The organism is Bacillus sp. SRL337 (genome assembly GCF_984799155.1).
On record NZ_OZ481793.1, the window covers coordinates 2700919 to 2758589 of the forward strand.

58 protein-coding genes and 1 riboswitch (2 of these 59 only partly in view) are annotated in these 57671 nt (G+C 42.4%); of the genes, 15 read left to right on the forward strand and 43 right to left on the reverse strand.

Annotated elements, in window-relative coordinates; all coding sequences use genetic code 11:
• The 3 genes from AC4E8A_RS13785 to ltaE form a co-directional block, all read right to left on the reverse strand.
• A protein-coding gene (locus AC4E8A_RS13785) for a zinc-binding dehydrogenase (protein ID WP_490193717.1) crosses the window boundary here: on the reverse strand, positions 1-90 show its 5' end (the start). It extends 906 nt beyond the left edge of the window; the window shows 90 of its 996 coding nt (coding positions 1-90); it begins with the start codon at positions 88-90; its stop codon lies off the left edge, out of view.
• 251 nt (positions 91-341) lie between these two features.
• A complete protein-coding gene (locus AC4E8A_RS13790; RefSeq protein WP_490193718.1) occupies positions 342-758 on the reverse strand; it encodes a sporulation protein in 417 nt (138 codons plus the stop codon).
• A 517-nt stretch (positions 759-1275) separates the two neighbouring features.
• Positions 1276-2301 (reverse strand): low-specificity L-threonine aldolase, encoded by a 1026-nt coding sequence (ltaE, locus tag AC4E8A_RS13795; protein WP_490193719.1) that lies wholly within the window; start codon positions 2299-2301, stop codon positions 1276-1278.
• Between the two features lie 322 nt (positions 2302-2623).
• Between ltaE and AC4E8A_RS13800 the strand changes: the two genes are divergently transcribed.
• From AC4E8A_RS13800 to AC4E8A_RS13810, 3 genes are all read left to right on the forward strand, one after another.
• The gene (locus AC4E8A_RS13800) at positions 2624-3880 is read left to right on the forward strand and encodes a helix-turn-helix domain-containing protein (protein WP_490193720.1); all 1257 of its coding nucleotides are present in this window, start codon (positions 2624-2626) and stop codon (positions 3878-3880) included.
• A 13-nt stretch (positions 3881-3893) separates the two neighbouring features.
• On the forward strand, positions 3894-4022 hold the full coding sequence (locus AC4E8A_RS13805; protein WP_490193721.1) for a hypothetical protein: 129 nt from the start codon (positions 3894-3896) through the stop codon (positions 4020-4022).
• A 173-nt stretch (positions 4023-4195) separates the two neighbouring features.
• The gene (locus tag AC4E8A_RS13810) at positions 4196-5428 is read left to right on the forward strand and encodes an aminopeptidase (protein WP_490193722.1); all 1233 of its coding nucleotides are present in this window, start codon (positions 4196-4198) and stop codon (positions 5426-5428) included.
• A 62-nt stretch (positions 5429-5490) separates the two neighbouring features.
• On the opposite strand, the gene AC4E8A_RS13815 is transcribed toward AC4E8A_RS13810, so the two are convergent.
• Positions 5491-5637 carry a DUF3934 family protein gene (locus AC4E8A_RS13815; protein WP_490193723.1) on the reverse strand — a complete coding sequence of 49 codons (147 nt, stop codon included), beginning with the start codon at positions 5635-5637 and terminating at the stop codon, positions 5491-5493.
• A gap of 170 nt (positions 5638-5807) precedes the next feature.
• Here AC4E8A_RS13815 and AC4E8A_RS13820 point away from each other — a divergent pair, with 170 nt between their 5' ends.
• Positions 5808-6008 carry a DUF2188 domain-containing protein gene (locus AC4E8A_RS13820; protein WP_490193724.1) on the forward strand — a complete coding sequence of 67 codons (201 nt, stop codon included), beginning with the start codon at positions 5808-5810 and terminating at the stop codon, positions 6006-6008.
• Between the two features lie 879 nt (positions 6009-6887).
• Entirely contained in the window at positions 6888-7721 is an 834-nt protein-coding gene (locus AC4E8A_RS13825) for an alpha/beta hydrolase (protein ID WP_490193725.1), read from the forward strand.
• A 232-nt stretch (positions 7722-7953) separates the two neighbouring features.
• On the opposite strand, the gene AC4E8A_RS13830 is transcribed toward AC4E8A_RS13825, so the two are convergent.
• Entirely contained in the window at positions 7954-8793 is an 840-nt protein-coding gene (locus AC4E8A_RS13830) for a DUF1206 domain-containing protein (protein WP_490193726.1), read from the reverse strand.
• Positions 8794-9007: 214 nt separating this feature from the next.
• Between AC4E8A_RS13830 and AC4E8A_RS13835 the strand changes: the two genes are divergently transcribed.
• The 3 genes from AC4E8A_RS13835 to AC4E8A_RS13845 all read left to right on the forward strand — a co-directional run bounded on the left by AC4E8A_RS13835 (position 9008) and on the right by AC4E8A_RS13845 (position 12335).
• Positions 9008-9538 (forward strand): D-glycero-alpha-D-manno-heptose-1,7-bisphosphate 7-phosphatase, encoded by a 531-nt coding sequence (locus AC4E8A_RS13835; RefSeq protein WP_490193727.1) that lies wholly within the window; start codon positions 9008-9010, stop codon positions 9536-9538.
• A 136-nt stretch (positions 9539-9674) separates the two neighbouring features.
• Positions 9675-11588 carry a DUF294 nucleotidyltransferase-like domain-containing protein gene (locus tag AC4E8A_RS13840; RefSeq protein WP_490193728.1) on the forward strand — a complete coding sequence of 638 codons (1914 nt, stop codon included), beginning with the start codon at positions 9675-9677 and terminating at the stop codon, positions 11586-11588.
• A 3-nt stretch (positions 11589-11591) separates the two neighbouring features.
• On the forward strand, positions 11592-12335 hold the full coding sequence (locus tag AC4E8A_RS13845; protein ID WP_490193729.1) for a 3'-5' exonuclease: 744 nt from the start codon (positions 11592-11594) through the stop codon (positions 12333-12335).
• A 59-nt stretch (positions 12336-12394) separates the two neighbouring features.
• Here the strand turns inward: AC4E8A_RS13845 and AC4E8A_RS13850 are convergent, their stop codons facing one another.
• The 29 genes from AC4E8A_RS13850 to AC4E8A_RS13990 all read right to left on the reverse strand — a co-directional run bounded on the left by AC4E8A_RS13850 (position 12395) and on the right by AC4E8A_RS13990 (position 39291).
• Positions 12395-13156, reverse strand: coding sequence for an SDR family oxidoreductase (locus AC4E8A_RS13850; protein WP_490193730.1), 762 nt, complete (start codon positions 13154-13156; stop codon positions 12395-12397).
• A gap of 25 nt (positions 13157-13181) precedes the next feature.
• Positions 13182-14462: a TRAP transporter large permease gene (locus tag AC4E8A_RS13855; protein ID WP_490193731.1), complete on the reverse strand. Its 1281-nt coding sequence runs from the start codon at positions 14460-14462 to the stop codon at positions 13182-13184.
• Positions 14459-14932: a TRAP transporter small permease gene (locus AC4E8A_RS13860; RefSeq protein WP_490193732.1), complete on the reverse strand. Its 474-nt coding sequence runs from the start codon at positions 14930-14932 to the stop codon at positions 14459-14461. Before AC4E8A_RS13860 ends, AC4E8A_RS13855 begins: the two co-directional genes overlap by 4 nt.
• Before the next feature lie 67 nt (positions 14933-14999).
• Complete coding sequence (locus AC4E8A_RS13865; protein WP_490193733.1) at positions 15000-16019, reverse strand: TRAP transporter substrate-binding protein; 1020 nt, start codon at positions 16017-16019, stop codon at positions 15000-15002.
• Between the two features lie 413 nt (positions 16020-16432).
• Complete coding sequence (locus AC4E8A_RS13870; RefSeq protein ID WP_490193734.1) at positions 16433-17071, reverse strand: GntR family transcriptional regulator; 639 nt, start codon at positions 17069-17071, stop codon at positions 16433-16435.
• 710 nt (positions 17072-17781) lie between these two features.
• The gene (locus AC4E8A_RS13875; protein WP_490193735.1) at positions 17782-19044 is read right to left on the reverse strand and encodes a glutamate-5-semialdehyde dehydrogenase; all 1263 of its coding nucleotides are present in this window, start codon (positions 19042-19044) and stop codon (positions 17782-17784) included.
• Positions 19045-19082: 38 nt separating this feature from the next.
• Entirely contained in the window at positions 19083-20216 is a 1134-nt protein-coding gene (gene proB / locus AC4E8A_RS13880; RefSeq protein WP_490198873.1) for a glutamate 5-kinase, read from the reverse strand.
• A gap of 179 nt (positions 20217-20395) precedes the next feature.
• On the reverse strand, positions 20396-21196 hold the full coding sequence (proC, locus tag AC4E8A_RS13885) for a pyrroline-5-carboxylate reductase (protein WP_490198874.1): 801 nt from the start codon (positions 21194-21196) through the stop codon (positions 20396-20398).
• Between the two features lie 590 nt (positions 21197-21786).
• A complete protein-coding gene (locus AC4E8A_RS13890) occupies positions 21787-22722 on the reverse strand; it encodes an LCP family protein (RefSeq protein ID WP_490193736.1) in 936 nt (311 codons plus the stop codon).
• 378 nt (positions 22723-23100) lie between these two features.
• Positions 23101-23817, reverse strand: a complete 717-nt coding sequence (locus AC4E8A_RS13895) for an ATP-binding protein (RefSeq protein WP_490193737.1) — start codon at positions 23815-23817, stop codon at positions 23101-23103.
• 1 nt (position 23818) lies between these two features.
• Positions 23819-24304: an ECF transporter S component gene (locus tag AC4E8A_RS13900; RefSeq protein WP_490193738.1), complete on the reverse strand. Its 486-nt coding sequence runs from the start codon at positions 24302-24304 to the stop codon at positions 23819-23821.
• The gene (locus AC4E8A_RS13905; RefSeq protein WP_490193739.1) at positions 24285-24884 is read right to left on the reverse strand and encodes a cob(I)yrinic acid a,c-diamide adenosyltransferase; all 600 of its coding nucleotides are present in this window, start codon (positions 24882-24884) and stop codon (positions 24285-24287) included. The genes AC4E8A_RS13900 and AC4E8A_RS13905 overlap by 20 nt, the downstream gene beginning before the upstream one ends.
• 41 nt (positions 24885-24925) lie before the next feature.
• Positions 24926-25351: a bifunctional adenosylcobinamide kinase/adenosylcobinamide-phosphate guanylyltransferase gene (locus tag AC4E8A_RS13910; RefSeq protein ID WP_490193740.1), complete on the reverse strand. Its 426-nt coding sequence runs from the start codon at positions 25349-25351 to the stop codon at positions 24926-24928.
• Complete coding sequence (locus AC4E8A_RS13915) at positions 25303-25956, reverse strand: histidine phosphatase family protein (protein WP_490193741.1); 654 nt, start codon at positions 25954-25956, stop codon at positions 25303-25305. Before AC4E8A_RS13915 ends, AC4E8A_RS13910 begins: the two co-directional genes overlap by 49 nt.
• A complete protein-coding gene (cobS, locus tag AC4E8A_RS13920; RefSeq protein WP_490193742.1) occupies positions 25914-26714 on the reverse strand; it encodes an adenosylcobinamide-GDP ribazoletransferase in 801 nt (266 codons plus the stop codon). The genes AC4E8A_RS13915 and cobS overlap by 43 nt, the downstream gene beginning before the upstream one ends.
• Positions 26711-27274: a bifunctional adenosylcobinamide kinase/adenosylcobinamide-phosphate guanylyltransferase gene (locus tag AC4E8A_RS13925; protein WP_490193743.1), complete on the reverse strand. Its 564-nt coding sequence runs from the start codon at positions 27272-27274 to the stop codon at positions 26711-26713. Before AC4E8A_RS13925 ends, cobS begins: the two co-directional genes overlap by 4 nt.
• On the reverse strand, positions 27259-28323 hold the full coding sequence (locus AC4E8A_RS13930) for a pyridoxal phosphate-dependent aminotransferase (RefSeq protein ID WP_490193744.1): 1065 nt from the start codon (positions 28321-28323) through the stop codon (positions 27259-27261). The genes AC4E8A_RS13925 and AC4E8A_RS13930 overlap by 16 nt, the downstream gene beginning before the upstream one ends.
• A complete protein-coding gene (gene cbiB / locus AC4E8A_RS13935) occupies positions 28280-29260 on the reverse strand; it encodes an adenosylcobinamide-phosphate synthase CbiB (protein ID WP_490193745.1) in 981 nt (326 codons plus the stop codon). Before cbiB ends, AC4E8A_RS13930 begins: the two co-directional genes overlap by 44 nt.
• Positions 29257-30726 (reverse strand): adenosylcobinamide amidohydrolase, encoded by a 1470-nt coding sequence (locus AC4E8A_RS13940; RefSeq protein ID WP_490193746.1) that lies wholly within the window; start codon positions 30724-30726, stop codon positions 29257-29259. The genes cbiB and AC4E8A_RS13940 overlap by 4 nt, the downstream gene beginning before the upstream one ends.
• A gap of 3 nt (positions 30727-30729) precedes the next feature.
• On the reverse strand, positions 30730-31779 hold the full coding sequence (locus AC4E8A_RS13945; RefSeq protein ID WP_490193747.1) for a FecCD family ABC transporter permease: 1050 nt from the start codon (positions 31777-31779) through the stop codon (positions 30730-30732).
• On the reverse strand, positions 31745-32716 hold the full coding sequence (locus tag AC4E8A_RS13950; protein ID WP_490193748.1) for an ABC transporter substrate-binding protein: 972 nt from the start codon (positions 32714-32716) through the stop codon (positions 31745-31747). The genes AC4E8A_RS13945 and AC4E8A_RS13950 overlap by 35 nt, the downstream gene beginning before the upstream one ends.
• Positions 32717-32850: 134 nt before the next feature.
• A riboswitch (cobalamin riboswitch) is annotated at positions 32851-33036 on the reverse strand.
• 58 nt (positions 33037-33094) lie between these two features.
• Positions 33095-33925 (reverse strand): DUF4362 domain-containing protein, encoded by an 831-nt coding sequence (locus AC4E8A_RS13955; RefSeq protein ID WP_490193749.1) that lies wholly within the window; start codon positions 33923-33925, stop codon positions 33095-33097.
• Positions 33926-34420, reverse strand: coding sequence for an RNA polymerase sigma factor (locus AC4E8A_RS13960; protein WP_490193750.1), 495 nt, complete (start codon positions 34418-34420; stop codon positions 33926-33928).
• A gap of 417 nt (positions 34421-34837) precedes the next feature.
• Positions 34838-35476: an HAD hydrolase-like protein gene (locus tag AC4E8A_RS13965; RefSeq protein ID WP_490193751.1), complete on the reverse strand. Its 639-nt coding sequence runs from the start codon at positions 35474-35476 to the stop codon at positions 34838-34840.
• Positions 35469-35756, reverse strand: coding sequence for a hypothetical protein (locus tag AC4E8A_RS13970; RefSeq protein ID WP_490193752.1), 288 nt, complete (start codon positions 35754-35756; stop codon positions 35469-35471). The genes AC4E8A_RS13965 and AC4E8A_RS13970 overlap by 8 nt, the downstream gene beginning before the upstream one ends.
• 44 nt (positions 35757-35800) lie before the next feature.
• Complete coding sequence (locus tag AC4E8A_RS13975) at positions 35801-37249, reverse strand: DUF4153 domain-containing protein (protein ID WP_490193753.1); 1449 nt, start codon at positions 37247-37249, stop codon at positions 35801-35803.
• Between the two features lie 72 nt (positions 37250-37321).
• Entirely contained in the window at positions 37322-37957 is a 636-nt protein-coding gene (locus AC4E8A_RS13980; protein ID WP_490193754.1) for an HAAS signaling domain-containing protein, read from the reverse strand.
• Entirely contained in the window at positions 37944-38285 is a 342-nt protein-coding gene (locus AC4E8A_RS13985) for a PadR family transcriptional regulator (protein ID WP_119549349.1), read from the reverse strand. Before AC4E8A_RS13985 ends, AC4E8A_RS13980 begins: the two co-directional genes overlap by 14 nt.
• 73 nt (positions 38286-38358) lie before the next feature.
• Complete coding sequence (locus AC4E8A_RS13990; RefSeq protein WP_490198875.1) at positions 38359-39291, reverse strand: NAD(P)/FAD-dependent oxidoreductase; 933 nt, start codon at positions 39289-39291, stop codon at positions 38359-38361.
• A 213-nt stretch (positions 39292-39504) separates the two neighbouring features.
• On the opposite strand from AC4E8A_RS13990, the gene msrA reads away from it, so the two are divergent.
• Both msrA and AC4E8A_RS14000 read left to right on the forward strand, forming a co-directional pair.
• Positions 39505-40029, forward strand: a complete 525-nt coding sequence (gene msrA, locus AC4E8A_RS13995; protein ID WP_490198876.1) for a peptide-methionine (S)-S-oxide reductase MsrA — start codon at positions 39505-39507, stop codon at positions 40027-40029.
• Positions 40030-40416: 387 nt separating this feature from the next.
• Positions 40417-40602 (forward strand): hypothetical protein, encoded by a 186-nt coding sequence (locus AC4E8A_RS14000; protein ID WP_490193755.1) that lies wholly within the window; start codon positions 40417-40419, stop codon positions 40600-40602.
• Positions 40603-40682: 80 nt separating this feature from the next.
• On the opposite strand, the gene katA is transcribed toward AC4E8A_RS14000, so the two are convergent.
• Positions 40683-42137, reverse strand: coding sequence for a catalase KatA (katA, locus tag AC4E8A_RS14005; RefSeq protein WP_490193756.1), 1455 nt, complete (start codon positions 42135-42137; stop codon positions 40683-40685).
• Positions 42138-42551: 414 nt separating this feature from the next.
• Here katA and AC4E8A_RS14010 point away from each other — a divergent pair, with 414 nt between their 5' ends.
• From AC4E8A_RS14010 to AC4E8A_RS14020, 3 genes are read left to right on the forward strand one after another with little or no spacing between them, the layout of a single operon-like run.
• Complete coding sequence (locus tag AC4E8A_RS14010) at positions 42552-43769, forward strand: MFS transporter (RefSeq protein WP_490193757.1); 1218 nt, start codon at positions 42552-42554, stop codon at positions 43767-43769.
• Between the two features lie 51 nt (positions 43770-43820).
• On the forward strand, positions 43821-44081 hold the full coding sequence (locus tag AC4E8A_RS14015; protein ID WP_490193758.1) for a hypothetical protein: 261 nt from the start codon (positions 43821-43823) through the stop codon (positions 44079-44081).
• Positions 44059-44430, forward strand: coding sequence for a hypothetical protein (locus tag AC4E8A_RS14020; RefSeq protein WP_490193759.1), 372 nt, complete (start codon positions 44059-44061; stop codon positions 44428-44430). Before AC4E8A_RS14015 ends, AC4E8A_RS14020 begins: the two co-directional genes overlap by 23 nt.
• Before the next feature lie 113 nt (positions 44431-44543).
• Here the strand turns inward: AC4E8A_RS14020 and AC4E8A_RS14025 are convergent, their stop codons facing one another.
• The 3 genes from AC4E8A_RS14025 to AC4E8A_RS14035 form a co-directional block, all read right to left on the reverse strand.
• Complete coding sequence (locus AC4E8A_RS14025; RefSeq protein ID WP_490193760.1) at positions 44544-45404, reverse strand: CvfB family protein; 861 nt, start codon at positions 45402-45404, stop codon at positions 44544-44546.
• A gap of 61 nt (positions 45405-45465) precedes the next feature.
• Positions 45466-46698: an MFS transporter gene (locus AC4E8A_RS14030; protein ID WP_490193761.1), complete on the reverse strand. Its 1233-nt coding sequence runs from the start codon at positions 46696-46698 to the stop codon at positions 45466-45468.
• A gap of 128 nt (positions 46699-46826) precedes the next feature.
• A complete protein-coding gene (locus AC4E8A_RS14035; protein WP_490193762.1) occupies positions 46827-47669 on the reverse strand; it encodes an STAS domain-containing protein in 843 nt (280 codons plus the stop codon).
• A gap of 280 nt (positions 47670-47949) precedes the next feature.
• Here AC4E8A_RS14035 and AC4E8A_RS14040 point away from each other — a divergent pair, with 280 nt between their 5' ends.
• Complete coding sequence (locus tag AC4E8A_RS14040) at positions 47950-48165, forward strand: hypothetical protein (protein ID WP_490193763.1); 216 nt, start codon at positions 47950-47952, stop codon at positions 48163-48165.
• A 112-nt stretch (positions 48166-48277) separates the two neighbouring features.
• Here the strand turns inward: AC4E8A_RS14040 and AC4E8A_RS14045 are convergent, their stop codons facing one another.
• From AC4E8A_RS14045 to AC4E8A_RS14060, 4 genes are all read right to left on the reverse strand, one after another.
• Complete coding sequence (locus tag AC4E8A_RS14045; RefSeq protein ID WP_490193764.1) at positions 48278-48793, reverse strand: YhcN/YlaJ family sporulation lipoprotein; 516 nt, start codon at positions 48791-48793, stop codon at positions 48278-48280.
• Between the two features lie 119 nt (positions 48794-48912).
• Positions 48913-51162 carry an alpha/beta hydrolase family protein gene (locus tag AC4E8A_RS14050; RefSeq protein ID WP_490193765.1) on the reverse strand — a complete coding sequence of 750 codons (2250 nt, stop codon included), beginning with the start codon at positions 51160-51162 and terminating at the stop codon, positions 48913-48915.
• A 139-nt stretch (positions 51163-51301) separates the two neighbouring features.
• Positions 51302-53239: an endonuclease MutS2 gene (locus tag AC4E8A_RS14055; protein WP_490193766.1), complete on the reverse strand. Its 1938-nt coding sequence runs from the start codon at positions 53237-53239 to the stop codon at positions 51302-51304.
• 585 nt (positions 53240-53824) lie between these two features.
• Entirely contained in the window at positions 53825-54109 is a 285-nt protein-coding gene (locus tag AC4E8A_RS14060) for a YkvA family protein (RefSeq protein ID WP_490193767.1), read from the reverse strand.
• 183 nt (positions 54110-54292) lie between these two features.
• Here AC4E8A_RS14060 and AC4E8A_RS14065 point away from each other — a divergent pair, with 183 nt between their 5' ends.
• The gene (locus AC4E8A_RS14065) at positions 54293-55891 is read left to right on the forward strand and encodes an ABC-F family ATP-binding cassette domain-containing protein (RefSeq protein ID WP_490193768.1); all 1599 of its coding nucleotides are present in this window, start codon (positions 54293-54295) and stop codon (positions 55889-55891) included.
• A 509-nt stretch (positions 55892-56400) separates the two neighbouring features.
• Here AC4E8A_RS14065 and recQ read toward each other — a convergent pair.
• Positions 56401-57671 carry the 3' portion of a DNA helicase RecQ gene (recQ, locus tag AC4E8A_RS14070; RefSeq protein ID WP_490193769.1) on the reverse strand. The gene runs 853 nt beyond the window's last position, so the window shows 1271 of its 2124 coding nt (coding positions 854-2124); its start codon lies beyond the right edge, outside the window — the gene reads right to left on this strand; its stop codon occupies positions 56401-56403.

Consider the following 57671-nt stretch of genomic DNA (forward strand, 5'->3'; position numbering starts at 1 on the left):
GACCATGCCGTTGCCAGCTGCAGGTTCCTGAAATTCTCTTAGGGAGAGTCCTTGCATCCCTTGTCTTCCTTCATGGACAACTGCTTTCATATTTTTCTCCTCCTCCTCTTTTTCGATAAGGCTCTATTCGTAAACTTTGTTGCTATTTAATATGAATGTAAAAAACTATTTTGGTCATTTGCCCGGTAAACCCTGTAAGCAGGAAAGATAAGAGCTGCTCTCCCTTTTTCGGGGAAAACCCCTGAAATACAGAAAAAAACCGGCTCTTGGGATTTCTCCGAAGCAACAATTAAAGCGAAAACAGCCTTCTTTAAAAAGTGTATGTATGATTCTAAATGAATCTATGAAAGACTGTTAACAACCTTTATACTGTCTTCATCAGTAGGGTTCACAGCCTGGGGAATATCTACCAATGTCCGTAAAAAGGTTTCGGTTTTCTCATCTGACAGCGGATGATCTTTGTAAAGAGAAAATTTAAAAGGGATCCGTTTCACTTCCCCAGCTTTCACAACTCCGATTTCATTCAAGGCAAATCCATGCAGTTCTTTTTCGTGGTAGGTAAAGTCACTATCTTCCCGGTAATCCTCTGTACGGATGTAAACAGTCAGAACGATTTTATTCACATCCTGGTCTGATAATCCGCCTTCTATCATGACCTCACCTTTCAGGTCACATGAAGGTGTCAAAGTGGGATTTTCAACAATGGTGTCCACTTTAATGTTTCCAATTCCTATGCTGGATAAGAAGTCTTTCCACATTTCCTGTCACCCTTTCTGGCTCATTAATGCTTTTTCTCTCTTTTATCAAGGCTACTCGAGCAGATTGCTGCTCTCGAAAAATCCCTAGAGCCTGATTTCCTCTGGTACTTGAGAAATTTTCTCTCGACAGCTTTAGCAGGTCCTTCCTGTCTTCCTTACCAAGATGTTTCAGATGAACTAAGGCACAACTATTTTCTAAAAAGGGCCTTTATCAATGAAGTACTTTCGCAGAAAATGATACTAACTTCACGTTAGAAAAGCAAGGAATACACCGGATGATGAAACAGGAGGCACTTTCTCTATTTAATTTCCTTTCTTTGTAAATAAGTAAGTGCGATGATTTCCATCTGAAATTTTTTGTATGAAAGACATCTCACACGATATATACCTTCATATATTCATAACTAGTCAGTGGTCTCTTTCGCTCACTTTCTGACAATTCCAGGCTGGATTAGTTCTATCAATGATTAAAACAAGAAGACGGCATCAGCAACTACCATCCTCCCTTTACACCCGTTTATTGTTGCGCCATTTTACTTACAATAGAAATAGTACCCTCAATATCTTCACGGTTTACATCATAATGGGTAGTGAAACGGACCAGTGACGGGCCAAAAGTGACGGCAAGCACACCTTCCGCTTTCAATTGTTCCGTGAATTGTGTTGAGTTCACACCAAGTCCGGATATATCGGCCACGACAATGTTTGTGTCTACTTTATTGATGATTTTCAGTTTTTCCATGGAGCTGAGTCCATCAGCAAGTAACTTTGCATTTTCATGGTCCACAGTCATTCTTTCTCTCATATTGTTCAGAGCATACAGGGCTGGTGCTGCAATGATCCCAGCCTGTCTCATCCCTCCGCCAAGCCGTTTTCTCCATTTTCTTGCTTTTTTAATAAATTCTTGGCTGCCTGCAATCACTGAACCTACCGGAGCACCCAGCCCTTTTGAAAGGCAAACCTGTACGGTGTCACAGTAGTGAGTGAATTCAGTCAGCGGTACATTTTCAGCGGCAGCCGCGTTGAATAATCTTGCGCCGTCAACATGAACCGGAATTCCATGTTGTTGGGCTATCGAGTAAATTCCCTTCATATTAGAAGAAGGAACTATTGCCCCACCTGCCCTGTTGTGGGTATTTTCCAGGCAGATTAAACCTGTTTCCGGAAAGTGCTGATCATCTTCCCGGATTGCGGCTTTCACTTCTTCCGGATCCATTGCTCCCCGTGTTCCCTTGATTGTCCTTGGCTGTACACCGGCAAATGCAGAAATGGCGCCTGATTCATAGTAGAAAATATGGGATTCTGCTTCCAGGATCACTTCATTCCCTGGTGAGCAATGAGTCAATACAGCCAATTGATTCCCTTGTGTACCGCTGGTTACATACAAGACGTCTTCTTTTCCTAAAAGAACCGCCGCAGCCTGTTCAAGTTCCTTGACTGTCGGATCCTCTCCATATACGTCATCGCCTACTTTTGCATTGAAAGCCGCCTCTCTCATTTCTTTTGTCGGTTTTGTCACCGTATCGCTTCTTAAATCAATCATTGAAAACTCTCCCATCTATGTAATTATCCCTATAATTTCCTATATAAAATTATAACATTAATAATATATTGGAGGTTCACCCTTTTAACACCAAGTAATCTCATCGAAAATATAATTATAGGAATATTCGGACTTTTTATCTTTTTTCTGTGGTAATCTTATTATTATTGAGTGTTCATCCGGGGGGGAAAATTTTCATCTATTTTCTATTAATTCAGGGGTTTAGTCAGGGGTGGTCAGCGAAATTTTCCCAAGTGTCCAGATTCGTTCTAATTATGGGATTATTTTATACTATTACTATAGATAGAGAGGAGAAAAAATCGTGACGATTGGAAGCAAAATCCGTTACCATCGCATGAAAAAGAAATTAACCCAAGAAGAACTTGCAACAGGAATTCTTTCCGTCTCTTATCTTTCCAAGATTGAAAATAATCAGACCACCGCCTCTGCCGAAGTCATTGAGCTTCTCTGCAAACGGCTCGGAATTGCTAGGCTCCAGGAAAATGATGAAGTATTGGAAAGAACCTTCTCGAAATGGAATAAGGCACTGTTGAAGAATGACCAGAAAGAATCTGTCCGCCTTTATGAACAGGTTACCAGCCATGTGGTCCAAATTGATGATGTCAATTTACTCAATAGCTACCATATCCTCACGATCCGCTATTATATTTTATTAAAAGAATACGAGAAACCAAAAGACATCATCCTTACCTTGGAAAGAAGCTATAAAAGCCTCTCTGATAAACTTCGGTTCTATTTCCATAAGTTTGTCGGAAACTACCTTTATGCTCAAGGGCAATTTGAGAAAGCCAAAGATCACCTTAAGGACGCTGAGCATTATTTCGTTCTTGGAAATATTATTGACAATGAGGAAAAAGCAGACCTATTCTACCTGAAATCCCTCACCCTTGTTCAACTGAGGAAACATGCTCTTGCCATCCACTACTCCGAAGAATCGCTGGCTCTTTACCGAAGCATGTACCATAACAAGAGATGCGCGGAGATTCATTTGCTTCTGGGAGTCTGTTACAGACGGATCCAGAACATCAAAGAGGCGATCACCCACTATGAGTGGGCGAACGAAATCAGCAAGAACATTGATTATGCCTTGCTAAGGGGCAATGTCGAACAAAACCTCGGGTATCTCAAATCATTGGAAAACAGGACAGAAGAAGCCATTACCCATTATCTCAAAAGCCTGCAATTCAAGTATGATGACCAGAACAGCAAGTTGACGACGATTCTTGCGCTGGTCAAGGAATACTATAAACTCAAAAGGTTTGATGATGTCATAGAGTGGCTTAAAGAAGGAATTCATATGTCTCAGCAGCAGAAGAATAAGGAGAAATATTATGAATTTCGAATCTATGAATATGCAGTGAAAAAACTGGATGAGGACTTTGAGCATTTCATGAAGACAGAAGCCCTTCCCTATTTCGAATCCACAGGGAACCCTCATCTGCTGGCCCAGTATTCTAAATTTCTTGGTAACTACTATCAGGAAATTAGAAAATATAAATATGCTGCACATTACCTCACCAAGGCTAATGTCGCATATGAAAAAATCATTGGATTATAGGAGGAGATTGAACATGAAAAAACTCAAGAGAATCACGATTGCCGCACTTGTACTTATTGCCCTTGGAGCAGCAGGCACATCCGTAAGCGCACAAGAGGAAGACCTGCCGCCGGCAAATGGGGCACCTGCCTTAACTGAATAAGTGTCCAAATGGCCCTGCCCCCCTCATGGGGGCAGGGCCATTTCACGCTTTAAAGCAACGGGGGACTGTCCCCGGCTGCTTTAAAGCGTGAAAGCGTTTTATTTTTAAAATGGTAAAAATACGCAACTCATAGTATATTAAACTTGTAAGGTATTTAAAAGGGGGATTACTAAATGGCTTCAAAACAGACAAAATTAGAGAGATATGCCGATTTACTGATCCGGGTTGGAATCAACCTTCAGGAAGGGCAAACACTCGTAATCAACGCTCCTGTCACAGAAGCTGCCTTTGTTGCACAGCTGACAGAGAAGGCATATGATGCCGGCGCCAAGAATGTCATGGTTGAATATTCGGACGATAAGCTGACACGATTGAAAATGGAAAAAGCTCCAGAGGAAGGATTAAAAGACTTCCCTCTTTGGAAAGCGAAAGGGTTTATCGAAATGGCCAAGGATAATGCGGCTGTCCTAAACCTTACTGCGCCTAATCCGACGTTACTGAAAGGGATTGACGCAAACCGAGTTGCAATGGCGAATAAAGCCCGCGGTGAAGCTTTCAGAGAGTATCAGCCTTTCATATCAGGCGGCCGCATCAGCTGGCTGATTGCCGCCGTTCCTTCAAAATCGTGGGCCAAGACTGTTTTCCCGGATCTTTCCGAGGAAGAAGCAGTGGAAGCATTATGGGATAAAATTTTCTATACAACCAGAGTGGACCAGGAAAACCCTGTCCAGCTATGGGAAAAACATATTGAAAGCATGACAAAGAATGCCGACCATTTAAATGACCGGCGTTACCGAAAACTTCATTATTATGGGCCGGGTACAGATTTCACCGTCGAACTTCATCCAAAGAGCAAATGGATCTGCGCTCAGTTCACCAATGATCAAGGCATCAACTTTGTTCCGAACCTTCCGACTGAAGAAGTCTTCACCATCCCAGTGCGAGATAGTGTAAACGGTACAGTCAGCAGCACCAAACCATTGAATTACAGCGGCAACCTGATCAACAACTTCATCCTGACGTTCAAGGATGGGAAAGTGACAGAGTTCAATGCTGAAGAAGGCTATGAAACCTTAAAAGGATTGCTTGAGACAGACGAAGGTGCTTCCTTCCTGGGAGAGTTAGCTCTTGTCCCACACAACTCCCCTATCTCGAACACGGACATTATTTTCAACAATACCTTGTTTGACGAAAATGCGTCATGCCATATTGCTCTTGGCAATGCACTTTCTATCTGTGTCGAAAACGGAAAAGAAATGAACCAGGATGAGCTCAAACAAATTGGATTCAATGAGAGTATGACTCATGTTGATTTCATGATCGGCTCTGAAGAATTGAATATCGATGGTGAGCTTGAAGATGGTACGATGGAGCCGATTTTCCGTAACGGTAACTGGGCTTTCTAAAAACAAGCAAAATGAAGAGCTGCATCCCATAACGGATGCAGCTCTTTCTCTTTAATGACAGCTCAGTCCTTCTCAGAACCGCTACTGTTCTTAGTCCCTTTGCTTGTATACGGTTTTGCAGCAGCTTTTTTCTTCGCACTTTTCTGCCAGCGGTTCCAGCCTTTTTTTCCGGTTCCCCTGCCTGTTCCGCCGCCTTTGCTCTTGCTCACATGATCAACTCCAATGCAGTTTCCGTCTTACCCTGTTCGGATCGTTTGAATTTCCATTATACCAGAATTTCCTCAATAAAAAATCTTCTTATTTCAAGAAGCCTTTAAGGTTTTGCCTCCAAGATTTCAGGGAATGGAAAAAATGAAGACATAGAAAAGGAGCGATTAACATGAAAGAATATTATGTAGTACCTAATAAAGATGAAAGCGGCTGGTATGTAAAAATAGAAGACGTGGCTCCGACAAATCTTTATTCTGGTCGTTCGGCAGCTATCGAAGAAGCAGAAAGACTGGCAAAAGAAAATCAGCCGGCAAAAGTGTTGGTTGAAAATGAAGACCATGAAGTGGTAAGCGAAAAAACATTTTCATAAGTAACCTCTTCAACAGAAGAAGCCATTTCAGCCTCTCCCTTGAGCTGAAACCGGCTTCTTCTTTTAACGGGTTCTGTTTTGTAGTAAAAGTTTCTATTTTACAAGGCTCTTTTCGTAAACTTTGTTGCTATTTGATAATAATGCCGAAAGATAGTGGAGTAATGAAACGGGAAAACCCCTATATAGCAAGAGAGAAAAGAGCTTCTCTCTTCGTTCAGAGCGAAAACTCTGTATGCAGGGGAAAAATCCGGCTTTTGGGATTTTTCCGGAAGCAACAATATATGCGAAAACAGCCTTTTACAAACAAAGTGGTTAAGTTATTTGTTTCCCAAAAAACAATCATAATTGCGTAAAAATGGTCAGTGGCTGGTGTGCCTCTGACTTATTTTTTTCTGCTGTTTTGATTCAATCACTATTTTGGTCTTGAGGCAGGGGATATTGATTTCCACTCGGGGTAAGTGAATCTGCGGGGCGTGCAGTGAATTTAAATGTGGGAACTGCTGTTCAGGTCGTACCTTGAGCTGAATTGGCTTAAGGTACACGGCAACTAAACAAATTCATTGCCACAAAATGCTTTTTCCATTCCTCAACTGAAAGATTTTCTACCTTCATTTAGGATCACTTTGTATTAGCAGACTCATTGGCTAAAATACCGGGAATCGAAGAAAAAAGGAGTGACAAAATCGTTGAGGTTTGACATTCCTTTTGTTGTTTTATTTTATATTTTGTACCCTACATCAGAATTTGAAATTCTTTTTTTTCATTATTTGATACCAAATATTACCCCTATTATTACAAAGAAATTTCATTTAAAACATTTCCAAGTCATACATAATGGTTTATGATTAAAGTATCAGGATTTAAAGGAGATTTACCTCTATGAAAAACACCATCAGCAAAAAGAAGGTATTCTCAGTTGGAGCAATGCTTTTACTCGTCTTCTCTTTACTTTATATATCACTTAAATCACAAATTGCAGAATCCAAAGAAAATACCTCTGGAGACTATGCCAGCACCCCTACTGTGTTTGTACATGGCTATAAAGGGACGTACAATTCCTTTAAAACAATGCTCTACCGTTTTGAGCAGAATGGCTGGGGCAAGAGGGAATTAGTCGTTTACGTTTCGGCGGAGGGAGATATCACTTGGAAAGGCACACTTCACTCTGATTCCAAGCTGCCGCCACTGGTCCAGATTGTCTTTGAAAAGAATAAAGCTTCTATCGCTGAAACTTCAACTCGTCTCCAAAGTGTCATGAAGGGCCTTAAAGACAACTTTGGCATTGAACAAGTGAAACTTGTGGGCCATTCCATGGGCGGTCTGGTATCTGTAAATTACCTTGAATCAACAAATGGAAACGCTGATTATCCCCAGACACTGAAATTTGCGGTGATCGGCAGCCCTTTTGATGGGATAGCAAAAGAATCTTATCATAAAGTGAATACCGGTGAAGCTATCATCGATTTGAAACCGGATTCGAACGCACTGAACTCCCTCATAGATAATCGGGAGTACTTCCCAGCTGAATTAGAAGTACTTTCCATTGCTGGTTCCGGTGATCAGGTCGTTGATATCGACAGCGCATTTGCCATCCAAGAAATCGTAAACGAGGAAAGACTGCAGAAGCAGTTAATCGAGGATCAAACCATCGATCACAGCGGGCTGCATGAAACTGAAAAAGTAGATAAGCTGCTAAAGAAATTTCTATGGTAGTAGAAAGAATGCCAGATGATCATTGATCATCTGGCATTCTTACATTCAGCGTAAAAATCGGAGTTGATGTGAATACTAAAGGCTCTTTCATAAACTTTTTTGCTATTCAATTTGTATATCGAAAAGCAAGCGGAATGAGCCTTTCTTCCATTCAGATAGATAAGCCCTAGTATCCAGAGGAAAATCCGGCTCTTTGGAGTTTTTCAAAGCAATAATCAATACAAAAACAGTATTAGTAAAAAGCCATATTTTTATTTTTCCCTTTAAGAATTTGGAATATTCCATATGCAGCAAGCCCAATGGCGACCAGGCCGAGCATCCACTGGCCAAACGGCTGCTGGGCAATTTCGGAAAGTGCTGCATCAAGCCCCTTGGCATTATCCGGGTTGGTGGTGATCGCTGTTTGAGTCAAGAAATAACCTGTCATACAGAATACCACTCCCCTCGCCATCAGCCCTGCTTTTCCGGTCTTCTTTCCAAGCTCGTATTCTTTCTTTTTCATTTTGCTCCGTTGGAAGGTATCCGTGAACTTTTCGCTATATCCTTTATATATCTCATAAATCCCATACCCAATCACAGCAGCCCCTGCCAGGCCGACCATCCATTGGCCGAATGGCTGGGAAAGAATCTGGGCAGTGATGGTCTCGCGGTTATTACCCCCGCCGCTGCTTTCTGCGTCTGAAGCAATCTTGGCTGCTCTGTAAGAAAGACCCGCATAAACAACGGCACTGAAAACTACACCTGCCCGAACCAATATCCCTTTCGCGTCATGCCCTTTATTTTCCGGGTCTGTAATCGCTTCAACAATCTTCCAAATAACATAACCTGCAAGACCGACCGCTATTACCCAGAGCAGGACCTCGCCGAATGGCTTGCTAGCGATAGAAGCTAATGCCCCATTGGTTCCTGTTGTCTTTCCGCCAGCCCCGATGGCTGCCATGAATGCCAGGATCCCAATCACCAGATAGACGCTTCCCTTCGCCAAATACCCGAGCCGGCCCAGTCCTTTGACCCAAGGTTTTGCTTCATGGGCGCTCTTTCTTGCTTTGCCTTTTGCCTTTTCTCTATTCATATGAGCACTCCTCCCATTTACCTTTCTTTTCTTTGTTAGTTTCTTTCTCTTCATTTCCCGTATTTCCAAGATTGAAAACGTCTTATAGGACAACACGAAATTGACAATACTAGTAGAAGACCTCGGTCTAATTGAAGAAATTTTCAGTTATTTCCCCGGAAAGCGCAGGATTTGACAATATGCAACACAAAAAATGGACGAAGGGAGAACCCTCATGAATAAAGCTATATTTCTGGACAGAGATGGTGTGATAAATGAAGTATTGTCAAAGAGAGTTAAATTCGTCAATAAACCCTCTGACATCCACTACCTTGAAAAGGTACCCGAAGCAATTAAAATGCTCTATGATGAAGGCTATAAAATTTTTGTTGTAACCAACCAGGGCGGGGTTGGTCTAGGTTACCTTTCTGAGGCAAAGCTGGATAGAATCCACGATAAAATGAAAGAAGACTTAGCAAGACAAGGCGCACTCATTGAAGAGTTTTCCAGCTGTATCCATAAACCTTACGAAGGCTGTGCCTGCAGAAAGCCAGAAGCCGGAATGATCCTTACCCTTGCCAAAAAGTATGATATCAACTTGTCCATCAGCTTCATGATTGGGGACAGAGAAGCTGATATAGAAGCCGGGAATAATGCTGGCTGTGCGACCATACTTATCGGTGATGAAGATAGAGAAATTCAGGCAGATCATCATTTCCCCTCTCTTTTTGAAGCTGCAAAATTCCTAAAGGACCAACCCTATTAAAATCCTTTCTCTCCTTGCTATATTTCAAGCAGAATCATGAAGGAACCGGTACATGTATGTTATGGTAATATTCTAAGCCTTAATGACTTCAGTTCGTATAGCCTGATCCAACCTTACCTTACAAGGGGCTGACAGAGTGAAAAAAAACGAGTTTTACCAAATGATCAAAGCTTCCTATCCGTTTGACCACTTATCTGATGACCAATTAGAGCATCTGGTGTCACATGCACAGTTCAAGAAATATGCTAAAAACGAGTTCATCTTTCATGAAAAAGAATCGGAGGAAGAATTGGATGTCTATTTCCTGATTTCGGGCACAGCCAAGAATGTCCTTCACCGGCCTTCAGGAAAGCAGGTTTCCCTCCGGTATTATTATCCCGGAGACCTGGTCGGCCTGATGATCCTCTGGACAAGTGGTGATATGAGCTTCTCTGTCCAGGCAATTGAAGAATGCACATTATTCCGTTTCCATAAAGAAGTCTTCTTTGATATGCTGACCAATAATAAAGATTTCTCACAGATTATCTTTGAAAGTGTCGGCAACCGGATGAAAACCTTGTATGATGAAATTAAATATAAGGAATCACAGGAGGAAGCGGCAGATTTGTCTCTATTCCGCACAAGAGTCAATATCCTGATGGATTCCCCAGTCACCCTGCCAAAAACTGCAACCATGGAAGAGGCTGCCCAAAAGATGCTTGATGAGCAAGTCGAAGCCATAGTTATAACAGATGGCGAAGCTGCCTTAAAAGGCATTGTTACCCAGACAGATATCCTGAGGTTTTTAACAAGCAGCAAAGATGCTTCATCTGTCATGGAGTGGATGAACAAAACACTATATTGGGTAAGGGACGAAGCATTTGCATATGAAGCCCTCTCCCTTTTTAAATATGAAGGGGCAAAGTACGTACCTGTTCTGAGAAATGGGATCCTTGTCGGATTATTGACAGGACTTTCGTTTGTTAATATACATGACTCCAGTTACCTGGATTTATCTTACAGTATAACCTCTGCATCCAGCACGGAAGACTTGATCGCACTGTCACCAATTGAAAATACAACCTTCACTTCGTTTATCAGCGGGCTGCTTGAGCAGGACAGCTTTGCTTATAACGTCAGTGAAGTGTTGACGAATTACAATGACCGCCTTTACCGAAAAGTCATCATGCTTTCAGAAGCTGAAATGCTCGCTGAGGGATACGGATCCCCGCCTGTCAACTACTGTTTCATTGTCATGGGAAGCCAAGGCAGGAGTGAACAGTCATTCAATACAGATCAAGATAACGGCATCATCATTTCGGATTATGGCCACCTTGAGAACACAGCCCTAGTGGAGAATTACTTCAAACGTTTTACCGAAAAGATTAATACGAAACTCACATTATGCGGTTTCCATGAATGCACCGGCGGCATCATGGCGAAAGAACCAAAGTGGCGCAAGTCCTACACAGATTGGTTACTAGCAGTGGACGACTGGCTTCATGAAATCGATGCAGAAGAGGTCCAGAATTTTACAATGTTCTATGATTTCCGGCCGATTTTCGGGGACTACAGCCTGGCAGAAGATGTACGAGGTTATATAGTCAAAAAAGCACAGAAATCGCAGAATCTGCAGCAGCTGTTGAGGAAAGAGGCAATACGATTCCGGATACCCGTCAACGCACTGGGAAGAATCAATTTAAAAGGACGCAACAAGCGGTTTAACATTAAAAAAGCAGGACTGATGCAAATTGTAAACATGGTAAGGATTCATTCCATCAAGCACGGAATAAAAGAAGTCAACACCATCCATCGCCTTGATGCACTAAAAGAAAAGAAAGTATTTCACCCAAGGGATGCGGAAAATGCAAAAACAGCCCTTCACTATCTGCTATATTACCGTTTGAATCAGAACTTGTCTGAACTGGCTGAAGACCGCGAACTGACAAATGAATTGCCGGTTGACCAGATTTCGAAAGAAGATAGACGTAAACTGAAAGAAGCACTTCAAATTGCAAATCGGATGCAGCATGTTATGGAGATCAGCTTCAATCGTAACCGGGTGGTTTAAATTATGAGTGATGCTAAATTTAATGTAGGATATCGAATAATTAAATATTATTTTTGGCATAGATATCTATTTAAGAGACAGGTAGAAAAAGAAAAGAGAAACCCTTCCTATCAAAAATTGAATACAATGCTGAAAGAATTTGAAGATGAGAAACCCCTTTTACAACAGCAACGGCTCGCCAACTGTACCTTTACTATCTTTGACCTGGAAACAACAGGCTTCTTTCCGGAGATTGGAGATGAAATTGTTTCAATCGGGGCAGTAAAAATGCAGGGGGAAAAAATACTGGAGCAAATGACGTTTTATGAAGTCATCAATCCCCTGCAGACCGTGTCAGCAGAAACCAAAAAATTCACGGGTCTGAAAAGAGCTGATTTCCTTAAAGGCAAAACACTTCCAGTCGGCTTAAAAGAATTTCTCGACTATTGTAAAGGTACCATCCTGGTAGCCCATCCTGCTTCCTTTGACATCAATTTCCTGCAAAAGAGAATCGGTAAATGGGGTCTCCCCTCATTTGATCCTGAGTTTATAGATTCCTATACATTGGCCAAGGAACTACTGCATGAAACAGAATGCTATTTGGATGACCTGATCAAAAAATTCGAAATCCCAAAGAGGGCACGTCACCATGCACTGAACGATGCCCTCATGACAGCGGAGATTTTTCAGGAGCTATTGAAATTATGCAAGGAAAAACAGGTAGATACGATCAGTGAATTGCATGATGTTGCTGGTATAGTGGTTTAAATGAACGAGGCAGCCATTAGGCTGCCTCGTTTTAGAAATACTGTTTTTACCCCTGCTGTTTACCTTCCAAGCCAGCCGCCGTCAACTGCCAGCAAGTGTCCATGCACATATTTCGATGCATCCGATGCCAAGTATACGACAGTACCTTTGAAGTCATCCGGATCTCCCCATCTGTCTGCTGGAATCCGATCCAGGATCTGTTGACTTCGAACAGGGTCGTTGATTAAGGCTGTATTCATGTCTGTTGCGATATAGCCGGGAACTATCGCATTAACATTGACTCCTTCTTTTGCCCATTCATTTGAAAGTGCTTTGGTAAGCTGGGCTACCCCGCCTTTTGCCGCTGCATAAGCCGGAACCGTGAATCCTCCTTGATAAGAAAGCAAGGAGGCAATATTGATGATTTTCCCTTCTCTTTTTGAAACCATGTACCGTCCGGCCTCCTGACATAACAGCCAGACCATCTTCAAATTGATCGAAAGCACATCATCCCAATCGGATTCAGAAAAATCCACTGAAGGGGAACGGCGCTGAATGCCTGCGTTATTTACTAAAATATCGATTTTCCCAAGACCCTCTATCGCTGTTGGAATTGCTTGCTTAACCTCTTGTTTATTTTCAAGGTCACAAGGAATGATGATGCATTTTCTGCCGAGTCGTTCAATATCAGACTGAAGATCTGTCATTTCCGTATTTCTCTGAAGCAAAGCAATGTCCGCTCCTGCCTCTGCCAGGGCGATGGCCATTGATTTGCCAATACCTCTTGTTGCACCCGTTATGGCAGCGGCCTTTCCTGTTAAATCAAATAAATTCTGGCTCATATGTATCTCTCCTTTTTTAATTCAATTACTCTATCAAGTTCGGAATAAATGTTACTATTTGCGGGAATAACACAACCAGTCCTAAAGCAAAGCACAGAACCAGGACAAATGGCACGGCACTCTTCATTGCGTGATCGAGCTTAACACCTGAAGAAGAACACGCCACAAACAGGCATACACCTACAGGAGGAGTGAGCGTTCCAATTGCGATATTGATAACGATCATGACTCCAAATACAAGCGGGTCCATTCCGGCAGCCATTGCTAAAGGCATTAAGATTGGAACGAACATGATTAACAATGCAAGACCTTCAATGAACATTCCACCTGCAATAAAGATCAAGTTGATGACCAAAATGATAAAAATTGGGCTGTCTGATACGCTTGTAATTAAATCACTGAGAACTTGCGGGAAGTTATGGCTAACCAGGATCCAGCTGAATAAAGAAGAAGCTGCAATGATTAACAGGACGTTCCCGGAACTGATTATGGCTTCCATGAAAATGGCAGGCAATTCTCGAAGCTTTATACTTTTGTAGACTGCCAATCCAAGAATCAATGTATAAACGACTGCAATGACACTGGATTCGGTTGGTGTGAAGACACCTGTCAGAATTCCCCCGACAATAATGACGGGAGCTAATAAAGGCAAAATGGCCTTCTTGAAACTATCTGCAAAATACCGTAAGGAAAAAGATTTGGCAGTACCCTTTCCATACCCGTTCTTTCTGCAGATGATCCCAGATACCACCATAAGTAAAATCCCAATTAACACCCCTGGTATAATTCCGCCCAAGAATAATTTCCCTACTGATATACTGGCAATTCCGCCCAAGACAACCATGGGAATACTCGGAGGTATAATGATCCCGATCGATCCGGAGGCCGCCTGTAATGCAGCCGCAAACCTTGCTGGATATCCCATTTTCACCATACTTGGTGTCATGACGCTGCTGAGAGCGGCGGTATCAGCAGGAGCCGATCCTGAAATACCTCCCATCATCATTCCAGATGTTACGCTGACATAACTCATTCCACCCTTCGTCCAACCGATGATGGAGTCAGCGAAATTAACAAGGCGCTGTGTCAGTCCGCTTTTGTCCATAATGACTCCTGTCAGCATGAAGAAAGGGATTGCCAGCAGCGTAAAGCTATTCATGGATATGAACATTTTTTGCGGTATCACCATCAGAGGGATGGTACCTTCCCAAACTATGGTAACAATGGCTGCTACACCTAAAGAAATGCCAACCGGCACTCCAATGATCAATAATAGAAAGAAAGCAATAAATAATAAAGCAATCACAGCTTATCCCCCTTTCGTCCAACCAATACAATGACAAGAAAAATGATAGCCAAAAGACTGGATACCGGGATGATGCTATAGATGATGCCCAGTTTGATGGGCAGCACTGAAGCCATTCCGGACATACTTATCATCACAAATTGATACCCCTGCCAAAACAAAACAGCGAAGAATAACCCTGTAATAAGATGAACAAGGATATGGACAGGATTGGAAAATTTCCCTAATCTATCTGTAATGAATGTAATCGCAATATGTTTTTGTTTATAAATGCCCATGGTAATCCCAAGAAACATGAGCCAGACAAATAGGTACCGGTCAAGTTCCTCTGCCCATACCATCCCTCCAGAAAAAACATATCGAAGGACTACCTGCATAAAAACAAGGGATATCAGTACAGCCATAAGAATCAAAACTGTATAAACAATCAGCTTTTCAAGTATCACGCCGATTCGATTTAACGTCTCCACATTGATCCCCCTCCTATTAAAATTCATTCATAAAGAGACTCTGGCAGCCTCTTTATGAATCGGATTGTTATTTTGTATCAATAATTTGCTGAATGAGATCTTCCCCAAATTCATCTGAATATTTCTCGTATACAGATTGAACAGAATTTCTCCATTTTTCCTTATCAGGACTCTTTTCAATCGTTAATCCGCCTTCCGTCTCCAGGTACTCAAGTTCTTTCTTCTCATTGTCACGGATCAGCTTTCTCTCATAATCTCCCGCTTCCTTCGCAGCTTCCATCACAGCTTTTTGGTTCTCTTCTGAAAGTCCGTCAAATTTGTTAGGATTCATGATAAGCAGCATAGATGTGTATGTATGACCATCCATGACCATGTAATCCTGAACCTCATACATCTTGGAACTCTTTATGGCAAATACCGGTCCTTCCTGGCCATCGACCACCCCATGCTGTGCAGCCATATAAAGTTCAGAGAAAGGCATAGGGACCGAGTTGGCACCAAGAGCTTCTGTTGTGGAGATCAATACCGGCCATTCCGGTGTCCTGATTTTTAAGCCTTTTAGATCTTCTGGTGATTTCAATGGCTGTTTGCTGTTTAGAAAATGTCTGAACCCTGACTCCCAATAACTCATGACTTTAAATCCGCCTTGTTCTTCTGCTTCTTTAGCAAGCAAATCCCCCACTTCACCTTGCAACACGTTATCGACATGTTCTGAGTCTCTAAAGAGGAACGGCAGATCAAAAATTGAAAATCTAGGATAATATTTCGTTACACTTCCGGAAGCGACTAGGGCAATATCAACCGTTCCGAGCTTCGTGCCTTCAGCTAATTCCCCTTCGTCCCCCAGCTGGCTGCTGTGGTAGACATCCACTTTTACTCTTCCATCAGTTTTTTCTGAGACAAGCTCAGCAAACTTCTCCGCTCCTGCGTGGAATTGAGATTCTGTCGGCTGGTTATGACCCAGCTTCAGAGTTATCTCACCTGATTCATCTGCTGATGCACCAGTTTGGCTTTTTCCGCATCCCGCCAACCCTATCATCAAAAATACAGTGATTAGTACGACTAAGACCTTGAATTTTTTTCTCATCCTTCTCCCCCTAATTAATTCGTAATTGTATTGAACAGTATTCGAAATACTGTGGATACCTGATTTAGACATTTCTTTTAGGCTCTTTTCTTATACTTTGCTGCTATTTAATAAGAATTTCCCTGGTAAGAAAGAAAAGAGCTGCCCCCTTTGTTGAGAGGGAAAACTTTTCATACCCTAGAAAAAATCCAGAGCTTGATCTTCTCGAAAGCAAGAACCTGCACGGAAACATCTTTCTTTTAAAGACCGAATGGAAACGCTGTCATTTGACTGCAAAAAAAAATAAACCCGCTTGATTCTTTTAATAATTTCATATTATATATAATAATTAGAATTATATATAATAATTTCATCCAAGTAAAGAGCTATTATATATAATTTTTAATTTTATATATAATAGCTCTTTTGGAAGTTTATTTAGATACCATTTTCATAATGTGTTCTTTAAAGACCTGCTTGGATTTTTCCACATTTTTCTCCTCGAGCGTTTTTATAAGGTCCAGATGATACTGATACACTTCTTCGGGAAGAATTCTCACTTGCGGGTTCAAAATAGTGATATACCTTCTTATATGCGTATTCAACATTGTCCATATTCTTACATAGATATCGATTTCAGCCCATTCAATGATAGTCCGGTGGAATTCCATATCCAATTCTGACTGAACACCATAGTCTTTTTTACCATATTTCATTTTATCGACAATGTCGTACAGTTCACCAAAATTCCTCTTGGTAAGATTGGGAAGGACAGATTCAATCGCATTGGTTTCAATTTCAGCACGCAGTGAAAACATATGATACATTTCCACCGGATTGATTTCCGTAACAAATGCACCTTTATACTTGATCGTTTTAATCAGTCCTTCTTCTTCCAATCCCCTTAGAGCTTCCCTGACAGGCACCTGGCTGATTCCAAGCCTCTTAGCAACCTCTGTTTCGACAATCCTGTCACCCGGCTTAAGGGTATTCTGGATGATGTCGTCCCGCAGCTTCTGTTTTACTTCATCTTTTAAGGAAACGAGTGATCTCCCTTTCTTTACATTCTCCATATCCTACAGTCCTTTACTTCGTTTTAAGGCAGTCATTTTGCATCATTATATATAATCTACTTGATTATATATAATGATGGAACCTTATTCAAGTTGATTACTCTATTATAAAGGAAAAATGACTAATAGTGGAATTCCTGGAAGTCTTAATAAATAGGTCTGATAATGCATCCTGATTGGTATGGTGAAATCAACACAGTGAGAGGGGTTTCTTTCGATTTGTTGTAGCAATTTGGGCTTTATTGAGACAATGAGGGTCTGGTTTCTGACGGATGCTGGACCATTTAGGACTTTATTGAGCCAACGAGGTTCTGGTTTCTGCCCGGATGCTGGGCCATTTAGGCTCTTTTTGGGCCAACGAGATTCTGGTTTTTGCAAGATGTTGGGCTATTTTCGGTCTTATTGAGCCAATAAAGGTCAGGTTTCTGACGGATGCTGGGCCATTTAGGGCCTTATTGAGCCAATGTGATTAACGTTTCTGCAGGATGCTGGGCCATTTAAGGCAATATTGGGCCAATAAAGGTCAGGTTTCTGCCGGTTGCTGGACCGTTTCAGGGTCTTATTGCGCCTCTTCATGGGGGGTTCTGCGGGATAGCGGCCTATTTATTAGCCTTTTACAGAAACAAAACGCCCTGCACTAAATGCAGGACGTTTTTCTATGATTGGGTATATTACATTCCCATGAACGAAGGGGAACTTCTTCTACAGTCTTATCGGATCTGGCCATTACCAGTCATCATATATTTTACCGTTGTTAATGCAGGGAGACCCATAGGTCCACGTGCATGTAGTTTTTGAGTGGAGATCCCGATTTCGGCCCCAAATCCGAGCGCTCCGCCATCAGTGAAACGCGTGGAAGCGTTATGATAGATGGCCGCTGCATCGACGAGTGTCATGAACATCTTAGCTGTTTCAGCATTCCCAGTGATAATAGCTTCAGAGTGCTTGGTGCCGTACTGCTCAATATGGTTGATTGCATCTGCTGCTGTGTCGACTATTTTAACAGCGATGTCCAGGCTCAGGTATTCATTTGCCCAGTCTTCTTCTCCAGCAGGCGTGCACCCTGGAAGGACAGCACATGCATGGTGATCACCATGAACAGTAATACCATTCTGGTTAAATGTTTCAATCAGCTTCTCTTTGTTTACAGATAGCCAGTCGCGATGAATGACAACTGTTTCAGCTGCATTGCAGACTGCAGGTCGGTCTGTTTTCGCATTCACCAGGATATTGAGCGCCATTTGTGTATCGGCGTCTTTATCAATGTAGATGTGACAATTTCCTACACCTGTTTCAAGGACAGGCACTGTAGCATTATTGACGACCGCATTGATCAAGGCCCCTCCTCCACGGGGAATCAGGACATCCACATGTTCCTTCATCGTAAACAGCTGCTGTGTGGCTTCACGATCAGTTGTATTGATGAATTGGACCGCTTCTTTAGGGATCTTTGTGTGTTCCAATGCCTTGTGCATAACATCGACAATGGCTTTGTTAGAAGTGATCGCGTTAGATCCGCCTTTTAACACAATTGCATTTCCTGACTTTAGCGCCAGGCCAGTAGCATCGACAGTCACATTTGGACGTGCTTCATAGATCATCCCAATGACACCAAGAGGGACCGTTACTTTTGCGACATTCAAGTTATTTTCCAAAGTCCAGTCACTGACAGTCAAACCTGTGGGATCTTCCAGCTCTGCTACTTCACGAAGACCATTTGCAAAATCGCAGATACGTTCTTTTGACAAGGAAAGGCGATCCATGAACGCTTCATCAAAGCCTTTCTCCCGGCCGCGGCTAAGATCGATTTCATTTGCTTCAAGGATAGATGCATACTGCTCTTCAAGAGTGGAAGCAAGTGTCAAAAGGGCTTGATTTTTGTCTTCAGTCGTTAACAATGAAAGAGATTTTGCTGCTTTTTTTGCTGCAATCGCTTGTTCTTCTACATTCGTTTTATTGGCTGTTAAAGTCATCCAATTCCTCCGTATAGTAGTTTTTTTATAAAAAATTCTTAGACGCCAACAGGGATCGGTACTTCCACATGACAAACCAGATTGTCAATTTCCACTGCTGCCCCTTCATAGTTTTCAAGTTCTACATCTGTCATATTGGTGAATTTCTTTAATTGCTTAGAGTCGTAGTTAACGACACCCAAGCCAATTTCTACATCGTTCATGTCTGAAATCCTGATGACGGCTCCGCTTCTGAATCTTCCTTTTACAGCATAAATCCCTGAAGCATTCAGGCTTTTCTTGCTTTCAAGAATGGATTCTTTAGCATCATTATCAATGGTGATATCACCTTCTGGACCTGAATTGAATGCAATCCATTGTTTCTTGGTATCGAGGTTGATCACATCTTCTTTTGCTTCGAAATAGGTGCCTTTTGCATCGTTATGGACCGCATCATAGATAATATTTGCGATCCCCGATTTTCCAAGGAATGATGGGATCCCTGACGCCATGGCGATTTTAAAGGCATCAATCTTGGAACGCATCCCTCCCGTTCCGACTGAGCTTCCCGGTTCACCTGCCATCTCTTCTATATCAGGAGTGATCTCATTCACTTCCTCAAGTAGCTCTGCTTCAGGATTTTTCCGCGGATCATCATTATATAAGCCATCGATGTCGGACAAAATAATCAGTTTATCTGCATCCACCAAGCCGGCTACCTTAGCGGATAATGTATCGTTATCGCCGAATTTCAAGCGGTCGATTGTGACCGTATCATTCTCATTGACGATCGGGATGATTCCCCGTTCCAACAAGACGTTTATTGTATTTTTCGCGTTGTTATATCGGTTTTCATCAGAAAAATCACTTCGTGTGATGAGAATCTGAGAAGCTACATAACCATTTGATAGAAATAAATCAGAGTATGCTTCAATTAACAATCCTTGACCGATAGATGCTGCTGCTTGCTTTTCCGGAAGTGTGCTTGGTCTTGTCAGGCAGCCTAGCTTTCTATAACCCGCGGCTACCGCACCGGATGAAACCAGCAATACTTCATGGCCGTCATCTTTCAAGCGAACGACTTCGTCTGTAAGACGCTCCAGCTTTCTGCGGCTCATCTCCCCGTGAAGACTTGTTAAAGAACTGCTTCCTATTTTGATTACGATTCGCTTCTTTTTGGTGTCCGGAGACATCATATCACTCCTGTTACATCATTATTTGTATCTATACTACACTTTCGTCCTTTAAACCATTGAAAGGGACAGTCCCTCTTAATGTTTTAACGCGTTAATACACTAAAACTTTAACGCGTTGAGGGACTGTCCCCGGCTGCGGTGACGTGTTAATGCAGCGAAGGGATTCCTTCTCTCATTTAGTTTGCAATTAATACTTTCTTGAATTGGGAACTGATTTCTTTTGATCGTCTTTCGGCCCCTTTGACGGCTTGAGCGATTGCTTCTCCTCCGCCAAACTTCTCAAGTGCTTCCAGGCCTGCAGCCGTGGTTCCATTCGGGGAAGTTACATTCTTGCGTAACTGTGCAGGGGTTTCTTCACGCTCCATGATCATTTTCGCTGCCCCCAAGATGGTTTGAGCTCCAATCTGACGTGCTACTTCCGGTTCAAGTCCGCTGTCTTTTCCGGCCTTTTCAATGTGCTCCATTAAATAATAGAAGTAGGCTGGTCCGCTGCCGGCGATACCTGTAAAGATATCCATCTTCTCTTCGTTGATTGTATAAACCTCCCCAATACATTCAAGTAATTCCTGTGCTACCTTCATGTCTTTGCCTGTCGTATACTCACCGGCAGCTATAGCCGTTGCGGATTCACGCATCATGCTGGAGGTGTTCGGCATGACTCTGATGACCTTTTGGCCTTTCGGAAGCCCTTCCTCCATATGTTCTGTAGTGATACCTGCCAGCACTGAAAGAATCACCGTTTTCGGGTTTACTGAATCGATGATAGACTCTAATACTGCATCAATATCTTTTGGCTTCATCGCCAGAATCAACATATCTATTTCATCAAAGTTTAATTCATCTTTTGTAACTGCCGTTATATCATACTTTGCTTTAAGTTCTTGCAAACGCCCCTGATTGCTTCTGTTTGATACAATGATTTGATCTGCTGGAATTTTGTTTGATTCAACCATCCCTGAAATCATGGCCTCTGCCATATTACCTGCACCTAGAAAAGCAACCGTTTGTTTGTTTAGCAAATATATCCACTCCCAATAAATTCTTATTTGTTCGTATTTTTGTTCGCTTTTTTTCAACGTTTACAATCGTAACACGTACAAAATCAGATTCAAGGGATTTGCACAATGTTTAGTGTATATGGTTGAATTAGTTAGTGTAAGCGGTTCCATCTCTCTTTGAGCACATCACATGAGGAATAATCCCCGATAATCCCTGCTTAAGCCGTTAAATAGAGATTGAGATTTACGCTTTTTTTCCAGATATGCTTTTTGGTAAAAAAAAGACCCAGTATTTGATGATCTGGATCCCTCATGATTTCAGCTGGACGTGTCCATACGAACTGTGGTCTGACCTGCAGTATGATCCTGCAGGAAGCCCTACACCTTCCGCCCCAATCTTTCAAAATTTTAGGAAGAAAAAAGAAAAATTTTAGAGGAAAGAAGCTGTGGAAGAGAAGCAGTCCGCAAAAAAAAGATGAAATCGCATTGATTTCATCCTCCTATTGTTACATTATTCATTTTTTCCACTGAACTAAATAAATTCAACCTTCAAATATAAAGTTTCTTCATTACTGATTCAAAAACTTCTGTAACTCTGCTTTGTTTGTTTCAAAGTCTACTTCCAGGACAGCTCCCGCATGCTGGTAGTATCCGTCTGTGTAGGTGTCTTCAACAGGGATTGTCAGCTTTTCGATGTCACTGCTGTCACCCATGAGGATGTCTTTCACGATCCCGATTTGATCGAGTTTGCCCATATTGGTTTCAATATATGGCTGTGCGGCTCCGATCATCTTCGGAAGCTTTGTTACACTGCCAAGGCTCAATGCTTCGTCTTTGACAGCTGTGATGACTTCCTGCTGCCTTCTGACTCGTCCATGATCTCCTTCTTTATCAGCCCGGAACCTTGCATATCCAAGGAGTTCTTTACCATTTAGATTTTGAAGGCCCGGCTCCAGGGATACTCCGATATTTTCCGACATTGCTTTTTCGACATCGATTTCGATTCCTTCGGGAGCAAGGACATCAACGGATTGTTCAAAGCCTTTGAAATCGACAATCATATAATACTGAACATCGACACCAAAGTTTTGTTTCAGTGTCTGTCTGAGAAGGTCGGGACCTCCAAGGAAAAAGGCTGTGTTCAGTTTATAGTTTTGATAGCCTGGAATCTCAACATACATATCCCTCATGAATGAAACAAGCTTCGTTTCATTTGATTTAGGATCGACTTGGGCGATCATCATTGTATCTGTTCTGGATTTTTCTTCGCCACGGCTGTCGACTCCAAGCAGCAGCACATTGATCCGGCCATTTTTATCCTTCACACCGTTAAACTCATAATTTTCTTCTTTAGGGGTATTGCCCTCTCCTGATGCAAGCTGTGTTCCCTGATAGAACTGAACAGCTGCATATCCCACTAACACAGTTATCATAAATAATAGGAAAAGAACAATTTTCAGTCCTCTTCTCTTCTTTTTCTTTTTATAATCCAAACGTGAATTCATACCATGCACCTTCTTTACATAGCCTAATTTGCCGAAATAACAGAAACAAGGATTCGGAAAATGAAGCTTATTTTTTTCTTTCATCATAAATCTAGTAGATTAGACGAAATTCAGCACAAAAAGTTTCACTAGTAAACTACTAAGTGATTGTATAGCATTCCAGAGTAAATAACAATACTTATTTTCAGTGCTGATCATAAAAAAGGTATATTATCACCCGGGAAAATAAAGTTTCTTCATTATATACGTCAAAAGACACCAGCTGAAAACGGGGGCCTGAGTATGAATAAACTTCCTATTATATATAGACTGCATCGAATGATTAATGCACTGACTGCACTTCTAGCGATCGTTGAAAATTCTCATCGTATTCCTACATTATTCTGCTATAAGTAAAGGATGGTAATAATTTCCGGTTAAGCCCTCTACTAAATATCGATTCTTTTCAGCGAAATTGATAATAAAACAAGTTGATGGCCCGCCGGAAATGTTGATATCCAATGAACAAGACACATGTTTTCCTATAAGCTCTTTGTTCTTGCTTATCACTTTCAATTCTTCCAAAATCCCTTTTGATCCGACAGGTATGATGTCCTCTATCAATGGACTTTGACAGCACTGGGAAAACAATGATAACGGTGCTGCTTTTTCCATTCGTTCCAAAAGCAGATTCCCGACTAATGGCTGTCCTATAACAGCATAACCCATTTGCGGCAGGGTTGGCTCATCGGCATCGCTGATTTCTCTTTTTCCCAGCACTGTCACTCCAAGGGCAGACTGTCTCAGTGGAAAATTGGACTCACTGCTTCCGCTTACCGGGATGTCCACTGCACCTGCATCCGTTAATGCTCGTTCAATGCCCTTACAGTATGGTTCCCATCGATCGTCTCCCGAAAAATTATGAAGAAGGACGGAAAACGGAATTCCCTTCGCAGACATAACTTCCATTATAGCCACTCTCGCGGAAAAATAAGCTGTTAGATCATCTTCTGCCACGACAAAATCTTCTTCCTTTGTGCCGATGCCTCCGCTGTTATCTGTCCCGATGATGATCTCGTCTAAAGAGGAGGATCGGATCGTTATTATATCCCTCATTTCAAGCCCCCTTCTTTTTCAGAAAAGTCGAATTTAACCGCGGATAGACAAAATGAGCCATCGTTAAGTTAAGAAATGCTGCAAGACAAAGGGACGGAAGGATGGCAAAATAGAATTCCTTGCTGATTAGAAAATAAAAAGGCAGAGGGGCAATCAAACCATTTAAAATGAAAAATAAACCGGCTGCTGCTGCCGGAAGATTTTTGTGGAATATCCTCCCGAACAACCAAATGGCCAGAGCCATTTCTGTACCTATCAAAAGATGAAACGGACCTAATGGCATACCCGCCAAAAGAGCTGAAACCAAGTGGCCGAACAATGCTATAATCGCTCCTGCTCCGCCGCTTAATATAGAAGCAGCCAGCAGGGCCGGAAGGGAATCCAATGCCACGCTTCCTGCTGCAGCCGGAATCTTAATCAAACCTCCGACTGCACTCAATGCAGCCAGTATGGCAATAAGGGAAACCTTATTTACTCTGTTCATCATTTGTCATCCTTTTCCGTTCAGGGGAGAACACATTGGCACTTCTTTCATATTCAACATCACTGACACCGAGCCGGTGATTGATGACCCGGGCAAGTGCAAAGAAATAATCTGACAAGCGGTTTATGTATTGAAGAGTGACTTCCGAAACAGTGGAGTCTGCCTTAATCAGGCTGACGATCTCCCGTTCTGCCCTTCTCGTGATGGTTCGGGCAATATGGATGGTCGCTGCAGGTCCTGAACCACCAGGAAGGATGAACTTTTCCAGTGGCGGTGTCTCCGAAATGTATTGATCAATTCTCTCTTCCAAGTAATCAATTGATATAGACTTTAGCTTCATTGGGATTTTATCCGTGGCATTCGCAAGATCCCCGCCGCAATCAAACAGCTCATGCTGAATCTTTTCCAGATCAGCCAGAACATCAGCAAATTCCCCACTTTCAAGTTCAGCAGCAGCTTTGCCTGCAAATGAATTCAATTCATCAATCGTACCATACGCTTCCACTCTTAAATCATCTTTATCGACTCTCCCGCCGATGATGCTGGTTCTTCCTTTATCGCCTTTTCTGCTGTATATCTTCATTTCCTCCATCTCCTTCTCTTGCGCTTTTTTGATATCCGCCTTTAGCCTTTGAGGACGGCAGGTAATCCAAACCAGATTTCATAGACTCTATCCGATTGGGCGGCCAAATCCTGATAGACCCACCCGGTCACATCCCGCCACTGTCTCGTTTCAGCTTCAATGGGTACAATACCCTTGCTGATATCAGAACCGATCCATATCACTTCATTCGATAATCCATCCTCCCAGCTTTTCCATTCCATAAATAACGAAAGGAAATCCTTTCTGACTTCATCACTAGTTTTTCCTGTTCTGATTGTGGATAACACAAGATACTCCAGACCTTCCATGACAACTGTTCCTTCATATTTCCCTGGAAGCGGAGCTCTATCTGCTTTAAAGAGTTTCAACCATTTTTTTGGCCGGTCATCATAACCCTCTACCCATTTCGCCTTCCCGTTGAAGGCACCTCCAGTAACGAACTGCATTTTGATTTCCTCCTCCATTCTTCTGCTGACCAGCTTAATTCATACCCTTTTGCAAATGGGATTTTCCACTCCCAAAAAGATTTTGGTTCAGATGCCCATTTTGTCAGAAAGTGTCTCAGTACACCGCCGTGCGTTACAAGTGCTGCCCTGAAGGAACCGTTGCGCTCTTTTGTCTTTTCGACAAATTCCGGGGTGTGCCTGTCACTAATATAAAACTCCCAAAACCTTTCGAGCCTCTCTTCAAGCTCTCCAAGGCTTTCCCCTCCTGGTATTTTTAGATTTTGGTCGTTCAGCCAGTTGCAGTATTGGCGATTGGTCCTTAGATCCTCATAGGTTTTGGTTTCCCATTGTCCGAAGTGTATTTCTCTCAGCAAGGACGTTTCTACTATTGGTGTGTTCGGAAAGAGAGCCTCGGCGGTGTCCTTGCACCTTTTCAAGTCACTTGTGAAAATCAGGTCATACGCTGGATACAGCAGGCTTTTTTCCCCCAGTTTTAATCGTTCTGTTTCGATCAGAGGTGCATCATGCCAGCCTATATATTTTTTATCGATGTTTTCTTCTGTTAGAGCATGCCGGTATAAGCCAATAGCCACACTGCCATCCATAACAGCACCTCCACACCTTCTACAGAAGCTCCCAGTGTGTCCCCTGTCGTTCCGCCAAATACTTGTACTGTTTTGCTTCCTAGCCAATAACCTGCCACGGCTGTCAGTACAGCAAATACCATAAAAACAAAAAGCAGTTCCGGACGGAAGATAAATATCCCCAATCCTGTCAGCAGTAAAGGCACCAGATAAAACAAAAGCAAACGGGGTTCAGTATGTTTTTTGAAGTAGAAGGCCATCCCGTCTTCTTTGGCACTCGGAACAAGCACCATCAAAATGCCCATCAATACCCTGCTGAACAAAGGAATCACCGCAATAATGATCCATGCTCCCAAAACATTATGTAAAATACTTTCATAGATAAACAGAAATCTTGATGCTAACAAGACAATGACTGAAATGACCGCAAAGGCGCCTGCCCTTGGATCTTTCATAATGTCAAGCCGCGTTTCCTTATCCTGATAGGAAAAATAGGCGTCGCTGGTATCCATCCAACCGTCCAAATGAATTCCCCCTGTCAAAAGGACCGGCAGCACCCAAATGACAAAAGACAAAGCCAGTGGAGAAAGCTGTGTCCATTCACTTAGAACGGTAAAAACAAAACTTATGATAAATCCTATAATCAGACCAAAAAACGGAAACACTTTAACTGCACGTCTGATCAATAATGGGTTCATATCTAGGGAGAGAGGAATAGGTACTGTAGAGAAAAATTGTAAATTGACCAGGAGTCCAAGCAGATATTCCTTGATTTTCATCCTCCGGCCATCCTTTCTCCTTTTTTCAGGACAGCTATTCCCTTGTTTACAGAATAGGCGGCATCAGCCATTTCTGCGATTTCCTGATGAACCGTTCCGAGGGTAAGGACAAAGCGGTGTACGAGTTTATTTTCAGAAAGTGGTTCACAAAATACATCATTGCTGACGAGTATGACTCTGCCAGCTTTTGAGGCAATCCTCTTGATATCCCTCATTACCTTTTCACCCGGATCATTCCCAGGAATTCCTTCATCAAAAAGCTCATTTGCCACCAATGTGGTCAGACAATCCACTAGTACAATATCTCTTTTGGTAAATCCCACTGCCAATTCTCCGATATGAGAGGGTTTTTCCCAAGTATCCCATCCGGCAGGGGATTTTTTTCTTTCTGATTGATGCCGGGCAATCCTTTGTTTCATTTCCTCATCCACCGCCTTTCCGCAGGCTATATAATGAAGAGCACTTCCGCTTCTTTTAGAAAGTGAAACAGCCATCTCTTCAGCGAAAGTACTCTTCCCGCTGCGGACTCCCCCACAAACAAAAATCACTTCGCCCGCCATTGTTGCAAAACCTCCATTAAGCGTTTGTTTGCTGCTTTATCTTTTACAGCCATCCGGATCCATCTCCCTTCCAACCCTGGAAAGTTATAGGTGTGCCTGGGGACAATTCCATTTTGAAGCAAAAAAGTAATCAAATCTAATTGCTCTTCCAAACGATTATCTTTCATTAAGTAGAAGTTTGTTTTTGACTGGGAGAAAGCGAAGTCGTTCTGTCCAAGGAAGGCAAACATCCCTGCTCTTTCCTCTGCTGCATATCCCCTGTTTCTCAGGACAAATCCCTCTTGTTCAAGACATACTTCCCCTGCCTTTAAAGCAATACTATTGACGCACCACTGAGTTTGATATTTTTCGAGCACTTCTTTCATCTCAACCGTCATAAATGCATATCCCAGTCTTAATCCAGCCATTGAAAACATTTTGGTCATCGACCGCAGTACAATCAGGTTGGTGTGTACTTTAAGCATTTGTTTACAGGTGTCCCCTTGAGGCAGAAAATCATGAAAAGCTTCGTCAATTATCACTAGGCAGCCCTTCTCTCCTGCAAATCGGACTATTCTCTCTATAAGCGCTGGATCCATTACAGTCCCAGTTGGATTATTTGGATTGCAAATGAAGATGGCATCTGCTCTCACTATTCCATTATAAAAATCTTCAAACTCCGGTGGGTTTGAAGGAATAACGTGTTCAATTGAACAGGAAAAAGCACTGCATGCCAGTTCATACTCTGAAAATGCCGCATGTACGACAGCAACCTTCTTTCCTTGCAGGTGACAGGCAATCAGCTGGATGATTTCCGCTGCACCGTTACCGACCAAAATCCCTTCTGGATCGAATCCCTCCACACTGGACAGTTTCAGCCTCAAGCTTGTATGCCGGGGATCCGGGTAGTCGCTAAAATCTATTTTCCCGCTATCTAATAGGGAAGATAAAGGTTTGGGCTGTCCCAGCGGATTCAAATTAACAGAGAAATCAAGCCATTCCCCAGGCATTGGTATTTTCAAAGACTCATATAAATAATGCGGATTGGATCCATGAATAGGCAGGTTCAATGACCATCCCTCCTAGTAACAGAAAAATAAAAAAACCGATTATGGTCCTCTCCATCAGTTCAATACTTTCCCTTATGTGCTCCTTGTTCAATGGAACTATTTCACTTCCCATTTCGGCTCTGTCTGAGATCATGCCTTGATAAGTGTTCCGTCCCCCAAGCTTGATTCCAAGGATGGAGGCAGCCGCTGCTTCTCCCCACCCGCTGTTAGGACTGGGATGCTTCCTGCTGTCTTCTATTGTCATCTTCAAGACTTCCACTCTTTTGCGGAATTTAGATGGATTCACCATCGCCATGACCAGAGCTGTCATTCGGCTTGGCACCCAGTTGACCAGGTCATCCAGCTTGGCGGAAGCCCATCCGAATTCAAGATATCTATCATTCTTGTAACCCACCATAGAATCACATGTATTAATCATTCTGTAAGCGAGGGCAAGTGGAGCTCCGCCTATCAACGCCCATAATAGAGGAGCTGTAATACCATCGGAGGTGTTTTCAGCTACAGTTTCAACAGCTCCTCTTACAACATCCTTTTCTGCAAGACTGTCTGTATCCCTTCCTACTATATAGGACAGTTTTTCCCTTGCCTTTTTCAAATCTCCCTCAGCAAGGGGAAGATAGACTTCCATGGCTGCCTCTTTTAAGCTTTTGGAGGCAATGGCGGTAGAAATGAGAACTCCTTCACCAATGATGCCTACAGCCGGATGTATCCCATAGAAGACCGTTATCACCAACCATGTAATCTTATTAACGATGGCCAGGAGCAATCCCAGCATGACCATTCCTTTTAATTTTCTATTGTTTCCCCTGTTCCAACCCTTATCAAAGCAGGCAATAAGCCTTCCCATCCACCTTACCGGGTGAGGAAATGCAGGCGGGTCGCAGAAAACACGATCCAGGAAGATAGCCAGGGTAATGGAAGCCAGATGAAAGATCAACGTTGTTTCTTCCTTTTCTTATAAGCATGTATCGCCTCTTTGGTGGTTTCATATACAGCCATCCCAATCACCCTGCCCAATTGGGTCACTGGACCTGCAAATGGCAGATGCTCCCCTCGCTGGGTTGCCCCGATCAAAATACTATCAGTCGAAGTCCCCGTTGCCAGAGTGTTTGTGCTGGCATCCATGACTTTTTCATCCTGGAGCGCCTTGACTTTGGCTTCTGTAGCTGTGACGATCGCCTGTATGTAAGCCTCATCGGACAGTTCCCCATTTACTAAAACCCATGTATTGATGGTCCCCGGCTTCCGTTGGGCATTATTACTGCTTCGGGAGATATCTACCGCATTCCCAATCCCTGCAGTGACGACTACAAAGACGGACAAGTCACCCTCTGTCACCTTTTTATAAGAGACGTCCTTCAACATCACTGCTGTCATCATCCCAACTGTCATGGAAGGGTCTATCCCTTTTTCTAACAAGAACCTCTTCATATCTTCTCTATAGCCCTCGCAATTATAGGTATCAGGCACATGGCGGTTCACGATGGTGGAGGTCCATTTTAATCCCGCACCGCAAACGCCAGAAGACATTGTTTTAACCGGCTTAGGCAGCGTAAGGCTAATCATGTCTTCCCTGACCGATAAATATCTTTCGTCCATTACCCACATTTCCTCTTCTTCCTGGATCCGTGCTGGAATCAAATACATTTGCGGTTTTGCCACCCTGGGATGGGAATTCTTCTTGATCTTTGTCTTATATACGGAGGAAACCCTTTCTTCCTTCAGCACTTTTTCAGGATGTTCGACAATGGAAACACTTCCTTCTTCCATCAGCAAAAGCCGGTCACAATAAAGCCCTGCTAGATTTAAATCATGAAAAATCGAGATGACCGTCAATCCGCTCTCCTTTGTTGCCTTTTTTAAATAATCCAGCAATTCTTTTTGATGGGAAAGATCCAAATGGTTTGTCGGCTCATCCAGTAAGAGTATTTCCGGTTCCTGTGCAAGCGCCTGTGCCAAAAACACCCTCTGCCTCTCACCGCCTGATAATTCATTTAGATAATGCTCCGAATAGTGATGGATTCCAGTCTGCCTCATAACAGCATCAATGATTTCCTCATCATATTCAGTGATATTTTTGAAAAATCCAGTTTGATGAGCGTACCTTCCTAGAGAAACAGTATCTTTCACTTTATAATTAAAGGCCTGGGAGTTAAGTTGAGGAAGGACAGCCATCCGTTTGGCAAGTTCCTTCATTGTATAAGCAGAGAGGTTTTTTTCACCAATGATTACATTCCCTGTATCAGGCTTGAGAAGTCCGCTCATCATCTTCAAAAGAGTTGTTTTTCCGCACCCATTGGGACCAAGGATTCCGAAAAACTCACCGCTTTCCACTTCCACATTGATGTTATTCAGAATTCTTTTGTCTCCGTACCCTCCGGTCAGTTTTTCGAGTCTTATCATGGGCTACCCTCTTTTCTTCATTAGTAAATAGGCAAAAATCGGAGCACCAACCAGTGCTGTTATCACTCCGATCGGCAATTCTGTCGGTGCAATGATTGTTCTTGATATCAGATCGGCGAGGACAAGAAACCCTCCGCCTGCCATGATGGATAGCGGCAGCAGATGTCGGTGATCGTTCCCGGATATCAGCCGGATAAGGTGAGGTATGACCAGCCCGACAAAACCGATGGTGCCTGAAACGGCGACAGCTGCCCCCGTCAATATTGATCCAGAAAGCAGTATGACCATCTTCCTTGCCTGAACATTGATGCCGATGTGCTTGGCCTGTTCTTCCCCAAAGCTCATCCCATTCAGTTCCCTGGTATTCATGAGCAAAAGTATCGTACCAAGTCCGAAGAAAGGAAGGATGATTTTGATATAATCCCAGCCGCGCATGGAGACACTACCCAGAAGCCAGCCGATGATTTGGCGAAGTTCATCACCTGTAAGGGCAATCATTAAGGATATGAAGGAACCCAAAAATGAACTGAATATGATGCCTGTTAAAATAATGGTTTCCAGCTTCATGGATTTTTCAACTTTCTGTGCAAACAACAAGACAATAAAGATGGTTGCTGTTGCAGTAATGATACTTACCACCGGCAGGGTAAAGTTCCCCAGGAAAGGAATGGTGACACGGAAGAACAAAGTCATGACAGCCCCTACAGATGCTCCAGAGGATATGCCCAATGTATAAGGATCAGCCAGAGGGTTCCTCAATAAACCTTGAAAAGCGGCCCCCGCAATGGCGAGGGACGCTCCAACCAGAAACGCCAGTATGACCCGCGGAAGACGGATACTGTACACAATATTGATATACATTTGATCGATGGATTCCGGTACGGGATAGCGGAAAATTTTCGCACCCAGAATCGACAGGATGTCGGATACCGGTACAGATATCGTACCGATGGAAATACCGGCTAATATAGAAAAGAAAACAAACAGAGCTGCTAATCCATAGGAATAGATTCTATTGTTATTCGAATAGTTCCGGATAGACAGCTTTTGCAAGTTCCTCTACTCCTTGGACCAATCTGGGACCGGTTCTTGTGACCAGGTCGGAATGGACATCATACACATTTTCATTTTTGATGGCCGGCACATCTCCCCAGCCCTCACGGCTTAATACAAGTTCTTTTGCATTTTCCGTATAGTATCCATAAGTCGTAACAATCACCTCGGGATTTAACGCAATGACGGCTTCTTCGTTCATTTGCACCCAGCCCTCTTGCTCTTCAGCTGCATTATCAGCATTGATCAAGTCTACCATTTCATCCATAAATGTATTGCTTCCGGCAGTGAAGGTTTCAGGTGATGGCGACACTTCTACAAACACACTCTTCTTTCCGTTTCCGGCAGCTTCGGCAGTCTTATCTTTAACGGCCTGCAAATCGCCTTTCATTTCCGAAATGGTTTTTTGAGCCTGTTCATCTGCACCCGTTGCTTTCCCAATCATTTCGATGGAAGAATAGACTTCTTCAAAGCTTTTGGCATCATTCACAACCAAAACCGTAATGCCTGCATCTCTCAGCTGCTGCAGCCCTTCGGCAGACGACCCCATTACAGAACCATGTGCGAGTACTAAATCAGGAGTCAGAGAAATGATCTTTTCCACGTTAAATTCCATACCGCCGATCATTTCCTTCTCAGCAGCTTCGGGCGGATAGTTATCAAAGTCCGAGACTCCGACCACCTTGTCTCCCAACCCCAGTTCAAAAGCAATCTCTGTATTGCTTGGAATAAGCGAAACGATTCGTTGCGGCTCTTCTTCAATCACCACTTCATTATCACCCGCATCCGTCATTGTGACAGGAAAGGAGGAAGCCTCTTGTTGTTCCTCCCCTGTCTTGATCTCATTTGCAGAGTTTGTATCGTTACTGCTGCCGCAGCCGGCAATGACGCCAACTGAAAGCAGCAGTGTGCATAGTAATAGTTGAATTTTATTCATTTTAGTTTCTCTCCTTCTGCAATATAAAAATAAAAAAACATCCCTTTATGAGAAAAGAGATGTACGTGTAAAAGGCATATATTGACATAGCTCAAATGTCATGCAATTTACACCTCCCCATCCTCGTAGGCTTGCGGTGCAAGAAATAACAGGCAGGTCTCCTGGCTCATGGTCATAGCTCGCTGTTTCCTTCCCATACAACGTACAGTGGCATCAACAGCTTGCTCCCATTTACAGTGGCGGGACCGCGTTGGAATTACACCAACTTCCCTTTTAAGATTCCAGTTTCGACTGAAATCACCTGGATACAACAATATGTATTAATTTTCCGCTAAACTAGATTATACATCAACTTTTACATAACTTCAAAAACTTCTATTACCATTCCTGTACGGTTGCTAAACTCTTTTCCCGTAATTTCAAGAAGCCGTCCTTATGAAGACCGTATCGGATGTGATAAAATTTCCCCACTTCGATTTCTGACCACATCTGCTGGTTGTCTATTAAGATGGAGAACTTTCCCCCGTCTGTTTCAACTAAGAAGGAGGGCGGGGTTTTTAGAATTATATCTATGAACCGCTCCCCCCCTGTTTCTGATTTTCCGACAATTTCCGCTTTAGAAAATGCATTATGTTCAATATGCGGGATGGATAGTAAATCAATGTCAATCCCTCCGCCATTTCTATTACACTTTTGCAAATAGTATTTGGTATAGTCATTATCTGACTTGCTTGAGATCGATTTGCAGGAATCAGTTTCATAAACTTCACCTGACAAAGTGTAAGAGATTCCTATTTCCTTATTGTTATATGAAAGGTGTGTAATCAACTCCTGGCCTTCAATGCCATAGTGGATGACATTAAGGGAAGAAGTCTTCCTATCTGCAATATCCTCCATAAATTGCTCAAAGTCCTCCAGGTTTTCCACCCGGTCATAATGCTGGATAACATCCTCATAATCCGATTGCCCAAGAACGTTCAATCCCCCGTTCATCGAAACATACAGGATAAACAGCATAAGGCAAACAACAAGAAGGCTTGCGAGTGAAAGGAAGAAGCGTCTTTTTAATCGCTGTTTCATCGTCAGGTTCTCATGAAGGATGACTTGATCCATTAAGTTTTGGTGCATCTCCTTTTTATTGTTTTCACTTATCCTGTTCACCGGTATCTCCTTTAACTTGGCATCCAGATCCTGATAATCTTTCTTCATTTACTGCCCTCCCAGCTGTTTATGTAATGCAGCCTTAGCCCTGAAATAAGTCGACCTGACCTTTCCAGGAGACCATTTTAAAATCTCCGCCGTTTCATCTACCGTAAATTCCTTGATCCCTCTCAGGATGATGACATCGCGATAATTGGTTTTCAGCCCTTGTATAGCATAATAGAGAGTTTGTGTTTCTTCATTTTCCTGATAGAGCGTTTCGGGAGTGATATCACTCAAAGGTTCATGAAATGCCTGAAACGGTATGATCTTTCTCCACCTATTCTTTTTCAACTCATCGATTGCCAGGTTCCTCGCAATACTGAATAACCACGTCTTGGGACTGGCGCTGCCTTTAAAGGAATCAACTCCCTTGATTGCCCTTATGAAAACCTCCTGGACCATGTCCTCCACGTCGCTTTTCCCTGTTCGATAAATCAAAAAGTGGTATACATCGTCACTGTATTGCTGGAACCATTGTGAAATTTTCTCTTGATTCGACATTTACTTCTCCTCATAAAATCGTTATCTATTAATTAGACGGCAATGAATATTCATTATCGCACTTTTTTAACAAAAAAAATAAAAAACGCTAACGACTTATATGAAAGGTTGTTTTCGTATATATTGTTGATTCCGGAAAAATCCCAAACCTGAGAAGCTCCTTTTCTCTCTTGCTAGTCAGGGATTTTTCGGTTCATTACTCCACTATCTTTCGGAATTATTATCAAATAGCAACAAAGTTTACGAAAAGAGCCTTATGAAAATAGAGGTGAAAAACCATGTTTGAATCGCAGAACTTGAAGGCATTTACTGAATGGGCTCAATTACAAAGGTATAACGGGAATAATGCACAGAATTAAAGGAGGTAACCGTTATGGTTTCCTCCTCTTTTTTATCCGCTTACTGATATATCTCTTTCTACGTCAGCATCCGTTCAAGTTCACTAAATGTGTGGATGATGGCATCCGCCTCTTCCAACTTCTCCCCAGGAGAAGCTCCCCAGGAACATCCGACTGTGTATAAGTCATTCTCTTTTCCTGAATGTAAGCATGCCTTTCTGCAGCTAACCATAACAGCCCCGGGACCGTATTTTTCTTCTATGGACAGCTCTTCTTTTCCAAAAGGCGTACCACGCTCCAAACTCACTATCCCCTTTATATAGTAATGAAGGTCAAACTGGTTAACGAGTTCCAACAAACAAGAGTTCAAGCCATTGCTTGTAAAATATAAATCATATTTTTTTGACAACCGGTCCAGAGAAGATATGGCAGACGGATGCAACCGGACTCTCCCCTTTCTGATTTCCATGAGGAGGTGGATCTGAAAAAGCCGGGTCGCCTTTTGGTGGAGCCATTGATCGTGGAACGGCAAAAGTTTCTGCCACATCTCAGGCAAAGGGAGACCGGCGATGGTATTATAGTGATCCCAGGGTGTTTCCCCTTCCCACTCACATACCTTCCTTAAACAGTCAAATGTCTTCCCCAAAGTGACTGAGAGCACTTCTTCCATATTAAAAAGGGTACCGTCCGAGTCGAAAATAACCATTTGTTTACTCATCCTCTTCCCCACCTTTATATTTGTAAATTTTCCACTTGAAATTCATTACAGTAATATACTCCTTAATTACAACAAATTCGTTCCCGCTTGCAGTGAACACTATATAGGTATTACTTCCTTTATAATCCGCTGAACGAATCGGGTCTGAATGGAAATGAATCTTCAGTTGGGCATCCTCTGCAATTTCATCAGCGCTAATGTCTTGAATCAGCTTATATGGACTAAACAGAGTTAGAACCATGGCAATAAACACAACCACGCCTGTTAAAACGATTCTCATGTCACACCTCTAACACATAGTTATTCTAGGTATATAAACAATCTTCACTGCAGTTTCAACTTTTCAAGTGCATCCTTCGCATCTTTCTCAACTAAGTTAGCCGATTGCCAGTTTTCATCAAGATGAACGATTCCTTCTTTTTCCTCAATCAGAACTTCCTTTAATCCAGGCAGCGCAGGATCCATTTTATATATTTCAATCAATCCAAGCGTTCCTGCATAGGCCATCTGTTCAAAATAATAAAGATCTATCTTTCCTGTGTCTTCATACCGTTCAATATTTTTGTCCACTATCCAGCCATTAAGGTCCACTATGTTCAGACCGCTGTAAAAAATAATGACCGTAATGATATAAAAACGGCTTAATGACAACCGTACGTACCAAATTTTAAGTAATGTAAATGCCAAAATGACTCCAATCAAGCCCATAAATGAGTGGGCTAGTATACGTGACATGGTAAATCCATACGCTTCCTCATATAGGCCCAGCCTCATGAAGGCAGAGTAAAGCATGATACCGCTCATTCCTATCAGCAATGTCAAAAGGAGATTGGTCGCTCTTCTCATTACTCCCTTAGTAGTATTGGTCGTCTTGATTACTGCCACTACGAGACTCCAATTGATCAATGTCACGACAATTAATTCAAAAAAACCGCGGCGGGCATAATCAGCATAGGTATATCCTGTCAACAGCGTGTCACTGAAAAAGTATTGAAATTGAACAAAAGTAAATAAGGCATAAAGTGCATTCAGCGAAACCAATACAGTTATAACGATTGTGTTTTCCCATGAAATCCTCTGGATATCCAACCTCTTTGGATATTCTTTTTCATTCTTCCTCAGCATTCGTATAAAAGAATAAAGCATAAGGGAGACAAATAAAATGAATGCAGACCTGAATACCTCTTCACCGATTTCAAAGTTGAACAGCTTTACAGGAAGCCTTGTCATAAGATCTGCAAAATGGTTATCCGCCGAAACCAGCAGCAGCCCAATAATTCCTACTAATGGAATTGAAATCACCAAACCAATGGCGATCCTCTTCAACGCTTGATACGAACCATTATTCATCTTCCGTTGAAACACCATTTTTATTTTGGCTAACCTGCCAAAGGCAAAGGCAAGCCATTTACCTGTAAACGAGAACATAAAACCGATAAAATGTGGAGTATTCCATTCAAGAACCCTTCTCCTGGTGATGATCACTGAATGGATGATAATGAACGCGGGCAAGATCATCAGGTTTAATAAGTAAAACGCAATGTTCCAATACAAAAAGTACCCGAGCGATAGAGACAATATTGAAAGCATAAGCAGAAAACCAATTTTCCTATTCCTGAAAATCCGGCCCTTCATCTGCCAATAAAACAAACAGTAATAAAGTGAGACAAAAAGCAGAACGGACAAGCCAAGTGTGTGATCGAAGAACAGCCATTGAGCAAGCACACCCATTAACAGACAGCTAACAATAAGCAAGAAATTTCTCTTCTTCATAATACATCCTCCAATATATCGTTTTTCTACCTATATAGATTTACTAGGTACTATCACAAAAAAAAGAGCGGTCTAAACAGATGCTCTTCTTCCCCATTTGTAACCAGCCCAGCTGATCGGGAGCAAAAGAATGGTAAATCCGATACAGATCAGAATGAATGATTTGCTTAAAAGCGGATCAAACCATTCATGGGGGATTAAGTGGAACAGGACCAGGTTCATCAGCACAAGATTGGGTATCAAGCTCAGCAACAGTGTTTTTACCAACAATGTTCTTCCTTTCGAGCCGAACTCCTTCCCGATTTCATATCCGAGCAGTATCCAAAATACAATGTATACTGCGATGATGATGGCAGGAATATCGGTGAGCTTCAACCAGAATCCTTGCAGCCAATTCCACGAAAACACATTATATAGAATGGTAAGGAGGCTTCCGCCAACAAAAAGGAAGATATTTGCTGATACGAATAGCCACTGAGTCTTACTCGGTGTGACTGCCCATTCTTCATTCCAAATCGCGGAAATTTCCTCAGGTGTCCCGATCTTTTCATAAATAAGTGCCGTCCAATCATCCTTTTCCATTTCGCCCGTCTCTTCTAACAAATGATGTATATGGCCATCATATTCCTCCAGGACGCCTCTTTTATCTTCATGTTCAATCAGCAGGGTATCGAGTTCCTGGATGAATTGTTCCTTAGACCGAATCATGTCCGGGTTTTCCAATCATTTTGTTCATCATGCTGACAAATCGGTTCCATTCTTTCGTCCGCTCTTTCAGGATCTCTTTCCCTTCTTCGGTGATCCTGTAATACTTGCGGGCCGGCCCCTTTTCCTGTTCCTGCCAATAAAATTCAATATAGTCCTGTTTTTCCAGTTTGTGAAGAGCTGGATAAAGCGTACCTTCCTTAACCTGCAGATTATTCTCTGACCGCTTCTCCATTTCTTTCACAAGTTCATATCCATACATATCTTTTTCATTCAAAAGCTGGAGCAGTAAAAGCGAAGTACTTCCCTTAACTAGTTCACGATTAAACATACATTCACCTACCTAGAATTATGAGGTATGCTTTTATCTTAAGAAAAATCGCCCGCTTTGTAAAGCTATTGGACTAAATTTTTTCAGAAAGTAATTTTTTATGAATCCAAATCGCCGCAATTGAACCGTCCCCCATTGCCGTCGATACCTGTTCCGAATGAGCAACGATATCTCCGGCTGCCCAAACCCCTGTTACATTTGTTTCTTTTGAACGGGCATCCGCATTAATATGCTTGTTATCCATGATTTCCACGCCCAGCTGTTCAGCGAGTTCGGTATGGACTTGATTGCCGCCGAAAGCGATGAACCCTCTTTCCCCCCGTATTTCTTCGTTATTTTGCAGACGGATTCCTTTGAACTCACTGTCGCCATCGATAATTGCTTCGCTTATGATTCCTTCTTTATAACCGATATTCTTCTCCTTCAGTTTCTCTAGGGTTTCCTCGGAGATTTCCTTGCTTTCATGATTGACAAAAATGATGTCCTCAGTCCAGTAATGAAGAGTCAGAGCCATTTGTGCCCCTGTTTCCCCAGCTCCGAGAATCACCACTCTTCTTCCTTTCACCTCATATCCATCACAGTCAGGACAAACATACACTGACAAACCAAGGCTCGGGGTAAGGTTATCGATTTTCGGTATGTTATCCACTACCCCGGTGGCTAATAAAAGCTTCCGTGCAACATAGTGATGACCGTCTTTGCCGGCAACGATGAATTCGCCTTTATCTTCTCGGGCGCTGACGATCCTGTCCTGCTGAAACTCGACTCCATAAGACTCAGCCTGCTGCCTGCCCAGGGAACGGAGCTTTTCACCACTCACACCGTTTGGCCATCCCAGAATGTTATGGTAACATTTGCAAATGGTCGAACGTCCGTCGTTCGCATCGACCACCAGGATGTCATGCTGATACCTCCCAAGCTGAATCGCTGCCTGAAGGCCCGCTATCCCGCCCCCTACAATGATACAGTCATATGTCTTTTTCAATTCGGTTCCTCCTTTGAACATTTTCAACACATTTTTTGAATAGTTATAGCATGAAGCTTGCACCATTGGAATATTCCCCTTAGTGTAGTGTTTTTTCCTAAGTAGCAGGCATTGAAACCAATCTGGTTTAAACAGAAGCTTTTCATTGTCGTAATGCGGTTTAGGTGGTAAAATTCCATTATCGTTTAACACTTTAAAAGACGAAAGTAAATTTTCTGGGAGTGTGTTCTTGTGATGAAACATACTGAAAAAGCGACATTTGCAGGGGGCTGTTTTTGGTGCATGGTAAAACCGTTTGACCAACTGCCCGGTATCGAGGGAATCGTTTCCGGTTATTCCGGCGGCCATGTAGAAAATCCGACCTATGAGGATGTAAAAAAAGGAAACAGTGGTCACTATGAAGTTGTACAGATCACCTTTGATCCGACTCTTTTCACCTATAAGCAGCTGCTTGATTTATACTGGCCTCAAATTGACCCGACAGATGACGGCGGCCAATTTCAAGATAGAGGCGATTCATACAGGACAGCCATCTTCTACCATAATGAGCACCAGCGTGACTTGGCTGAGGCATCCAAACAGGAAATCGAAGACAGCGGGCGTTTCAAAAAGCCAATCGTCACGAAAATCCTGCCCTCCGCAACCTTCTATCCGGCTGAGAATTACCATCAGGATTTCTACAAGAAAAAACCGGATGAATATAAAAAAGACCGGGCAAAATCCGGCAGAGATGAGTTCATCGAAGAACATTGGGATTAATGAAGGTAAGGGAGGCAGACATGGTTCTGCTCCCTTGTTTTTTTCTCTTTTCTTGGGAATCTTGCTTGGTTTGTTCTATTCCTTAATCAGCTGTTTTTGACTCGTTATCCTCTCTATAACCGGGGAGTTCTTACTTAATTACCTGGTTCTAAACAGATCGGCTCCCTAGAACCTGATGTTTCCTTCGCAATCACCCTATTCAAAACGGAGCCTCGGTCTATAATCTGCTGCTTCTGCCTTTGTCACCCTGCTTTCATTTCGCCCACTTTTTATAACCAAGTAATCCCCCCTCGCAACAGGCTGATTATATCCGAATGCCCCTCTATCTTGCCTGATGAAAATGACTTCACGGGACATACTAAGAAAAAAAGAAAAGGATGTGCTTAAATGAAGAAAGAACAACCTTTTGACAAAGCTGGAGATCAACGGATGGGGGCTTATGCCGGACACGGAGCATACCTTGATGTTAATGAACCTTTTCCAGGTGACTCAGTCAACGAGCATCAGGATCAAGAATTTGCAAATGAACTCGCAGGTCGAGAAGAAATCAAACAGCAAAATGATAATTTATAAAAATAAACGGCAAAGACCCCTGCATCATGCAAGGGTCTTATAATTGAGAATAACGTTGTTAATTGAGAATGTTTTATACGCTATTTTATTTCCTGTGGAAGGGCAAGTTCGAGTCCTTCCGCTACTCTTCTTCCAAATTCAGGTTCTGCTTTATAGAAATGAGCGATTTGGCGGAGCTTGATTTCGTCACTTTCCACCGGACTCATCGCACCGACAATCGTTACAATTAATCGATTTTGTTCATCCTTATCCATCAAACGAAACAAATCGCCAGCCTGCGTATAATGATCATTATCATCGTATGCCACACTCTCCGCAATCCCTGAAACCGGGAATGCAGATTGTTTATCTTCCTGTGATTCAACAGGTCCTCCTTTACTATTCGGCTCATAATAAACGGAGCTTCCCCCGTTGCTGTCAAAGCGCATTTGCCCGTCACGCTGATAATTCCGCACTTCATTTTTCGGTCTGTTGATCGGAAGCGCATTATGGTTCGCACCCACACGGTAACGGTGCGCGTCGCTATAGGCAAAAATCCTGCCTTGAAGCATTTTGTCAGGTGATACCTCAATGCCCGGAACGAGGGTTCCAGGAGAAAACGTCGCTTGTTCCACTTCTGCAAAATAGTTCTCTGGATTGCGGTTCAGTACCATGCGGCCCACTTCGATCAATGGATAGTCTTTATGTGACCAGACTTTCGTTACATCAAACGGATCAAAACGGTACGTATCCGCATCTTCAAGCGGCATAATTTGCACATAAAGCTTCCATGCAGGGTGGTCACCGTTTTCAATACTATTGAAAAGATCTTCTGTATGATAGTCAGGGTTTTCTCCTGCAATCTTGGCAGCTACTTCATTGGTGATATTTTTAACGCCCTGCTCACTCTTGAAGTGATATTTCACCCATACACCGTCTCCATCTTCATTAACCCATTTGAACGTATGGCTGCCATATCCGTTCATATGACGGAGGGTTGCAGGAATGCCGCGGTCCCCCATCAAGTATGTAACCTGATGAAGAGATTCTGGGGACAAAGACCAGAAATCCCAGACAGCATTCGGGTTTTTCAAGTGTGTTTGCGGATGGCGCTTTTGTGTATGAATGAAGTCAGGAAACTTGATGGCATCACGAATGAAGAAAATCGGTGTATTATTCCCGACTATATCGTAGTTTCCTTCCTCAGTATAAAATTTCACTGCAAATCCACGCGGATCCCGGACAGTGTCAGCCGAACCATTTTCTCCTGCAACTGTTGAAAAACGGATAAACATAGGAGTACGCTTTCCTTTTCCTGATAGGAAATCCGCTTTTGTATACTTGCTAAGATCGTTTGTCACTTCAAAGTACCCATGTGCACCTGTTCCTTTGGCGTGCACCACCCGCTCAGGAACACGTTCGCGATTAAAGTGGGCAAGTTTTTCCAGTAAATGCACATCCTGTATCAATGTCGGACCGCGTGATCCTGCTGTAATGGAATTTTGATTATCTCCAACCGGTGCTCCCCAGCTTGTTGTCATTTTGTTGTTCGTCATATTCATTCACCTCATTAGAATATTTTGTAGTTAATAATAATTATAATGTAATAATACCATCATTCACTTAAAAATCAATATTTTTTTATAATAATTATAAATAAAAACCTATTTTAATCTGTGATCAATGCTTTTTATAGACTATATGACCGTTTGTACCTTTTTTAGAAGCATTTTTTTATCCTTGGATCCTTAACGTGTATTCAGTAATTAGAACAATATGGTAATATTAAGCAAGACAAACCAAAGGAGGAATTTACATGTTAAAAACATTCACTTCATTTTCTGCCCACCCAGTAGGAGTGAACGGTTAATTCTCATACTAAAAACAGCCATATTTCAGATATGCCTGATTAATTAATTGAACACTCCTGCCTTCTAGTTAAAAATTAGTAGAATCAGGAGAATGTTAAATTGAAAAAAAATACGATTGCATCACATAACATCAATGCTTTATTTTGGGTTCAGTTTTTTGGGACCATTAGTTTTCTTCAGCCGGTCATTACGCTTTTCTATATGGAACGAGGATTGAATTCTTCTGACATCCTGATCGTGTTGATGTTTTGGAGCGGCTCCGTGCTGCTTGGAGAGGTCCCGACTGGAATTTTTGCGGACCGGTTTGGGGCAAAAACTTCATTTATCACCGGTTCTATGCTTAAGTTTTTGAGTATCGGTCTGTTATTGTTCGCCTATGAACCTTGGATGTTCTTTTTATACAGTGCGTTGAACGGCTTTTCCATGACTTTCTTTTCAGGTGCAGACGAAGCATTGATCTATGACTCGCTTAAAGAAAGCGGAGAAAATGACTTCATGGATAGAGCAATGGGAAAAATTCAGTCTGCCGGGTTCATTTCATCCATCTTTGCCGTTCTATTTGGATCCTACCTTGCTAAAGATCTTCGAGACAGCCAGTTTCAATGGCTCATCTTGCTTTCACTGGCTTTTCACATTGTTGAGATATTGTTTGTTTTAGTTGTTAGAAATCCCTCAACTGAAAGTTCCTATCGTGAGAATCCTTTTTCTCAGGTGAAGGAAGGTCTCAAAGTAATTCGCAAGGCGCCACAGCTTTTGATTATGTTCCTGAATGTCACACTGGTTTTCATACCTGCCGGTGCAGTTTATGGCTATTTTGACCAGCCCCTGATGACTGATGCTGGACTGCCTGTGTATTTACTTGGTGTTATGTATGCTTGTTCTGCACTATTAGGGTATTTTGCCTCTAATTCCATTGGATGGCTGACTGGGTTATTTTCAAGAATTTTCCTGATGCATGCCACAGGATTCCTGGCAGTTGCCGGGTTGTTGATTTCCGCCATGATGTCAGAAATGCTATGGGTGGTTATCGGATCCTTCTTTGTCCTGAGATATGCCAGGGCAATCCGCTATCCGGTTTATTCACAGCTAAGTAATGATTTGATCACTTCAGGCATCCGGGCAACAACCATTTCCCTGCTGTCTATCGTCGACTCAGCCTTAGATCTGGTGGTATTCGGAATATTATCGTTTGCCGCTTTAAATGGATATGAGGCAGTGCTTCTTGGTTCTGCAGCCATCGCACTAGTCGGTACACTTTTGCCGATAAAAAACGTTGAGAAAGAAATACCCCAGAAAGGAATATCTGCTGGGGAGTAATAATGTTTTTAAAGGAGCCGATTTATTTGGCTTCTTTTTTCATTTAACCACATGGATCATCGAAACAAACCCATTCAATGCTGTCATACTGGCGTTTGGACCACATCGATCATCCAAATAGACCCATTCGATGCTGTCATACTGGCGTTTGGACCACATCGATCATCCAAACAGATCCATACGATGCTGTCATACTGGCGGGTTGACCACATCGATCATCGAAACAGAATCAATCGATGCTGTCATACTGGCGGGTTGACCACATGGATTATCGAAACAGACCCAATCGATGCTGTCATACTGGCGGGTTGACCACATAGATTATCGAAACAGACCCAATCGATGCTGTCATACTGGCGTTTGGACCACATCGATCATCGAAACAGATTCATTCGATGCTGTCATACTGGTGTTTGGACCACATGGATCATCGAAACTGATCCATTCGATGCTGTCATACTGGCGGGTTGACCACATCGATCATCCAAACAGATCCATACGATGCTGTCATACTGGCGTTTGGACCACATCGATCATCGAAACAGATTCATTCGATGCTGTCATACTGGTGTTTGGACCACATGGATCATCGAAACTGATCCATTCGATGCTGTCATACTGGTGTTTGGACCACATGGATCCTCCAAACAGATCCATATGATGCTGTCATACTGTCGTTTGGCAGCATCATAATACGGATCTTCAATGTCCCCCAAAAAGCATTTCTCAGCTCAAAATAAAAACCGCAAAGGGTTTCCCCAATGCGGCATCAGATTACTTTTTATAATATGTCCATCCTTCTTCCTGATAAACGCGGCCCTCTTTCATCAGCTTGCCCATAGCCCTCTTGAAGGAGGCTTTACTTAATCCGAGCTTGTCTTTGATTTCTTCAGGCTGGCTCTTATCCCATAAAGGCATAGCACCTCCGCGGCTGTCCATGTAATCCGTAATGATGTCAGCGTCTTCGCCCATTTTATCCTGCTTCAAAGGAAGGAACGAGACATTGAGTGTACCGTCATCTTTCACATCAATCACACGGCCTTCAACCAGCTCGCCAAGCCTCGGCTCTTGTCTTCTTTCATTTTCGTGCACAAAGCAGCGATATCCCTGTTCAGACAGAAAAAATGTGCCTACTTTCAGCAAGCGGTAAACCCTGCCTTGAACCGTTGCCTTCATTATTTCCTTTGAAGCTCTTCTGGTAACCTGTCCAATGATATTTTCTGTTGCCAGCTTTCCATATAGACGGCCGTTTTTGTCCCCTCTAAGTGACATATACAACTTATCTCCAGGTGCTGGCCATAAATCTTCATAAATGGGAAGATCATCAGCAGAAACGAGTATATCCTTCATCAGTCCGATATCCACGAAAACACCCAACCCTGAATGAACGTCGACTACTTCCGTCCAAGCATAGGAGCCGATTTGAACCTTGGGAATGTTCATGGTAGCCGTTAATCGGACTTCCTTATCATGATACAAAAAGACCTTTATCTCATCTTCAACTTCTACTTCACCCTCGACCTGAGAATGATGCAAAAGAACATCTTCCTCGCCATTTGTCAAAAAGTACCCAAAATCAACTTCTCTATCTACCGTCAAAACCTGTACGGTACCGGCTTCCAATTCTTTAAACATTGCACTTTCCTCCTATAAATTCACTTATTCTTATCTTTACCCAATCCATTGCCATTCAATATTACAAGGAATGATATTCCCTTATTTCTCCATCCTTAGGCAGCAGCCATGTCAGTACACCGAATAAAGGAAGGAAGCTGCAGAGGATCATGACGAACCGGATGCTGTACAAATCGGCAAGGGTGCCAAATAGCACCGAGCCCACAGCCCCCATGCCAAATGCCAGTCCGACGGTCAATCCTGAAACCATCCCTATTTTCTTCGGCATTAATTCTTGTGCATATACGACTGTAACACTGAAACTGGAGGATAGGATGAAGCCTATCAAGAAGAAGACCGGAATTACGGCAGCCAGAGGCAAATAAGGGAGCAGCAGCGTTAATGGCGCAGAACCTAACATGGATAAAAAGATGATAGTCCTTTTTCCAAATCGGTCTGCCAGCGGACCTCCAAAGAACGTTCCCAGCACTCCGGCAAACATGAAGGTAAAAATATATAATTGAGCCTGCTTGATTGTTAATCCATAATCTTCTATTAAATAAAATTGATAATAATTCGAAATACCAGCTCCGTACCAGGAACGGGCAAACACCAGGAAAACAACCAGCAGCATCGCCAATTTGATTTTCTTATGTATGCCGGCTTTCCTTTCCGCCGTTTGCTTTTTTGTTTTCTTTGTTTTTTCATCGGCCAGTCTCTTTTTATACCATTGAGACACACGTACCAGGACAATGATGCCTAAACCGGCAGCCAAGGTAAATAATAAAGCCCCCTTCTGTCCTAAAGGAACGAAAATGAATGCCGTGATTATCGGAGCTAATGATTGCCCTGTATTACCGCCAACCTGGTAGATTGATTGTGCGAGGCCCCGTTTATTCCCAGCCGCTAAATAGGCTACCCTGGATCCTTCAGGATGAAAAATCGCCGATCCAAACCCGATGAACAAAACGGAAAGAAGCAGGAATAGAAAATTATTGGATAAAGCAAAACCGATCAATCCGATCAAGCTTGACAGCATTCCGAGCGGAAGCAAAAACGGACGGGATTTACTATCTGCGTAGTAACCAAAAACCGGCTGAAGTAGGGATGAAGTCATATTCAAAACAAAAGCAATCCAGCCGATCTGGGTATAACTCAAGCTGAGAGACCTTTCCACTATCGGAAACATGGCGGGGACGACCGCTTGCAGTGTATCATTAATAAAATGTCCTGAACTGATGGCAAGCAGCACGCCGTATATGGTTGCCGTCCTCCTGGTTTCCTTTTTGCTGAGAGTTTGTCCCAAGTCCTTCATCTCCTGTTCCTATAAACTAAAAGTAATTAGAGAATCCAAATCAACTTTTCAAGTATATCTTACTTATGGAGATTAGAAAATAATAACATATGAATTCATAAAAAAAAGACTGGTGACAGGATGCCCCATCACACAGTCTTTTTTAATTCTGTACCATTGATCACGTTAATTGCCTGTTTAAGGCTTGAATAAGTTTGAATCTTTTGGAAATCGATCCCCAGATTCACTACAGTCTGGACAATATCAGGCGTCATTCCGGTCACTTTAGCTTTTACCCCTATCAATTCCAATGAGTCAATCAATTGAAAAATAATCTGGGCGACATACGTGTCAATGATTGGAACGCCAGATAAATCAAGAATAAAATAATTCACCTTTAGTTTCGCGCTTTTCTCCAGTGCTTTCTCAAGCATCAACTTCGCCCTGCTTGTATCAATATCTCCCACAAGCGGCAGGACTGCGATTTCATCCGAGATGGGAATGACCGGGACTGATAATTCAAATAAAGCTTCTTTTGAATTTCTTAGTTGATCAGCCTGGTAATCGACAAAGGGGAGACTGAAATAGCATGTAACATCACTGATGTCCGTATCCAGGATATTCAGCATTTCATAGAAATCATCAATAGACAGCCTATTTTCCTTGGCGTGTTTCATCAATAATCCGCCAATGATTGTCCTGTACTCAGGAAATTCATTAAGCATTTCTTCCAGGCTGGTATTCAATGTTGCACATTGGCTGCCGGCTTTTTTGCCCCATGCTTTAAATTTCCTATTCCGTTCATCTTTTCCCAGCACGAATGATTCAGCGAACAATTTGACCAATTCTTCTCTCATCGTCAGCATATCATTTGATATGGACAGCATCTCGGGATACTTTTCATTTTGCTTTTCCGTTACCTCTTGTGCCAGTTCAGTGCTTTTCTCGTGTATTAAATTGCTGAACTCTGCAAAGACTTGCTGAATGAACATTTAAACACCCTCTTTACATATTTCTTATATAAGTTATCTACTAAAGACACTATTAAAGTGTATATGAAAAATGAGGGCAGATTCAAATAATAGTGTTCCGATTTCATGTCAGTCCCCTGAATTTATCATATCAAAATATAAAAAATCGCTTTCCATCGAGCAAAAAAAGGAGGAATTTGTACTTTTGTTTTCGTCACCAGCACAGCTTAAGGAGAGTGCCTCACTTTTCTTGACCTTTACTTACTTTCAGTGATTTTTACTTTTTTAACTGGAGACCAAAATGACTTCAACTGGCTATCAGGGACTTGACCGTAAAAATAAGGCCAAACTTGTGTTGAAGGAGGTTTCCAAAACCGCAGGGGGGTTGGAGCTGCAACCATTTGGAAGGACGCTCTGCCTGAACAGCTCTCACTTCATCTCGCTTCAATTCACTCAAGGAGGAATCATAAACTATACTATTTCTCAATATTTGAAAGACCTTCAATTCTTTAGTTAAAGAACCACAGTGTGTGAATCCATACTCTTTCTCACAATGAAGAGAATGAAACCGGAAAAAGTGTTATCTGATTTCGGTGGTAACTGAAAGTTTGCTCAAAAGTGTCGCTGCTTCACTGAAGGTTTGGAAACAGTTCAAATACTCTACTGTCTATTTTATCCCCAAGGTCTTCTACCGGACGTCCGCTATGCACCTGGTCACGGTAGGCTTTCATACTTTTGACAAGCTCACGGTCATTTGAAACAATGACTTCTTGAATGTTATTATTGACACTTTTAACTGCTTCTTCGACTTTCCTTTGCAAATCGTCATCCAGATGTTTCTCCAAACGGTTTTCAAGGACAACCGCAGCATAGGCGTCATTTCCTTTTGTGTAAACATAGGCACGTTCAATTTCATATAGCTTCGTGATTTTGTTGGCCATTCTATCTGTCATTTCATATGTAGGATCTGCAGGATTCGCTTCCCCATAGATATTGTTTTCACCTGTATTAGTAGTATTATAACGGACTTGCTGCACTCCCATCCCGCCTTCTTCTCCATCTTGGCCAAGATCATTGTCATTAAGATTACAGCCGGCCAATAAAAACAGCATTGCCAGCAGGGAAAGATGTATTTTTTTCATCATGGAACCTCCTTTTTCTTCATAACTAGAGTTCCCAGAATGGGCAAAATTCATACTTCCAACCATTGGATTCGTGGTGGATCTTTCCATATGAAAAGGACAGAAGCCTTGGCCTCTGTCCTTTATTGTATTGTACTTATCATTCCGATTTCATCAAGGTAAATATGACCTTGTGACGTTTTGTCAAACACAAATTTTATTTTATTCACATTGCTAAGTTCAATTCCCTGTGATGTGTATTTTTCCAGCGGGATATGGAAGGTTTGCAGCACAGGCTCGTTGGCTTTTCCATATCTTGATTTTTGATAGAACCATGTCTTCGAGTGCTGAATGTTAAGAGCAGGAGCCAACGGCAGCGTTTCATCCAGCGATACTTCCGCACTTTGTCCATCTGAAGTTTCAACCCTTATCGTGAAGTTGGAAGGTTCATCACCTTCTTCCATATTTGCAGCTGAAAAAACAAGGGAGGTGTCCTTATTTATATTTTCATTCTTAAGATAATCCTCGGGGAGCTCCATTTCATATGATCCGGGAAATGAATAACTTTCATTCCATTTCAGATAGACACCATGATTTTGACGATCATCATCATCCCTTGAATCAAGCTTTCCTTCGTTCCAGAAACTCAGTCTCGAACCACTGAAGGAAATTCCTTTACCATTGCCTGTGGTCAAGTCATAGTCATTTTCATAGTCATTCATGACCTGGAAGCTGCTGTCGTTATACCGATTAATATAAGTCGTTTCTGGAAGCCACTCTAGAGCATAGCTGTAATCCTTGAAAATCGGTTTGTATTCATCCTTACCCTTCAGTGTAGCATCTAAAAATGCCGATATATAGGTTTTGGCAATCTGTCTTTGTTCTTCCCCTTTAAGGAGAGGTTTTTTATTGATGAATAAGTTCATTGGCAGCGTTGTATCATTATCTCCCCATACTGTATTGAACTGGCCATGGTTGGCCCGATGGATATAAAGGGAGGTTTTCATCCAGTCATTGCCGTCTGTGAACTGGAGGCCATTGTATTGCCGGTCGCCGCTGAACTCAGAAACATCACTATCATATGAACCTTGCAGCAGCAGGTAATTGACATTTTCCATTTGGACCGGCTTATCCCCCAGTGTGAAATAATCTGTCGGGGCGATTGCCACCACGGATTTTATTTTATAATCGAATTGAAATGTGACACTTCCATTATTGGGATAGCGGTCAAGCTTATTGTATTCCGTTGCCACGGCTGCAGCCTGTCCTCCCCTTGAATGTCCCAGCAAAGCGATATTTTCAAAATCAATTTTATTATACAATTCTGTATTCTTTGATTGATTGAATTCCTCAAATTGATTGAGATGCTTTAAAAGCACCCATGCTCTTGTACTGATTTCATTATTCAGGCTTCCCGACCACGAGGAGGTGTTCAGAAAATTTTCATCTACCGAAGCGGCTATATATCCCCTGCTTGCAAGCAGTTTCCCAAGATAAGCATACCCTTCATCTGAATACTCTTCCATGATATGATTGCCATGCACCATAAGGACCAGTGGGAATTTACCGTCCCCTTCAGGCATCCAAACCGTACCGTTTATCGGAATCTCCGTTCTGTCAAAACCCCAGAACCATGTCCTGTATTTATTCCAACCGTTTGTGAGGCGGGAAGCATTCAATGGATCAGTCGAATATTCAACACTCTCCGCAAATTCAGGCCGTCTCTTATCTGTACCACTTCCGTAAGTGAATGTGCGAACCTCGAAACCACCCTGTTTAGAGGGATTGACTGCATCAAGTGGTTTAGGGGTTGTATCGACAGCGGGAACACCATACCAGTTTATTCCAGGCATCATCAACCAGACAGTAAGACCGGATGACAGGAGGATGCCAAAGGATAAAACAAGCACTGACGAAATTCTGGTCCGTTTGGAGTTCCACCAATAGCCAAAAGCGCCCCCGGAGACTGCCCCAATGCCAACCAGTATATAACTTAAAGGCATAATCTGATAGGTGTTTCTCACTTGTGATAAAAGAATAAGCAATAGGACAGCCGAGGATATAACCACTGCGAGAAATCGGTTATTCAATTTTTTAAATAGTATAATGACAGGGTAGATAATAAAAGGGCTGATAATCCCTGCCAGCAACAATGGGAGCAGGACGAGCAGAAAATCAGAAACCGAGCCAAGCCCCGATTCGAGTCCAACGCCAAAAAAGACAACAAAGAGTACGACCATGGTGAAGGCTCCCATCGCAGCCCCCTTCCACGCCCTGCCGGCTGCTGATTCGAAGTGTTCCCAGGCTTTCAATATATATTTTTTTACCTTATAAAAAATCGACTTCCTTTTCTTGAACTCGACAAGTTGTTCAAACTTTTTGTTCGGTTCCATAAAACAGCCACCTTTTTTTGAATCTCCACCGTCATTATATCAAAGATAGACTCCTGTATTGGCTGAAACTTTCGCAAATTCGAAAGGGCGGTTATTAAAAAATGGCTATTCCCCTTGCCGGGAACAGCCATTTTGCCATTTACTCATTAGGATCATGGATAATGTTCGTTTTTTCATCATGCCGACGGTTCATTTGGCTACTCTTTTTCCGATGATCCTTGGATTTGAAGATGATATCAAAATCGTAATCTTTGGGGTACATTTCTTGTGAAGATATATAAAGCTCCAGCCGTTTATGGTTGATTTCTTTCTTTTCCCCTTTAATGAACACAGAGTAATTCCCCATTTTGTCCGGACCTTTTTCGATGATACCGAAGTCACCGTCAGGATTCACCTTCACATTATCACCCAGCGTAAATTGTGCAGCTACTTCTTTGCTTTTCACTTTTTCCTCCCGTTTTCTTCTTGAATGCCGATTAACCATGACTTGATTCTCACGTTCTTTCCGAGTAATCAAACCATCTTGATCTGTAGCATATTTCCTTTCCGACTTATACGTTACTTTATGGGCTGTCTCGATGAGTTCCGGATGCATCCCCAGTTTTAATGCAATTGAAAATGCCTGGCTGTCTCCCCCTCTTCCGACAATCAGGCGGTAGGCCGGCTCAAGGGTGTCCAGATTGAATTCCATTGAACCATTGGTGAAGCCCTCTTCCCTCTCAGCAAAATCTTTGATTTCACTGTAATGTGTGGTAGCCAGTAATGTGGCACCTTTGTCATAAAGCTTTTGGAGAATCGCTGTTGCCAATCCCATTCCTTCCCCAGGATCGGTGCCTGACCCGAGTTCATCCAATAGAATCAGGCTCCTGTCATTTGCCTCCTGCAAGATTTCAATAATATTTTTTACATGGGAACTAAAAGTACTTAAATTTTGTTGAAGACTCTGCCCATCACCGATATCCAGGAGGATTTTCTGGTATAGACAGATGTGGCTTCCCTCATCGACAGGAATGTGGATACCGCATTGGACCATGAGGGTCAACAGGCCGACCGTCTTGATGGTAACCGTTTTCCCTCCGGTATTCGGTCCGGTGATCAGGAGTGCATGAAAGTCTTTACCCATTTCAATATTGAGCGGGACTGCCTCTTTCCCTATCAACGGGTGTTCCGCATTCTTCAGTAAAATATAATGTGATTCATTCAGCTCAACAGAGTGACCGCCAATCGCCCTGCTGTATTTGGCTTTGGCGAAGAGAAGATCATAGTTGATCATGACCTCGACGGCAAGCTTGAGTTCTTTCTCACGCTGCTGGACAAGTCCAGTTAAGTAGAGAAGAATACTCTCAACCTCAGATTCTTCCTCCATTCTCAGGTACAGCAGCTGATCCTGCTGCAAGCCGACTTCTTCAGGTTCGATGTAAAGTGTCGATCCAGATGCAGATGTATCAAGGACAGCCCCCTTTACTTTTCCTTTGTATTCTTTCTTTACTGGAATTACATAACGGTCACCCCGCTGGCTGACGACCGCTTCCTGAATATAAGACTTATACTTATTGGACTTTATCATACTTACTACTTTCTCTTTCAGCCTTTCCTCTTGGATACTGATTTGCTTTCTGACCTTCAATAATTCCTTTGCAGCATAGTCATCCACGCGTCCATTGCGTATGCAGCGCTGGATTTCTTCAAAAAGGTCTGGCAGTTCTTCAATCGAATAAACGTATGATGAAACTCTGGGAGCAATGAATTCCTTATCCTTCATGAACTTCTTCAGTTTTTGGCAGCAATCAAGAAACAAGAGAAGTTTTTGGAACTGCACGGGCCTCAGAGCGGTGCCTTTGTTCATCTGGTGAAGGATGATTTCGATTCCATCCAGGGCATGGATCGGAATACTTTCGCTCTTGGTCAATATCCCGGCTGCTTCTGTAACTTCGTCCAGCCATGATGCAATTTGTTTCTTATTAAACGACGGGGAAAGCGAATGGACGAGTTCTTTTCCGGAATCAGTGAGTGCATAGTTTGCGATTTCTTCTTTAATCCGATGAAATTCCAATTGTTCAAACGTCTTTTCGTTCAACTTTTTTACCTCCGAGTTTTATTATGCTCGATGATTTCCGCTCCAGGCGTATAAACTCCGCGGGGCAGGCGTTGAGCCACCTCAGCACACCTGCGGGGCTTCAACTTTCCCGCAAATCCCGAATCCAATCTAAAATAGATAGGAATAACCATCCAACACAAAGATTTTAAATAACCCTAATCCCTCCAACACATCTTTTGATAACTAATCCGCAAACAATGATCCAGCACTCGGGTTTTGAATACAAAAAAACCGCAATGAACAATGTCCATTACGGTTCGGAATATCATACAAAATGGAAAATCCACAGGTGCCGGGCACAAAAAAACTGTGTTCAATCGACACAGTGCTGCAGACATATGTTTGCATGCTATGATCATTGTTCTCAACTCATCAGACATGAAGGCACACATAAATAAGCGTGTGAACAGAATGTTTTTCTGCCCTGGCCTTGATGAATGACCGTATAAAGTTACGGATTAGTTAAGAACGACACCTAACATACTACATTTCCCCTTTTCAGAGATTAAATTGATTACATATTTCATATTATGCTTCCAAATGCTTCCTTGTCAACTCAGTATTTTAGATCTTATTAACATCATATTTATCCTTCAATTCATCCGGTGCCAGCTTAATGATTTGCTGGAGGATTAACGCAAAGACCGCTATATCATCTACAATCCCAAAAATAATGAGCCAATCCGGTATGAAATCAAACGGCAATAAAATATATCCGATAATCAAACCGGTTGATAACAGCTTTTTCCACATCTTCACACTAGGAGACCTGAAAAATGCGACAAGGAATGGAACCGAGCTTCTGATATTGAATAAAAATTTTAACCTGCTGAAAAATCTTGCCATCATTCTCACCTCCTACCAAAACTCCTATTTCTTATATACCACAATTTCAACAAAAATATTTTAACTGAGTCCTAATTTTTCTTAATGGCAGCCACATCCTTCTATAAGAAATTCCTTATAGGGTGTGAATTTATTGGTGGAACATGTTATAATCTTTTAGATATGAATGATGGAGGTAATTACTAAATGATTCAAGTTTCAGATGTAAGTCTGCGTTTCGGTGACCGTAAATTATTTGAAGATGTAAATATAAAATTCACTGCCGGCAACTGTTACGGCCTTATTGGCGCGAATGGTGCGGGCAAGTCGACTTTCCTTAAAATCCTATCCGGGGAAATCGAATCCCAAACAGGCAACGTATCCATGACCCCTGGTGAACGTATGGCCGTGTTAAAGCAGAACCACTTTGAATATGAAGAACATGAAGTGTTAAAAGTCGTCATCATGGGGCACGCACGCCTATATGAAGTGATGCAGGAAAAAGACGCTATCTACATGAAAGCTGATTTTTCTGACGAGGACGGAATGCGTGCAGCCGAGCTTGAAGGCGAATTTGCTGAATTGAATGGATGGGAAGCTGAATCTGAAGCTGCCATTCTCTTAAAAGGGCTTGGTATTGGCGAAGACCTTCATACAAAGAAGATGGAAGATCTGACAGGTGGAGACAAAGTCAAAGTATTGCTCGCACAGGCGCTATTCGGAAAACCTGATGTTCTCCTTCTCGATGAGCCTACCAACCACTTGGACATCGCAGCGATTCAGTGGCTTGAGGAATTCCTGATTAACTTTGAAAACACAGTCATCGTCGTATCCCATGACCGCCACTTCTTGAACAAAGTGTGTACACATATTGCCGACCTTGATTTTGGTAAAATCCAGGTTTATGTAGGTAACTATGATTTTTGGTATGAGTCCAGCCAGCTGGCAACGAAAATGGCTCAAGACCAAAACAAGAAAAAAGAAGAGAAAATCAAGGAACTGCAGGCGTTCATTGCGCGATTCAGTGCCAATGCCTCTAAATCCAAGCAGGCTACATCCCGTAAAAAACTTCTGGATAAAATCACACTTGATGATATCAGGCCTTCTTCCCGTAAGTACCCGTATGTTCACTTCAAACCTGAACGTGAAATTGGAAATGACCTGTTAAGAGTAGAAGGCATCTCTAAATCCATCGACGGGGTAAAAGTTTTGGATAATGTAAGCTTCATCATGAACAAAGATGATAAGATTGCCCTTGTCGGAAGTGATGAAATTGCGAAAACCACCCTTTTCAAGATCCTTGCAGGGGAAATGGAGCCAGACAGCGGTTCTTATAAATGGGGCGTAACGACTTCACAAGCGTACTTCCCGAAAGACAACTCAGAGTATTTTGAAGGAAATGAGCCAAGTCTGGTGGAGTGGCTGCGACAATATTCACCGAATGACCAAAGTGAATCTTTCTTGCGTGGATTCCTTGGAAGAATGTTATTCTCTGGTGAAGAAGTCATGAAAAAGCCAGGCGTTCTATCTGGAGGAGAAAAAGTCCGCTGTATGCTTTCGAAAATGATGTTGAGCGAAGCAAACGTTCTTCTTCTTGATGAACCGACAAACCACTTGGACTTGGAGTCCATCACAGCTCTGAACAATGGTCTTGCAAACTTCAAAGGTTCCATGATCTTTGCATCTCATGACCATCAGTTCATTCAAACGATTGCAAACAGGATTATCAAGCTCGGCTCTGAAGGCATCATTGACAAGCAGATGTCTTACGACGAGTTTCTTGAAGCTACCGCAGTGAAAAATTAAATTGAGTTATTGAATCAGCGGCCTTTCCACTTTGGGAGGCTGCTTTTTTTGATATCCCTGCTCTAACGGCACTTTTTCTTTCGTTTTTCTCTCTTAGGCTGTTTTCATATTGACTCTGCTTTTGAAAAGATCCCAACGGCAGGACCTTTTGTTGGAAAGAGCAGCTCTATTCTCTCTCGTTTTAAGGTATTTTCTAATGGATAAGGGCAATATTTTTCGGCATTCATATATAATTAGCAACACTCTTCACGGAAAGAGCTTTCCGAATCAAAAGAGTATTTTGTGGTATGAAAAAAAATGGCTGTTTTCGCATATAGTGTTGCTTCCGGAAAAATCCCAAAAGCTGGATTTTTCCCCTGTATACTACGTTTTTCTCTCTTGCTAACAGGGGTTGATCCGGTTCATGACTCCACTATCTTTCGGAATGATTATCAAATAGCAACAACGTTTATACGAAAAGAGCTAAAAAAAACACGTTCAGATAGCTCTCTGGACGTGTTTTTCCTGTCTTATTTAACCGCCATGACTTTCTCATGCAGGTATATTTTTATTTGAAAATAGCTGATTTCTTCCGGCAGTTCCTCTTTGATCGGTTTCAGCTTTTCAGGGCCTGCCTTTCCAATTGCAAGTTCAATCCTTTCTCTCTCTTCATCCGTCAGAAAGTCACTGGTGTTCACTTCCAGCCCCTCTTCTACGGCTTGAAGGATATGGTTCTGGACAGTAGTCATGGAAAGGGTTCTCTCTTTTGTGATCTCTTCAAGACTGCTGCCACTTTTGAATAGCCGGAACGTTACCAGATAAGAAGGCTCTTCCTCTTTTTTATTGCTGGTGCTGCTCTGTTGTTCCGTTGGCTCGTTATCTTTCTTGTATTCAGCGATTGCTGCAATGAAGCGTGAGCCGTATTTTTCATTCTTATGGGCGCCCACTCCCTTCACATCCAGGAAGCCGGCACTGTCTATAGGAAGCTTCCTGCCCATATCCCTAAGCGTTTCATCGGAGAAGATGACAAACGGAGGAACTCCCTCTGCATCTGCCAATTCTTTCCTTATGGATCTCAGGATCTGGAATAACTCATCATTCTCTTGATGCACGACTTTTTCCACTTTCATGGTTTCTTTCCTCATCACGTTTTCATTTCCTTGGAGGACGTTCTTTCCTCTTTGACTTACCTTCAATACTGGAAAAGTCCCGCTTACAACCGTTATATAATCTTCAGATATCAAGAAGTCGATGAAATGGCTGATGTCTTTTTGTTTTTGTTCTTTCATCAAGCCATAGGTTGACAACTTTTCAAAGCCAAACTCTTTGATTTTTTTATTTTTGGAACCAGCAAGGACCTGGCTAACCAAGGAGTTCCCGAATCGTTCGCCCATCCTGATCATACAGGAAAGCACCATTTGGGTCTCTCTTGTTACCTCGACTGCCTGACGATCATCTGTACAATTGCTGCATTTACCGCAAGGAGCCGCTTCTTCATCACCGAAGTAACGGAGGATATACTCCTGAAGGCATCCCTCTGTATGGCAGTAGTCAACCATCTGCCTTAGTTTCAACAGTTCCTGGGTATGACGGGAGGGGTCCTGGGTATTTTGCGAAATCAAGAACCGCTGAATTTGGACGTCTTGCGGTGAATAAAGGACCGCACATTCACTTTCACCGCCGTCACGTCCTGCCCTTCCGGCTTCCTGGTAATAGCTTTCCATGTTTTTCGGAAGCTGGTAATGGAGAACATATCGGACGTTTGATTTATTGATGCCCATTCCGAACGCATTTGTTGCCA

Coding starts and splice junctions, on each gene's coding strand:
- AC4E8A_RS13790 (WP_490193718.1), bottom strand. CDS start 758: ATGTGGAAAGACTTCTTATCCAGCATAGGAATTGGAAACATTAAAGTG.
- ltaE (WP_490193719.1), bottom strand. CDS start 2,301: ATGATTGATTTAAGAAGCGATACGGTGACAAAACCGACAAAAGAAATG.
- AC4E8A_RS13805 (WP_490193721.1), top strand. CDS start 3,894: ATGAAAAAACTCAAGAGAATCACGATTGCCGCACTTGTACTTATTGCC.
- AC4E8A_RS13810 (WP_490193722.1), top strand. CDS start 4,196: ATGGCTTCAAAACAGACAAAATTAGAGAGATATGCCGATTTACTGATC.
- AC4E8A_RS13820 (WP_490193724.1), top strand. CDS start 5,808: ATGAAAGAATATTATGTAGTACCTAATAAAGATGAAAGCGGCTGGTAT.
- AC4E8A_RS13825 (WP_490193725.1), top strand. CDS start 6,888: ATGAAAAACACCATCAGCAAAAAGAAGGTATTCTCAGTTGGAGCAATG.
- AC4E8A_RS13830 (WP_490193726.1), bottom strand. CDS start 8,793: ATGAATAGAGAAAAGGCAAAAGGCAAAGCAAGAAAGAGCGCCCATGAA.
- AC4E8A_RS13835 (WP_490193727.1), top strand. CDS start 9,008: ATGAATAAAGCTATATTTCTGGACAGAGATGGTGTGATAAATGAAGTA.
- AC4E8A_RS13845 (WP_490193729.1), top strand. CDS start 11,592: ATGAGTGATGCTAAATTTAATGTAGGATATCGAATAATTAAATATTAT.
- AC4E8A_RS13850 (WP_490193730.1), bottom strand. CDS start 13,156: ATGAGCCAGAATTTATTTGATTTAACAGGAAAGGCCGCTGCCATAACG.
- AC4E8A_RS13865 (WP_490193733.1), bottom strand. CDS start 16,019: ATGAGAAAAAAATTCAAGGTCTTAGTCGTACTAATCACTGTATTTTTG.
- AC4E8A_RS13870 (WP_490193734.1), bottom strand. CDS start 17,071: ATGGAGAATGTAAAGAAAGGGAGATCACTCGTTTCCTTAAAAGATGAA.
- AC4E8A_RS13875 (WP_490193735.1), bottom strand. CDS start 19,044: ATGACTTTAACAGCCAATAAAACGAATGTAGAAGAACAAGCGATTGCA.
- proB (WP_490198873.1), bottom strand. CDS start 20,216: ATGTCTCCGGACACCAAAAAGAAGCGAATCGTAATCAAAATAGGAAGC.
- proC (WP_490198874.1), bottom strand. CDS start 21,196: ATGGCAGAGGCCATGATTTCAGGGATGGTTGAATCAAACAAAATTCCA.
- AC4E8A_RS13890 (WP_490193736.1), bottom strand. CDS start 22,722: ATGAATTCACGTTTGGATTATAAAAAGAAAAAGAAGAGAAGAGGACTG.
- AC4E8A_RS13895 (WP_490193737.1), bottom strand. CDS start 23,817: ATGAGGGATATAATAACGATCCGATCCTCCTCTTTAGACGAGATCATC.
- AC4E8A_RS13900 (WP_490193738.1), bottom strand. CDS start 24,304: ATGATGAACAGAGTAAATAAGGTTTCCCTTATTGCCATACTGGCTGCA.
- AC4E8A_RS13905 (WP_490193739.1), bottom strand. CDS start 24,884: ATGAAGATATACAGCAGAAAAGGCGATAAAGGAAGAACCAGCATCATC.
- AC4E8A_RS13910 (WP_490193740.1), bottom strand. CDS start 25,351: ATGCAGTTCGTTACTGGAGGTGCCTTCAACGGGAAGGCGAAATGGGTA.
- AC4E8A_RS13915 (WP_490193741.1), bottom strand. CDS start 25,956: ATGGATGGCAGTGTGGCTATTGGCTTATACCGGCATGCTCTAACAGAA.
- cobS (WP_490193742.1), bottom strand. CDS start 26,714: ATGAAAATCAAGGAATATCTGCTTGGACTCCTGGTCAATTTACAATTT.
- AC4E8A_RS13925 (WP_490193743.1), bottom strand. CDS start 27,274: ATGGCGGGCGAAGTGATTTTTGTTTGTGGGGGAGTCCGCAGCGGGAAG.
- AC4E8A_RS13940 (WP_490193746.1), bottom strand. CDS start 30,726: ATGATAAGACTCGAAAAACTGACCGGAGGGTACGGAGACAAAAGAATT.
- AC4E8A_RS13950 (WP_490193748.1), bottom strand. CDS start 32,716: ATGAATAAAATTCAACTATTACTATGCACACTGCTGCTTTCAGTTGGC.
- AC4E8A_RS13955 (WP_490193749.1), bottom strand. CDS start 33,925: ATGAAGAAAGATTATCAGGATCTGGATGCCAAGTTAAAGGAGATACCG.
- AC4E8A_RS13960 (WP_490193750.1), bottom strand. CDS start 34,420: ATGTCGAATCAAGAGAAAATTTCACAATGGTTCCAGCAATACAGTGAC.
- AC4E8A_RS13965 (WP_490193751.1), bottom strand. CDS start 35,476: ATGAGTAAACAAATGGTTATTTTCGACTCGGACGGTACCCTTTTTAAT.
- AC4E8A_RS13970 (WP_490193752.1), bottom strand. CDS start 35,756: ATGAGAATCGTTTTAACAGGCGTGGTTGTGTTTATTGCCATGGTTCTA.
- AC4E8A_RS13975 (WP_490193753.1), bottom strand. CDS start 37,249: ATGAAGAAGAGAAATTTCTTGCTTATTGTTAGCTGTCTGTTAATGGGT.
- AC4E8A_RS13980 (WP_490193754.1), bottom strand. CDS start 37,957: ATGATTCGGTCTAAGGAACAATTCATCCAGGAACTCGATACCCTGCTG.
- AC4E8A_RS13985 (WP_119549349.1), bottom strand. CDS start 38,285: ATGTTTAATCGTGAACTAGTTAAGGGAAGTACTTCGCTTTTACTGCTC.
- AC4E8A_RS13990 (WP_490198875.1), bottom strand. CDS start 39,291: ATGTTCAAAGGAGGAACCGAATTGAAAAAGACATATGACTGTATCATT.
- msrA (WP_490198876.1), top strand. CDS start 39,505: ATGAAACATACTGAAAAAGCGACATTTGCAGGGGGCTGTTTTTGGTGC.
- AC4E8A_RS14000 (WP_490193755.1), top strand. CDS start 40,417: ATGAAGAAAGAACAACCTTTTGACAAAGCTGGAGATCAACGGATGGGG.
- katA (WP_490193756.1), bottom strand. CDS start 42,137: ATGACGAACAACAAAATGACAACAAGCTGGGGAGCACCGGTTGGAGAT.
- AC4E8A_RS14015 (WP_490193758.1), top strand. CDS start 43,821: ATGGATCATCGAAACAAACCCATTCAATGCTGTCATACTGGCGTTTGG.
- AC4E8A_RS14020 (WP_490193759.1), top strand. CDS start 44,059: ATGCTGTCATACTGGCGGGTTGACCACATAGATTATCGAAACAGACCC.
- AC4E8A_RS14025 (WP_490193760.1), bottom strand. CDS start 45,404: ATGTTTAAAGAATTGGAAGCCGGTACCGTACAGGTTTTGACGGTAGAT.
- AC4E8A_RS14030 (WP_490193761.1), bottom strand. CDS start 46,698: ATGAAGGACTTGGGACAAACTCTCAGCAAAAAGGAAACCAGGAGGACG.
- AC4E8A_RS14035 (WP_490193762.1), bottom strand. CDS start 47,669: ATGTTCATTCAGCAAGTCTTTGCAGAGTTCAGCAATTTAATACACGAG.
- AC4E8A_RS14040 (WP_490193763.1), top strand. CDS start 47,950: ATGACTTCAACTGGCTATCAGGGACTTGACCGTAAAAATAAGGCCAAA.
- AC4E8A_RS14045 (WP_490193764.1), bottom strand. CDS start 48,793: ATGATGAAAAAAATACATCTTTCCCTGCTGGCAATGCTGTTTTTATTG.
- AC4E8A_RS14050 (WP_490193765.1), bottom strand. CDS start 51,162: ATGGAACCGAACAAAAAGTTTGAACAACTTGTCGAGTTCAAGAAAAGG.
- AC4E8A_RS14060 (WP_490193767.1), bottom strand. CDS start 54,109: ATGATGGCAAGATTTTTCAGCAGGTTAAAATTTTTATTCAATATCAGA.
- AC4E8A_RS14065 (WP_490193768.1), top strand. CDS start 54,293: ATGATTCAAGTTTCAGATGTAAGTCTGCGTTTCGGTGACCGTAAATTA.